54 protein-coding genes, 1 tRNA gene and 1 pseudogene (2 of these 56 running past the window's edge) are annotated in these 55,673 nt (G+C 65.8%); 10 read left to right on the top strand and 46 right to left on the bottom strand.

Annotated features, from left to right (window positions below):
* The 13 genes from KF715_05030 to KF715_04970 all read right to left on the bottom strand — a co-directional run.
* Positions 1-498 carry the 5' portion of a serine acetyltransferase gene (locus KF715_05030; protein MBX3736032.1) on the bottom strand. 426 nt of this gene lie to the left of the window's left edge, so the window shows 498 of its 924 coding nt (coding positions 1-498); it begins with the start codon at positions 496-498; its stop codon lies off the left edge, out of view.
* Positions 499-817: 319 nt separating this feature from the next.
* Positions 818-1,225, bottom strand: coding sequence for a hypothetical protein (locus KF715_05025; protein ID MBX3736031.1), 408 nt, complete (start codon positions 1,223-1,225; stop codon positions 818-820).
* On the bottom strand, positions 1,222-1,488 hold the full coding sequence (locus KF715_05020; protein MBX3736030.1) for a hypothetical protein: 267 nt from the start codon (positions 1,486-1,488) through the stop codon (positions 1,222-1,224). The genes KF715_05025 and KF715_05020 overlap by 4 nt, the downstream gene beginning before the upstream one ends.
* A 214-nt stretch (positions 1,489-1,702) precedes the next feature.
* Entirely contained in the window at positions 1,703-1,873 is a 171-nt protein-coding gene (locus KF715_05015) for a hypothetical protein (GenBank protein MBX3736029.1), read from the bottom strand.
* Positions 1,874-1,989: 116 nt separating this feature from the next.
* Positions 1,990-3,288: a hypothetical protein gene (locus KF715_05010; protein ID MBX3736028.1), complete on the bottom strand. Its 1,299-nt coding sequence runs from the start codon at positions 3,286-3,288 to the stop codon at positions 1,990-1,992.
* Positions 3,289-3,291: 3 nt separating this feature from the next.
* Positions 3,292-3,645, bottom strand: a complete 354-nt coding sequence (locus tag KF715_05005; protein ID MBX3736027.1) for a hypothetical protein — start codon at positions 3,643-3,645, stop codon at positions 3,292-3,294.
* A 66-nt stretch (positions 3,646-3,711) separates the two neighbouring features.
* A complete protein-coding gene (locus tag KF715_05000; GenBank protein ID MBX3736026.1) occupies positions 3,712-4,434 on the bottom strand; it encodes a hypothetical protein in 723 nt (240 codons plus the stop codon).
* 27 nt (positions 4,435-4,461) lie between these two features.
* Positions 4,462-5,205: a hypothetical protein gene (locus KF715_04995; protein MBX3736025.1), complete on the bottom strand. Its 744-nt coding sequence runs from the start codon at positions 5,203-5,205 to the stop codon at positions 4,462-4,464.
* Between the two features lie 20 nt (positions 5,206-5,225).
* Positions 5,226-5,477: a hypothetical protein gene (locus tag KF715_04990; GenBank protein MBX3736024.1), complete on the bottom strand. Its 252-nt coding sequence runs from the start codon at positions 5,475-5,477 to the stop codon at positions 5,226-5,228.
* 491 nt (positions 5,478-5,968) lie between these two features.
* Entirely contained in the window at positions 5,969-6,739 is a 771-nt protein-coding gene (locus KF715_04985) for a helix-turn-helix domain-containing protein (protein ID MBX3736023.1), read from the bottom strand.
* 139 nt (positions 6,740-6,878) lie between these two features.
* Positions 6,879-7,100 (bottom strand): helix-turn-helix domain-containing protein, encoded by a 222-nt coding sequence (locus tag KF715_04980; GenBank protein MBX3736022.1) that lies wholly within the window; start codon positions 7,098-7,100, stop codon positions 6,879-6,881.
* A 342-nt stretch (positions 7,101-7,442) separates the two neighbouring features.
* Positions 7,443-8,645 (bottom strand): hypothetical protein, encoded by a 1,203-nt coding sequence (locus KF715_04975; protein ID MBX3736021.1) that lies wholly within the window; start codon positions 8,643-8,645, stop codon positions 7,443-7,445.
* A 145-nt stretch (positions 8,646-8,790) separates the two neighbouring features.
* Positions 8,791-8,875, bottom strand: a tRNA-Leu gene (locus KF715_04970).
* Between the two features lie 185 nt (positions 8,876-9,060).
* Here KF715_04970 and KF715_04965 point away from each other — a divergent pair.
* Together KF715_04965 and KF715_04960 are read left to right on the top strand one after the other, a co-directional pair.
* Complete coding sequence (locus KF715_04965) at positions 9,061-11,094, top strand: hypothetical protein (protein MBX3736020.1); 2,034 nt, start codon at positions 9,061-9,063, stop codon at positions 11,092-11,094.
* A gap of 8 nt (positions 11,095-11,102) precedes the next feature.
* A complete protein-coding gene (locus KF715_04960) occupies positions 11,103-11,588 on the top strand; it encodes a dephospho-CoA kinase (protein MBX3736019.1) in 486 nt (161 codons plus the stop codon).
* Between the two features lie 324 nt (positions 11,589-11,912).
* Here the strand turns inward: KF715_04960 and sucD are convergent, their stop codons facing one another.
* Complete coding sequence (gene sucD / locus KF715_04955; GenBank protein ID MBX3736018.1) at positions 11,913-12,836, bottom strand: succinate--CoA ligase subunit alpha; 924 nt, start codon at positions 12,834-12,836, stop codon at positions 11,913-11,915.
* Between the two features lie 26 nt (positions 12,837-12,862).
* On the bottom strand, positions 12,863-14,044 hold the full coding sequence (gene sucC / locus KF715_04950) for an ADP-forming succinate--CoA ligase subunit beta (GenBank protein ID MBX3736017.1): 1,182 nt from the start codon (positions 14,042-14,044) through the stop codon (positions 12,863-12,865).
* A 229-nt stretch (positions 14,045-14,273) separates the two neighbouring features.
* On the opposite strand from sucC, the pseudogene KF715_04945 reads away from it, so the two are divergent.
* Positions 14,274-14,693: pseudogene (locus tag KF715_04945) on the top strand (hypothetical protein).
* 410 nt (positions 14,694-15,103) lie between these two features.
* Here KF715_04945 and rph read toward each other — a convergent pair.
* The 6 genes from rph to KF715_04915 form a co-directional block, all read right to left on the bottom strand.
* Positions 15,104-15,853, bottom strand: coding sequence for a ribonuclease PH (gene rph, locus KF715_04940; protein MBX3736016.1), 750 nt, complete (start codon positions 15,851-15,853; stop codon positions 15,104-15,106).
* A gap of 167 nt (positions 15,854-16,020) precedes the next feature.
* Positions 16,021-17,067, bottom strand: coding sequence for an HPr(Ser) kinase/phosphatase (gene hprK, locus KF715_04935; GenBank protein MBX3736015.1), 1,047 nt, complete (start codon positions 17,065-17,067; stop codon positions 16,021-16,023).
* 123 nt (positions 17,068-17,190) lie between these two features.
* The gene (gene lptB, locus KF715_04930) at positions 17,191-17,940 is read right to left on the bottom strand and encodes an LPS export ABC transporter ATP-binding protein (protein MBX3736014.1); all 750 of its coding nucleotides are present in this window, start codon (positions 17,938-17,940) and stop codon (positions 17,191-17,193) included.
* Complete coding sequence (locus KF715_04925) at positions 17,937-18,485, bottom strand: hypothetical protein (protein MBX3736013.1); 549 nt, start codon at positions 18,483-18,485, stop codon at positions 17,937-17,939. The genes lptB and KF715_04925 overlap by 4 nt, the downstream gene beginning before the upstream one ends.
* Entirely contained in the window at positions 18,482-18,904 is a 423-nt protein-coding gene (gene lptC, locus KF715_04920) for an LPS export ABC transporter periplasmic protein LptC (GenBank protein ID MBX3736012.1), read from the bottom strand. The genes KF715_04925 and lptC overlap by 4 nt, the downstream gene beginning before the upstream one ends.
* Positions 18,905-18,987: 83 nt before the next feature.
* A complete protein-coding gene (locus tag KF715_04915; GenBank protein MBX3736011.1) occupies positions 18,988-19,449 on the bottom strand; it encodes an HAD hydrolase family protein in 462 nt (153 codons plus the stop codon).
* A gap of 279 nt (positions 19,450-19,728) precedes the next feature.
* Between KF715_04915 and KF715_04910 the strand changes: the two genes are divergently transcribed.
* The gene (locus KF715_04910) at positions 19,729-21,582 is read left to right on the top strand and encodes a ClcB-like voltage-gated chloride channel protein (protein ID MBX3736010.1); all 1,854 of its coding nucleotides are present in this window, start codon (positions 19,729-19,731) and stop codon (positions 21,580-21,582) included.
* Positions 21,583-21,609: 27 nt separating this feature from the next.
* Here the strand turns inward: KF715_04910 and KF715_04905 are convergent, their stop codons facing one another.
* The 11 genes from KF715_04905 to rpiB all read right to left on the bottom strand — a co-directional run bounded on the left by KF715_04905 (position 21,610) and on the right by rpiB (position 32,999).
* On the bottom strand, positions 21,610-22,242 hold the full coding sequence (locus KF715_04905) for a hypothetical protein (GenBank protein MBX3736009.1): 633 nt from the start codon (positions 22,240-22,242) through the stop codon (positions 21,610-21,612).
* A 183-nt stretch (positions 22,243-22,425) separates the two neighbouring features.
* On the bottom strand, positions 22,426-24,495 hold the full coding sequence (locus KF715_04900) for an alkaline phosphatase D family protein (protein ID MBX3736008.1): 2,070 nt from the start codon (positions 24,493-24,495) through the stop codon (positions 22,426-22,428).
* A 448-nt stretch (positions 24,496-24,943) separates the two neighbouring features.
* Entirely contained in the window at positions 24,944-25,363 is a 420-nt protein-coding gene (locus KF715_04895; protein MBX3736007.1) for a hypothetical protein, read from the bottom strand.
* Positions 25,364-25,387: 24 nt separating this feature from the next.
* Positions 25,388-26,056 (bottom strand): sel1 repeat family protein, encoded by a 669-nt coding sequence (locus KF715_04890; GenBank protein MBX3736006.1) that lies wholly within the window; start codon positions 26,054-26,056, stop codon positions 25,388-25,390.
* Positions 26,057-26,225: 169 nt separating this feature from the next.
* A complete protein-coding gene (locus KF715_04885) occupies positions 26,226-28,256 on the bottom strand; it encodes a transketolase (protein ID MBX3736005.1) in 2,031 nt (676 codons plus the stop codon).
* 191 nt (positions 28,257-28,447) lie between these two features.
* A complete protein-coding gene (locus KF715_04880) occupies positions 28,448-29,128 on the bottom strand; it encodes a metal-dependent hydrolase (GenBank protein ID MBX3736004.1) in 681 nt (226 codons plus the stop codon).
* 174 nt (positions 29,129-29,302) lie between these two features.
* The gene (locus tag KF715_04875) at positions 29,303-30,283 is read right to left on the bottom strand and encodes an aldo/keto reductase (protein ID MBX3736003.1); all 981 of its coding nucleotides are present in this window, start codon (positions 30,281-30,283) and stop codon (positions 29,303-29,305) included.
* A 40-nt stretch (positions 30,284-30,323) separates the two neighbouring features.
* Positions 30,324-30,956 carry an alpha/beta hydrolase gene (locus KF715_04870; GenBank protein MBX3736002.1) on the bottom strand — a complete coding sequence of 211 codons (633 nt, stop codon included), beginning with the start codon at positions 30,954-30,956 and terminating at the stop codon, positions 30,324-30,326.
* Positions 30,957-31,035: 79 nt separating this feature from the next.
* Positions 31,036-31,965, bottom strand: coding sequence for a ring-cleaving dioxygenase (locus KF715_04865; GenBank protein MBX3736001.1), 930 nt, complete (start codon positions 31,963-31,965; stop codon positions 31,036-31,038).
* A gap of 37 nt (positions 31,966-32,002) precedes the next feature.
* A complete protein-coding gene (locus KF715_04860) occupies positions 32,003-32,449 on the bottom strand; it encodes a MarR family transcriptional regulator (protein ID MBX3736000.1) in 447 nt (148 codons plus the stop codon).
* A gap of 112 nt (positions 32,450-32,561) precedes the next feature.
* Positions 32,562-32,999: a ribose 5-phosphate isomerase B gene (gene rpiB / locus KF715_04855; GenBank protein MBX3735999.1), complete on the bottom strand. Its 438-nt coding sequence runs from the start codon at positions 32,997-32,999 to the stop codon at positions 32,562-32,564.
* Positions 33,000-33,073: 74 nt separating this feature from the next.
* Here rpiB and KF715_04850 point away from each other — a divergent pair, with 74 nt between their 5' ends.
* The gene (locus KF715_04850; protein ID MBX3735998.1) at positions 33,074-33,493 is read left to right on the top strand and encodes a hypothetical protein; all 420 of its coding nucleotides are present in this window, start codon (positions 33,074-33,076) and stop codon (positions 33,491-33,493) included.
* Positions 33,494-33,569: 76 nt separating this feature from the next.
* On the opposite strand, the gene KF715_04845 is transcribed toward KF715_04850, so the two are convergent.
* A complete protein-coding gene (locus KF715_04845) occupies positions 33,570-34,250 on the bottom strand; it encodes a haloacid dehalogenase-like hydrolase (protein MBX3735997.1) in 681 nt (226 codons plus the stop codon).
* 119 nt (positions 34,251-34,369) lie between these two features.
* Here KF715_04845 and KF715_04840 point away from each other — a divergent pair, with 119 nt between their 5' ends.
* Entirely contained in the window at positions 34,370-35,101 is a 732-nt protein-coding gene (locus KF715_04840) for a carbonic anhydrase (protein MBX3735996.1), read from the top strand.
* An 18-nt stretch (positions 35,102-35,119) separates the two neighbouring features.
* Here KF715_04840 and KF715_04835 read toward each other — a convergent pair whose 3' ends face one another.
* The 4 genes from KF715_04835 to KF715_04820 form a co-directional block, all read right to left on the bottom strand.
* Complete coding sequence (locus tag KF715_04835) at positions 35,120-36,004, bottom strand: DMT family transporter (protein ID MBX3735995.1); 885 nt, start codon at positions 36,002-36,004, stop codon at positions 35,120-35,122.
* 238 nt (positions 36,005-36,242) lie between these two features.
* The gene (lpdA, locus tag KF715_04830) at positions 36,243-37,664 is read right to left on the bottom strand and encodes a dihydrolipoyl dehydrogenase (GenBank protein ID MBX3735994.1); all 1,422 of its coding nucleotides are present in this window, start codon (positions 37,662-37,664) and stop codon (positions 36,243-36,245) included.
* Between the two features lie 117 nt (positions 37,665-37,781).
* Positions 37,782-39,008 (bottom strand): 2-oxoglutarate dehydrogenase complex dihydrolipoyllysine-residue succinyltransferase, encoded by a 1,227-nt coding sequence (gene odhB, locus KF715_04825; GenBank protein ID MBX3735993.1) that lies wholly within the window; start codon positions 39,006-39,008, stop codon positions 37,782-37,784.
* A gap of 126 nt (positions 39,009-39,134) precedes the next feature.
* Positions 39,135-41,900, bottom strand: a complete 2,766-nt coding sequence (locus KF715_04820) for a 2-oxoglutarate dehydrogenase E1 component (protein ID MBX3735992.1) — start codon at positions 41,898-41,900, stop codon at positions 39,135-39,137.
* Between the two features lie 178 nt (positions 41,901-42,078).
* On the opposite strand from KF715_04820, the gene KF715_04815 reads away from it, so the two are divergent.
* The 3 genes from KF715_04815 to KF715_04805 all read left to right on the top strand — a co-directional run bounded on the left by KF715_04815 (position 42,079) and on the right by KF715_04805 (position 43,407).
* Entirely contained in the window at positions 42,079-42,339 is a 261-nt protein-coding gene (locus KF715_04815; protein ID MBX3735991.1) for a hypothetical protein, read from the top strand.
* Positions 42,340-42,352: 13 nt separating this feature from the next.
* Positions 42,353-42,748: a translation initiation factor gene (locus KF715_04810; protein MBX3735990.1), complete on the top strand. Its 396-nt coding sequence runs from the start codon at positions 42,353-42,355 to the stop codon at positions 42,746-42,748.
* Positions 42,749-42,867: 119 nt separating this feature from the next.
* A complete protein-coding gene (locus KF715_04805; protein ID MBX3735989.1) occupies positions 42,868-43,407 on the top strand; it encodes a transposase in 540 nt (179 codons plus the stop codon).
* Positions 43,408-43,458: 51 nt separating this feature from the next.
* Here KF715_04805 and metF read toward each other — a convergent pair whose 3' ends face one another.
* Together metF and rlmN are read right to left on the bottom strand one after the other, a co-directional pair.
* On the bottom strand, positions 43,459-44,334 hold the full coding sequence (metF, locus tag KF715_04800) for a methylenetetrahydrofolate reductase [NAD(P)H] (GenBank protein MBX3735988.1): 876 nt from the start codon (positions 44,332-44,334) through the stop codon (positions 43,459-43,461).
* A gap of 244 nt (positions 44,335-44,578) precedes the next feature.
* Positions 44,579-45,706, bottom strand: coding sequence for a 23S rRNA (adenine(2503)-C(2))-methyltransferase RlmN (gene rlmN, locus KF715_04795; protein ID MBX3735987.1), 1,128 nt, complete (start codon positions 45,704-45,706; stop codon positions 44,579-44,581).
* A 127-nt stretch (positions 45,707-45,833) separates the two neighbouring features.
* Between rlmN and KF715_04790 the strand changes: the two genes are divergently transcribed.
* A complete protein-coding gene (locus KF715_04790) occupies positions 45,834-46,976 on the top strand; it encodes an LptF/LptG family permease (GenBank protein MBX3735986.1) in 1,143 nt (380 codons plus the stop codon).
* On the opposite strand, the gene KF715_04785 is transcribed toward KF715_04790, so the two are convergent.
* From KF715_04785 to KF715_04755, 7 genes are all read right to left on the bottom strand, one after another.
* The gene (locus KF715_04785; protein MBX3735985.1) at positions 46,954-47,892 is read right to left on the bottom strand and encodes a polysaccharide deacetylase family protein; all 939 of its coding nucleotides are present in this window, start codon (positions 47,890-47,892) and stop codon (positions 46,954-46,956) included. The genes KF715_04790 and KF715_04785 overlap by 23 nt on opposite strands.
* A complete protein-coding gene (locus KF715_04780; protein MBX3735984.1) occupies positions 47,889-48,926 on the bottom strand; it encodes a bifunctional UDP-4-keto-pentose/UDP-xylose synthase in 1,038 nt (345 codons plus the stop codon). The genes KF715_04785 and KF715_04780 overlap by 4 nt, the downstream gene beginning before the upstream one ends.
* A complete protein-coding gene (locus KF715_04775) occupies positions 48,923-49,822 on the bottom strand; it encodes a formyltransferase (protein ID MBX3735983.1) in 900 nt (299 codons plus the stop codon). Before KF715_04775 ends, KF715_04780 begins: the two co-directional genes overlap by 4 nt.
* Positions 49,819-50,757, bottom strand: coding sequence for a glycosyltransferase (locus KF715_04770; protein MBX3735982.1), 939 nt, complete (start codon positions 50,755-50,757; stop codon positions 49,819-49,821). The genes KF715_04775 and KF715_04770 overlap by 4 nt, the downstream gene beginning before the upstream one ends.
* Positions 50,754-52,862 (bottom strand): DegT/DnrJ/EryC1/StrS family aminotransferase, encoded by a 2,109-nt coding sequence (locus KF715_04765; protein MBX3735981.1) that lies wholly within the window; start codon positions 52,860-52,862, stop codon positions 50,754-50,756. Before KF715_04765 ends, KF715_04770 begins: the two co-directional genes overlap by 4 nt.
* Positions 52,863-53,643: 781 nt before the next feature.
* Positions 53,644-55,053 carry a heavy metal sensor histidine kinase gene (locus KF715_04760; protein MBX3735980.1) on the bottom strand — a complete coding sequence of 470 codons (1,410 nt, stop codon included), beginning with the start codon at positions 55,051-55,053 and terminating at the stop codon, positions 53,644-53,646.
* On the bottom strand, positions 55,050-55,673 hold the 3' portion of the coding sequence (locus KF715_04755) for a heavy metal response regulator transcription factor (protein MBX3735979.1). Its footprint extends 54 nt past the window's final position; the window shows 624 of its 678 coding nt (coding positions 55-678); its start codon lies off the right edge, out of view; it ends in the stop codon at positions 55,050-55,052. Before KF715_04755 ends, KF715_04760 begins: the two co-directional genes overlap by 4 nt.

The raw sequence follows: 55,673 nt of genomic DNA, 5'->3' as shown, positions 1-55,673 counted from the left end.
CTCCGTGATCATGCGCGGCAGCAGTGGCACGCCTTCTTCGTAGAGGACGTGCGCGATGCGTTGCAGCGAGACGACGAGCACCGACGGGTAGGCGAGGATGATTTCCTCGAAGCTGCGCGCGGCGGGATCGCCGGTGTAGGCGGCGTTGACGTCGGTTTGGATGATGCGGCGGATCGACGGCAGGCGCGCGAGTGTGGTGGCGGCGGCGCGCTCGGCGCTCGCTGCGGGGTCGGCGTGGCCGGCGAAGCGGAGGGATTTCTCGATTTCCGCGCGCAGATTACGCGCGATCTTGGCCAGCTGTTGTCCGAGCCAGTGCTCCACGTCCGCCTGCTTCAACGAGCTGGCTTCGAAGTAGCCTGGGAAGAGCACGTGCATGAAATCGCGCGCGAGCTCGGCCACGGACTCCTGCGAGGGCAGGTTGGGGCCGTCGAGGTGGTTGATGCCGCCGTCGCGGGCATAGGACTCGAGCAAGGCTTGGGCGAGGGCGTTCGGCGACATGGAGCGGTGCGGCGGTTCCACGATTCGAGGAAATGGTGCGGGGTCAAATTCCCGCCGCGTCAGTTTCCGAGCGAAACTCAGGGCGACTGTGTCGACATCCCTGGCGGTTTTGGAGCCATTTCACTCCCGGGGAGTGGTGCTCAGGGGGGGACTCGAACCGTTGCGGCGCGGCATCGGTTTCGCTTCCGCAAGTGTCGACCAATTAGTTAAGTAGCGAGTTCGTGTCACGTTGTGATTTTAGCGCCGAACAGTTCAACAATGCAGGTGGATGAACGCGGATGCACGCTTTCCGGATAGTTTGGCAACATCGCGACAACAATCACGGGGTTGGCTTTCCGCCTGCCGCGTCGTTCAAAGCAGCAAGTGCGCTCGCGGAACTCACTTTGAACAATTCCAGCGCGGCGCACGCAATCATCACCCGCCCGGCCGCGTCCGTGTGGCGGCGGATTCCGGCTCGGTTTTGCCGAACGTAGCGCCGCACGACCTCTTCCGAGCGTCGGATGCATACCGCAAACTCTCGGACGCTGAGCAGCGGAGGCAAGTAGCGGTATTTCACAACGTCCGGTGTTGGCGCAATGCGCGCCCCCCGAGACAATGCGCGATCAATCTCCTCCCGAACGATCGCCCGGATTGCTACGAGCAAAGCATCAAAGTCTAGATCTGCAGTCCGCGGATTGCGCCGCTCATCTTTCGGATTGAGCGACGCCAAGGTGAGCAAAGTTTTCACGAGTCAAAAGCGCGGCCCGCACCAGCTATGGCCTGAAACGCGGCCCGCTCCTCGTCGGTCCAGCCGCGCAGTTCAAACACGGTGCTGGGCCATGTGGTAGGCTGGACATCAGCCGGCGCCATAACGACCGCGTCGCTCGCCTGCCTGATGAATGAAAACGCTAGGGTGCTACGCTCACCGGGTCGGTCGCCAAAGCGCAGGCGGCGAAGCGCGAGTCGGAATGCCAATTCAGCCTCCCCGTCGAGTTCGATTGTGATCTTCATGATGAACCCCAAACAGAAGCCGCCGGACCTGGTGCGGTGTGAGAAAGGGCAAACGAGTGCCCATCCGCTTCGATCCGGCGGCCAATAGTCTGTCTCGTTTTTGTGAACGCTTCTCACGGCGTGTAGCCGACCGGCTACGTCCGAAAGGCTCTCGGAAATTTTGGACCCGGGCAAGCCCGCGTTGGGAAACTGGAAACTGCCTCAGCTCGTGGAATCACCACGACACCACCGCCACGCGCTCGCGAAATTCCGGTTCGGGGATGTTTGCCAGTTTTTGCGCGGTGGCGCTCTGCTTTTTCGTGATTCCGATATCAGCGATGGTGGGCACGGAATTAGGTTCCGAGTCGGCACCTAATTTTTTCGGCCCTGTTTTGCTGTTCGGCATCTGTTTCAGAAAGTTTCCCATCTGGCGCTCTGCCAGCGTGCGGATTTACGCGGCGCGGTTCACGGTTTCGATGGAGGCGTTCGTGCGTTCGAGGTAGACGCGCGCGCGGCCTCGGCCTATTTGATGACCTCTGCGCGCAGTGAGGTGCACAACTCTTTGAGGCGGTCTTCGCTTTCCTTGAGCGCGTCTTTAAAGGCTTTCGCGGGGTCACGCTCGCGGGAGTCGAGCCGGCCGAAGCCCTGGCGCAGCGCGTCAGCGCGGTTTTGTTTTTCAAGGGCAGATTTTTCAAAACCGGCGTCGAAGGATCGCCGCGCGTCTTCCTCGATGCGCTGGATTTCGCGGGCGCGGGCTTGGTCGGTGGCGTTGCCGCGGGTGCCAGTCACGGCTTCCGAGAGCGTAAAGGAAACGCGGTCGCGTTGCCCTTCCTGCAACCTTGCGGCGGCATTCGCAACAGAAGCCTCCGCTGCGGCGCGCTCTTCAGCGAGGCGCAGCAACTCTCCGTCAATCGCGCGCTCCTCTTTCTTCAATTCAAGTTTGCGCTGCAGGAGTTGACTGGCGGGGAGCTCTTTTTGCCGGAGCGCCTCAGCGATGTTGAGTAGTTCCTCTTCAACCTCGGCACGTTGGTTAGTCAACGCGGCGGCCTTTTCCGCGGCGATCATTCGATCCATCGCCGCGCGACGCTCTTCCTCCGACAACGCCAGGCGCACGCGGCTCGCGTCGGCCAGTTCCTTGCCTTCGTCCGCGGTCAGGTCGGCGGTGATCTTGCGCTGCGCCGCGAGATTTTTCTCGATATCGAGCTGCAGGGCGAGAGCGTCCGCCGAGCCCTGCTCCAAGCCGCGCTGTCTCTCGCGCAAATCGACTGCCGCGTTAATGAGAATGACGAGACGTTCCCAAGGGCCGGGCGCCTCGGCGAGGGCGATGTCTTGGCGGCCTTTGCCCAGCGCATCTTGCGCCGCGGCGATCTTGCGTGCCTTTTCTTCGTCGGCAGCCTTTGCAGCCTCCTTCTGCATCGTGTCGTAAGCGTCGACAGCGGCCTCCGTGCCGTAGACCAGCGAGGCGAGGCCGATTGCGGCTTGCTCGACCCAGCCGACCACGGCGACGCCAGCCTTCGCTCCCGTGATTTTGATCGCGTCGAGAGCGTCACCGAAGCGGCGCGTTGCAGCGATGTCTTGAGAGACTGCACCCTCATATTTCTGGGAGTAGTCGATCGCGCTCTGAAAGAATTCTTTTGCGGCCGTCAACAACCCGCCGGCGAGGAAGATATTTTTCAAGCCGTCGAATCCACGCTTGATCGTGCGAGATGATTCGACCGCGCGCTCGCTGAAATTGTCGAGACGCACGGAGGCACGGCCGAGGGACGATGCCCAATCATTGGTGTCGAGACCGAGTTTACCGCGAACTTCAAAAGAGGCCATAGGTCAGGAGTATGATGGAGGGATGCCAAGTGCCCACATGAGCGGGCGCAGAATTGCGGCGAGAGCGAGCGCCGCGAGCCCGGCCAGCGCGCAGCGCAGAAGGCACACCACCGCAACAGCGGAGACGTAGAGCAAGGCGGGAATGCCCTTCACCACCAATGCAACGGCAACGGCCGATGCGTGGAAGAGGATGAACGCGGAAAGCTCCAACGGGTCCGCAAGTTCAGCGGACAAAGGATCGGCGCCGAGTATCTCGGCGAGGCGAACTAGGTCTGAGTGCATGATGGTTATCCGCGCCGCCCGCCCCCACATTTTCTCATGAACCGAAATTGAGGCGGATGCGGGCGGCGCGGACAAAGGTGGCGGGGTGGCACATCTAGAACGGCGGTTGATCGCCGGTGGCGTGGAACATCCCGCAGAAATTTAGAGCGGCGAGGATGCCGGCAAATAGCGGTTGAGGACGGTGCGAGGGTTTGGATGCCAGCCCATGTCGAAAGGCCGGGCGAGGTCCGCATTGAGGCGCGCGATGGCGTGCCGCAGCTGCGCGCACAGTGCTTCCTGAGTCGACACCTTGCCGGCCCACCGGACCGCGAGCCCCCGGTCGATCTCTTCGATCCGCGCGAGTTCGGCTGAAAAATCATCGACGACGAGCTGTGCCAGCCGCCGCGTCTCCGGTTCGACTGCGCCTTCGAGTTTTTGGAGGATCTGGGCGGCAAAAACTTTTTCCGCGTTTCCAAGGTGGTCTGCACTGCGAAAAACGAAGTGCCCGGGCTCGCCACCGGGAACCGCACGGAAGTAAGCGTCAGCCTCTAGCTCCTCGTCGAGGACGAGCCCTGCTTTCCGGAGCTCTGCAATTGCGGCTTCACTGTAACGCACGTCTCTGGCCCGACGGACGAGCGCATGCTCGGCGTCAAACGCGGCGAGCGCGGCGAGGAAAATCTTGCGGGTGGAGTCGTCTCCGCGCCTCAGCTCCGCCTCGATGTCCAGGGGCTCGAGGCGGGTCTCGTAGGTGGTTTTGTCACCGGCGGCTTTCCTGAAAATCGTCGGGTGAAAAGTCGGCGCGGTAGGTGCCGGCGTCGGAGCGGCCGCATCTTGGATGGCGGCGAGCGCTGGGGAGATTTTAGCGGTGGTGGTGGCGGTATTCATGGGACTTTGTGAGGATGATTGGGGAAATCAGAAATCGAGGGTTTGGCCGTTGCGCTTCGCGATCTGTTGCGCGGTGGCAAAATCGGTGGCGCCCTGCTCGATCGCGCGCTGATGCTTCGCGAAGTAGTCGGCGCGAGCGTCGCCTACCGGAAGCGTGCGCAAGTGCAGGAATTTTCCGATTGGGGAGTCCGGTCCGGGGTTGTCGCCGTTGCGCCGGAGGATGGCCTGGAGAGTTTTCTCGTCTGCGGTTGCGCGAAAAATGTCGCCTTGGTGGCGGTCGAGATAGTCGAGGCGTTCGTTGCCGCTGAGCGCGCGATAGGTCGCGAGCTTGCCTGCGGGAGAATTGGGCGAGATCGTCGGCGGCGCGGCCTGGGTTTTCGCCGGCGCGGTGACAGGGGCCGCGGACGACGCGACCGGTGCGGCGAGAGGCGCCGCGGCTGGTGTGATCGGCGCGGGCGTGGTTGTCGCAGTCGCGGTGGAGGCGGCGGAACCGCGGCGCTTCCAGCAAGCGGCGGTTCTCGACTCGCCCAAAGCAGAAACCAGGAACTCGCGAGTCGCATCGTTCAGCGCAGTCAGCGTTCGCGCGGACTTGGATTTTTCGCGAAGTGTAGCGAGCGGAGTGGCGAGGTCCGTCCGCTGCGCGGCATCGTGCGACCCGCGCGCGTAGAGACGCTGCGCAAGGACGCGCGAGGACTGCAGAGTGGTGGGCTCGCCGACTTGCGTGGCGATCTGAACGAAATCGAATTTTTCGGGAGCGAGGGTGGCAAACATGACGAACGGGACGTTGAAGTTTAGTCGCCCGGCGCGCCGTGAGTGGCGGCCGTGGCAAGCTGTTTGTAGGAAACTTTCTGAAGGCGCAGCACGTCGACCGCCTGATCGGGGCTGAAGAGCGGCGACGTGATCGCGCCGCCGAGGCCGGCGACGAACGCTGCGGGCGGCAGCATGTTTTGCGCGAGCAGGCGCAACACCACCGCGCGGTGAACTCCGGCGCGGCGCGCCAGGCCGGTGGCGGTTTCGTAGATAGGCGGTTGAGCGGACTTCATAACCCTAGGGCCCGTGTCAACACGCAGTGCGCAACGTGTGGCGCGCGACAGGCTCCGGCCACGACGCGACACTGCACTCCCGGCTGACTCGCGAAAGTGCGACACGGGAGTCGCTTAACCTCTGCTAGGCGGCTGGCTTAATAGATTCCTTAGTTTCGGCCGAGGACTCGCGCACGAACCGCAGCCGGAGATCGATCGGCGCCGAACTCCACGCGACCGGATCGACGCCAGGCAAAACCCGAGCGAACCACTCCGGCCAGCCGGTCGGCGCATCCGGCGCGGACGCCGCAACGAATATCGCAGTGCGTGCGGCGCTTTCGCGATCTGCACGAGAGCGACGGCGCGCGGGCCGAGCGCGCGGAAGCCAGAAAGTCTCCAGCCATCCGAGTTCCACCTCACGGCCATATTTGACGCACGCGGCGCGGTATTCGCGCGGGACGTCCAATCGTGGGAACCTCGCTTGGAGCATGGCGAGGCGAGCTTCGAAGGCCTCAGCTTGCACGGCCCTTCGCCTCCTCAGCCATTTTGTGAGCGATCCACGCCTGAGTGTCCTTCGGCAGATGAGCCCAAGTTGGTGCAAATGTATCCGCCTCCGGGTTGGTGTAGACGTTCTCGGGGCGCGTCTGAATGAGCCATTCTCGCCAGCCAACTGGTTCAGCGACGATAGCAACAGGCTTTGCAGTGTATTGGGGGTTCAGCTCGTCGCGGACACGTTGAGCCAAGTGGGCAGCGTTGCGGATCGGAGCGCATATTTGCGCGATTTTCCTGATGTCACAGCGCCCGACAAACTCAGGCATCGCCTCCACCTCTGCGACAAAGGAGTCGGATTTTGAGAGAGAGCGCGCGGGCTCGGCCCGCGCTCCTTCCTTTTCTATTCCTTCGGAATATCCTTTGCGTGCAAAATTCTTAACCAGTGGCGTATCGTTTTTTTGACTAGTGGCGTATCGTTTTTTTAACGCCTGATCTACGCCACTAGGTTCGATTTCTTTACTAGTCGGAGCCACGAGAAAATACTCGTTTCCACCGCGGGCTCCGGAACGCTTTCGCACGATTAGCCCTGCATGCTCTAGCTCCTTGAGCGCGCCGAAAACGGTTGGCCTGCTGATGCGGCACGATCGGGCTATGCTCGTTGCCGAAGGGTAACAGCGACCCTCATCTTTACCTCCACGCCTCCGCCACAGATGCACAAGAACGCGGAACGCCCGCAACGATAGGCCGGCGTCGTCGAGCCACGGTGGGATGAATGGGGTGAGCGGTCTCACGGAGTTGCCCCGCGGCCGAAGGTCTTGACATCCCAACACGCGATGATGGTCGCGGTCGGCGAAGGCCAGCGGCCGAGTTTCATTGATTCGTGGCGACCGAGCCGCACTGTCGCGGTGCGGCTCGGTTTGCGGACCACGATTATTCCGCTGCGCACTGGATGGACAGGCGGCCGATTTCGATGCGCAAGAGATCAGGATCAAAACGAACGGCCCGGCCGAGCTTGATGTAACTGATCAGGCGCCGCTCGCGAAGATTCGCGACCTGGCGAACCGACACGTTCAGGATTTCGGACACCTCGAGTTCGTTCAGCAATTTCTTAGGCGACGTGAACGAGCCGCCGGTTGAGTTGACTTGGGTCATACCGTGGTTAAGGGTGTCAACCCGCGCCAAGATGCGGCGCACCGTTGTTTTCAGTATCCCTCGGAACTACTTTAACGAATCGCTCCGCCGGCGGAGCATTTCGTAAAATCTAGTGATGAACTGCGCCGAGTTTTACGGTTCGCTCCGTTAACGGAGCATTTCGTAAAATCTAGCGATCAACTGTGTCGAATTTCACGATTCGCTTAGTCGACTAAGCAAATCGTAAATATGGGCGGCGAAAGCAAGATTCCCGGCGGGCTTTACGATTCGCACCGCCGGCGGTGTGAAACGTAAAACAGGCCGGTTTGACAATTCACCTAGCCGGCTAGGTAAATCGTAAATTCAGCGCGGCAGAATTTGCCAAAACGCCTCTGCGTCACGCTCAGTGACAAGATTCAGGTAGTGGCGCTTGATTATCGCCTCGGAATTGCCGGCTTCGAGCGCAGCGGCTCCAAGGCTGTGAAATTTGGCGACGTGCATCGAAATGAACGTGTGCCGGAGCACGTCATCGCTGAGTAGAAACTCGGTCCGAACCTCGGTGACCATTTTCTGAATATTCGGGAGCACTATGGGGAATTTTTTCAGCGGATAGCGCTCGAGCCATGCCTGCAGATTGGCGCGGATCTTTATCTGGCGAAGGTCATGCGTCTTCGAGATATCCGGCTCAATGTTGATGACTCCGTTGGCGAGATCGACCGCGCGCGCCAAACGCGCCGGGGGTAGCCGCCCAAGCCGGCACACCTCGCCGCGCGGCACAGTCGGACGAATACCCGCGAACACGCACAGAGCGAAGTAGGGCACAAGACACCCACGGGGGAGATCTGAGCGAGGCCCGCCGGCATAGTCTTCCACGAACGCCATGAACTCGGCGACTTGCTGCGCCGAAAGAATCTCAGGTAGGCCGCGCGCGATCTTGAATTTCGGGAGCGGCGCGGCGGAATTTTCTGCACACCAGGAACGCGGCGCCTGACGGCACCACTCGAAGAACGCGTGAAGTTCGCCGCGGAGGTTGTTCCAGCCCTTTCGCCCGAGTTTGCGCGCGTCCATGTAGCGCTGAACGTCAGCGGTCGTGACGGCCGAAACGTCACGCGACGGAAACGCCGCTTGGAGGCTCGCCAACTCTCGACGATAGTCTCGCGCGACGTAGAACGAAAGGTGCGGCGCTCGCTCCGCGAGGAAAGTTGTCACGGCCTCGGAAAGGGGCCTGGACGCGACCGCGGGCCGGTAGTTGGAGTTGAACCACTCCACGGCGAAAGCCAACGAGTGACCGCCCTTCAACATTCGATGCGCCGCCTCCGCTTCGGCGAGCTGTTCGGTCGACAAGCGAGTGACGACGGTCCGGACGTCGTCGCGGGTGTTGGCAGCCTGAATCTCGAAACGCTGCTTTGCGCCGCGGGCCTCCGCTTCGTCCGCGAATTGCTTCCGAATCCGGCGCCCCGCGAGCCATCCGCGCAGCAGCCAAGTCCCGTAGCGAACCGTCCGCGCCGATCCAGGTAGGCGCACCTGCACCTCTTTCCACCTCAGCGTGAAATGCCCGTTTCTCATGGCGCAGCCCATGCAAAGTGAGGGGTGTCAACAGCGTGTTGCCACGGAACTGTGACAACATTTGCGAAGTCAGGGAGCCCCACACCGCACGGCCGGACCGAGTTTCCCGAGTGAAAACTACCCCGTAGGAATCCTACAGGCGAGTTGGTGCTCAGGGGGGGACTCGAACCCCCACGCCTTACGGCACACGCACCTCAAACGTGTGTGTCTACCAATTCCACCACCTGAGCGATTTCCAGTGAAGGAAGGGCGAATTAGGTAAATCGCCGAAGCCTTGTAAAGCACTGAAATGCGCTTGCGTTGAACTTTCTGCGCCCGGACACTGCGACTTCCGCGTGGCACGACTGTAGCTCGCGGAACACCAAGCAAGTAAACCGACTCCCACCGGGTAACCACACCCGTTTCTCCGCCCTTCATGGACGACCAAAAGCCCGCCCCCGAGAGCACCGACGATGGTCTGAACAAGATCGATCTGTCGCAGCTGCAGAGCTTCACCTTCGGCACCCAATGGACCGAAATCAAATCCGTCGGCCCCGGCGGCCGTCGCGAACGCGACGACCGCGGAGGCGAGCGCCGCGAGCGGCGTGACGATGGCGGCCGCGGGCCCGGTGGCGCTCCGCGCGACCGCCGCGGCTTCCGCAAACCCGCTGGCGCTCCCGCGAGCGACGGTGGACCGGCCGCTCCGGCGGCACCCGAAGGGGAGCGTCGTTTTGATGCTCCGCGCGGCGACCGTCCCCCGCGGGGCGACGGCTTCCGTGGCGGACCGCGCCGCGATTTCCGCGGTGGCCCCGGTGGCGATCGGGGTGAGCGTCGCGATTTCCGCGGCGGCGACCGCCGTGACTTCGGCGGCGAGCGCGGCGCGCCGATGGAGCGCGGTCCGTATATCAGTCCGTATTTCATGGCGACCTGCTATCCCGAAGACACGGGCTTCGCCGCGATGGTGAAGGCCGTGCGCGCCTCGTGCCGCACGTTCCAGCTCTTCGAGATCACGAAGGCCGTTCTCGAGAAAAACGACCGCTTCGTCGTCGTCGTGCAGCGCAAAGCTCCGGAAAAATCCGCCGAAGACGAAGCCGCCGCGGCGAAGCCCGGCCCGCTATTCATGACGATTCCTGATCACCTTCCCTTCGACACCGAAGAGGCGGCGATCCAGCACGTCCTGAAGAACCACCTCGCTAATTTCTTCGACACCGCCGACGTGGAGATTGAGGCCCCGAAGGGCAATTTTCCGATCATCAACAAGTGCGGCATCACCGGCGAACTGCTCGGGCCGCCGAACTACCACAAGTATCAGCAAATCCTCCAGCAGCACCACGCCACGCGGCTCGGTCGCATGCCGTTCGACCGCTTCCGCGACAGCATCATCTCGTCGCGCGAGCCGGAAGTCGTCCAGCAGTGGATGGACAAGATGAAGAAGACCACGCGCTACACGTGGAACCCGAAGGTCGCCAAGCCCGCCGCCGCACCTGCGTCCGCTCCGGCCGCTGCCGCTCCGACCGAAAGCCCGGCGCCTGTTGAGGCTGCCGCCGAGGCTCCCGAGGCTGCGCCCGTCGTCGAAGCAGTGCCGACTCCCGCGCCCGAAGCCGCGCCCGCCGGTCCGAGCTTCGACAGCATCGAAGAGGCGCGTGCCTACCTGCTCACGAACGCGAAGGAAAAAGTCATTCGCGCCGTCGAGAACGTCCGCTTCCACGGCAAGCTCATCGAGAAACTCCCGCCCGGCGAAATCAAACGCGCCGTCGAGGGCCACGTGGAGCGTCAGCGCCGCTTCCCGCTCGATACCGCCAACGCGCTCCGCGGCCGCCTGCGCCGCGAAGGCTTCACCATCTTCAAGAAAGGTTCGCGCGGCGTCTCTTACGTGTGCGCCGTGAAGCGCCGCTTCCGCGTCCCCGGCCAGGTGTTTTCCGAGACGATCGGCGCGCTCATCGATTTCATCGAGAAGAACCCGATGATGCACGTGAAGGATCTGCCGCAAAAATTCCTCGGTATCGACGTCGCGGCCGCGGCGGCTGCCACTCCGGCTCCCGCCGAAGGCGCGACGCCGTCCCAATCGCCTTTTGCCGTGCTGCCGCCCGAGCAGGCGGACAAGCTGCGCAAAATGAACCAGGATCTGCGCTGGCTCGTCATGGAAGGCTACGTCACCGAGTTCTCCGACGGAAAGCTCTTCGCGCCGCCGCCGATGACGCCGCAAACCGGCAAAAAGGCCGACGAGCACGGCGAGGAACACGACCCGGTCGATTTCCCGGACGCGCCTGCGCCCGCCCCCGCTGAAGCTCCGGCGAGCGAGCCCGCTCCCGCGGCCCCGACTGCCACCGCCGATGCTCCGACGGAAGCAACTCCGGTCGCCGAAACCGCTCCTGCGGTGGAAGCCCCGGCTCCGGCGGTTGAATCGGCTCCGGCACCGGAAGCTCTCGCGGAAGAGCAACCGAAGACCGAGCCGCCAGCCGGCTCCTGAGTCGGCCCATGCGCCGCGTCGCAATCATCGGCAACGCGGGTTCCGGCAAATCCACGCTCGCGCGGCAAATCGCCGCCGAATGTGGCGCGGCCGTGCTCGATCTCGACACGATCGCCTGGGAGCCCGGGAAACCCGCCGCGCCGCGCGCTTCCGATGCGGCGGCGCGCGACGTGCGCGCGTTTTGCGCGGCCAACGCGTCGTGGGTGATCGAGGGATGCTATGGCGATTTGGCCGAAGCGGTCCTCGATGGAACCGTGGAGTTGGTTTTCCTGAATCTCAGCGAGGTCGATTGCGTGCGCCAATGCCGCGGGCGCGCCTGGGAGCCGCACAAGTGGCAATCGAAGGAAGCGCAGGATGCGCATCTCGACTGCCTGCTCGATTGGGTGCGGGCCTACTACACGCGTGACGGCGTGATGTCCCAGCGCGGACATCACGCGATCTTCGATCGTTACGCGGGGCCGAAGCGCGAGATTACGCGATCAGAGCTGGTTTGATGCAGTAGATGCGGGTGTGGGGCGCGGGCCGATTGCAGGCGCCGCGGCGATGCGTCGGGCGAGCGTGGGAGGCGCGGTGCCGTGAGGCGAGGGAGTGTGCGAAAGCGCGTTCCCTCGAATGAGGCGAACATTCACGTGACGTGAGGTGAAGCGTGCTCGTCGAGCGCGCCTTAAGGACGCGCGTGCCCGATTCCGCCGGGTCGGCCTCGGCGATGCGTCGGCGCAAAATATGTTCGCGACGCAAAAAAGGCCGGGCGTTGCGGCCCGGCCTTGAAGTCAGATGAATCGTCGCGGCGCTGGCGCGCCGCGCGATGACAAGCGAAGTTAGGCGAGTTTGACGCCGAGCTTCTTGGCGGAGCGCTCGAGGGCGTCGGCCATGTCGGAGGGCGTGACGGCGACTTCGATGCCGCATTCCTGGAAGACGGCGATCTTGGCGGCGGCGGTATCCTCGGCTCCGCCGACGACGGCACCGGCGTGGCCCATGCGGCGGCCCTTGGGGGCGGTCGCACCGGCGATGAAGCCGGCGACGGGCTTCTTGCAGTTGGCCTTGATCCAGCGGGCGGCTTCGACTTCGGCGCTGCCGCCGATTTCGCCGATCATGATGATGCCCCAGGTGTCGGGGTCTTCATTGAACAGCTTGATGACGTCGAGGTGCGAGGTGCCGTTGACCGGGTCGCCGCCGATACCGACGGAGGTCGACTGGCCGATGCCCTTCGAGGTGAGCTGGAAGACCGCCTCGTAGGTGAGCGTGCCGGAGCGGGAGACGACGCCGACGTGGCCCTTCTTGTGAATGTAGCCGGGGGCGATGCCGATGCGGCAGCCGCCGTTCGAGTCCTTGCCGGTGCCGGGCGTGACGATGCCAGGGCAGTTCGGGCCGATGAGGCGGGTCTTCTTGCCGGCCATGGCGCGCTTCACCTGGATCATGTCGCGGATCGGAATGCCTTCCGTGATCGCGACGCAGAGGTCGAGGTTGGCGTCGACACCTTCGAGGATCGCGTCAGCGGCGAACGGCGGCGGGACGAACACCGCGGAGGCGGTCGCGCCGGTGGCGGCGACGGCGTCGGCGACGGTGTTGAAGATCGGAACCTTGTGGGAGCCGTGCTCGAAGAACTGGCCGCCTTTGCCCGGCGTGACGCCGGCGACGATGGCGGAGCCGTAGTCGAGGGAGAGTTTGGTGTGACGACCGCCGAACTCGCCGGTGATGCCCTGGACGAGAACCTTGGTCTTTTCGTTAACGATAATAGACATTGAAGGGATCGGTTAGCGGTGGGCGGTTAGGCGACGAGTTTGACGATCTTCTGCGCGGCGTCGGCCATGGTGTCGGCGGAGGCGATCTTGAGGCCCGAGTCGGCGAGCGTCTTCTTGCCGGCGGCGACGTTGTTGCCTTCGAGGCGGACGACGAGCGGGATCTGGAGGCCGAGCTCCTTGGCCGCGGCGACGACGCCGGTGGCGATCGTGTTGCAGTCCATGATGCCGCCGAAGATGTTCACGAGAATGCCCTTCACGTTCGGGTCCGTGAGGATGATGCGGAAGGCCGCCTGGACCTGCTCCTTCGAGGCGCCGCCGCCGACGTCGAGGAAGTTGGCGGGGTTGCCGCCGAAGTGCTTGATGATGTCCATCGTGCTCATCGCGAGGCCGGCGCCGTTGACGAGGCAGGCGATGTTACCGTCGAGCGCGATGTAGCTGAGGTTGAACTTCGAGGCTTCGATCTCTTTGGAGTCCTCTTCGTTGAGGTCGCGGAGGTCGACGATGTCCTTGTGGCGGAAGAGCGCGTTGTCGTCGAAGGAGACCTTGGCGTCGAGCGCGAGCACTTCGCCGGCGGGCGTGGTGATGAGCGGGTTGACCTCGACCATGGAGGCGTCGGTGTCCCAGAACATCCGATAGAGATTCGTGATGAGTTTAACGGCGTTCTTGAAGTAGTCGCCGGTGAAGCCGAGTTGGAACGCCAGTTGGCGCGCCTGGTAGCCTTGGAGGCCGACGGCGGGATCGATGAAGACCTTGAAGATCTTCTCGGGCGTCTCGTGCGCGACCTTTTCGATTTCGACGCCGCCTTCGGTCGAGGCGACGATGACGGGCTTCGAGGTGTTACGGTCGAGGAGGATCGCGAGGTAGTATTCCTTCGAGATGTCCGCGGCCTTGGTGAAGTAGATCGTCTGGACCTTGCGGCCGGCGGCGCCGGTCTGCGCGGTCACGAGCGTGTTGCCATACATCTTGTTGGCGTAGTCGAGCGCCTCGGCCTTGGTCTTGGCGAACTTGACGCCGCCCTTGAAGCCGTCGGTGAACGTGCCTTTGCCGCGTCCGCCGGCGTGGATCTGGGATTTGACGACATACGGAGCCTCGCCCAGCGCAGAGAGCGCGGACTCGAACTCGGCGGGCGAACGGGCGGGCACGCCCTTCGGCACCGGCACCCCGTATTTCTCGAACAAGGCTTTGGCCTGATACTCGTGAATGTTCATGGGAAAAGAGAGGTTTTTTAAGCCACAAAAGCCGGCCGAAAGACACCCAAAAGATGCCGCGTCCGTTGCGCGAAACGCATCATAAGAGACCCGGGGCGTTCCCGTAAGCGAAGCATAAGGCAACGCAGCTTGGCGGTCGGCGCCGGGCTGTGGGTGGCCCGCTCCGTCGTGCAAAGCGGCGCAAGGTCGGTGATTGCGTTGCGCGCCGCGTCGCGCAAGATGCGCGCGTATGCATTCGCACGAGCTGCTCAAGGAGGTGCTCAAGAAGACCAGCGCGAAACAAATCGCGGGTGACATGGGCTTATCCCTATCCCTCATCTACAAATGGGCCGAGCCACCGGCGGACGAGACCGGCAGCGGCGCGAACAACCCGTTGGATCGCATCGAGCAGTTGCTCAAGATCACGAACGACACCCGCATCGCGCAATGGGTGTGCGAGCGCGCCGGCGGCTTCTTCATCACGAATCCGAAGCACAAGCCGCACGACATCAATCTCATCCCCTCCACGAACAACATCGTGCAGGAATTCGCGGACATGCTCGGCGTCATCGCCGCCGCTGCTGCGGACAATCAGATCACCAAGGACGAGGCGAAGGCCATCCGTCGCCGGTGGGAGGATTTGAAGAGCGTGACCGAGGGCTTCGTGCGCAACTGCGAGGAAGGCAATTTCAGCGCGCTGAAGCAGGAGGCCGTGGCGCGCGATGCGAAGTCGCACGGTTGAACGCGGCGGGAATCGCGATGGCGAGGCGAGCTCTTGGCGGGTCCATGGCGCTCGTTCGCGTGTCGGCTGCGGCCGATCGGAGAATCACTCCGACAGCATGACGTGCCGACGGGACGCGACCGCTCCAAGCCGTCGAAGGTAGCGGTTTCGCAGTTTGCCTTGCGGACTGCCCGCGTCCCGCGGGCCGTCGAATGAGGTATGATCTGCGCGAACCGAAGCACGGTCCGCGAGGACGCGGACCCTCCTGAAGCACCGCGCGCACCGGGCACCTTGCGATGCAGGGGCGCGCGTTTGTCGCCGCCGGGATGGCGACGACCACCTTTCGGTCAATGCGCGTCTCAGAACTTCAGCAGCTGCTTCGCGAGGAAGGCTGACTGGATGCCGGCGAGTTCCTGCAGGCCCTTGCGCGCGAGGCCGAGCAGGCCGTCGAGCTCTTCCTGCGAGAAGGTCGCTTCTTCGCCGGTGCCCTGCACTTCGACGAACTGGCCCTTGCCGGTCATCACGACGTTGAAGTCCACGGCGGCGTCCTTGTCCTCGACGTAATTGAGGTCGAGCAGTTGCTGGCTGTTGAACAGGCCGACACTGACGGCGGCGACGGAGTCGGTGAGCGGATTCTCGGAAATTTTCTTCGCGTCGAGGAGCTTTTGGATCGCGAGGCGTGCGGCGAGATAGGCGCCGGTGATGGACGCGGTGCGCGTGCCGCCGTCGGCCTGGAGCACGTCGCAGTCGATCCAGAGCGTGTTGTCGCCGAGCTTCTGGAGATCGATGATGGCGCGCAGCGAGCGGCCGATGAGGCGTTGGATCTCGACGGTGCGGCCGTCGATCTTGCCCTTGGAAATGTCGCGCTGTTTGCGGTCGTGCGTCGAGTAGGGGAGCATCGAATACTCGGCGGTCAACCAGCCGCCGGTGACGCCTTGCTGGCGCATCCACGACGGGACCTTCGGTTCGATCGTCGCGGCGCAGATGACGCGCGTGTGGCCGAAGCCGATGAGGACGGAGCCCGAGGCGTGCGGGGCGATGTTGGCCTCGAGGGTGATGGGACGCAGTTGGTCGGGCTTGCGACCGTCGACGCGGGGCTGGGTAGACATAGCGGAAACAGCAGACGGACGCGGCGCGGCGGGAGCAAGGCCGGAAGCGCGCGTGACGCGGTGTGGCGGAGGACGGGGCGCGGAGGACTGAGGACGGAGGGCGGAGAGTGAGGCGCGGCGGAAAGAGGCGGGATCTTCCAGCTCCCGCTGCTTGGGCGCGGCGCTCGTCAGCTCGGGTTCGCCGGCGGCTCTTCGTCGTCTTGAAAGCTCTGCGGGACGAACGGCGAGCGCGGTTCGGCGATGCGGTGCGTCGTCGTTTTCTGCGTTTGCTGTTCCTGCATGTGCGCGATGAGGCGGTCGTTGAACGTCTTCGCGGGATCGTGGCCCATGATTTTCAGCGCCTGGACCATGGCGGCGACTTCGACGAGACGGGCGATGTCGCGGCCGGGACGCACGTAGAATTCGATGTGCGGCACCTTCACGCCGAGGATCTCGTAGAAGTTCTCCTCGAGGCCGGTGCGTTCCTCGATGACTTCGGGGCTCCACTCCTTGAGGGTGACGACGATGTCGACGCGTTTCTCGAGGCGGATGCTCTTCACGCCGAACATTTCGGCGATGTTGATGATGCCGATGCCGCGGCACTCCATATAGCCGCGGTTGAGCTCGCGCGAACTGGCGGTGAGTTCGCGCTCGTCGACGAGGCGGAGGCAGGTGAGGTCGTCGGCGACGAGCGAGTGGCCGCGCTCGATGAGCGCGAGGGCGCACTCGGATTTGCCGATGCCGGAGTCGCCGCGGATCATCACGCCGATGCCCTTGATATCGAGGGTGGTCGCGTGCTCGGTGCCGGACGGAGCGAACTCGTTGTCGACGCACAGCGTGGCGGCGTTCACGAAGTTCATCGTGATCATCGGCGTGCGGAAGATCGGCAGGTGCATCTCCAGCGAGACCGCGAGCATCGGGTGCGTGGCGGTGTAGTTGCGCGTAAGGACGAGGCACGGGATGCCGCGTTTCACCATCTCGGCGAAGATCTCGATTTGCTGGCGCTGCGAGAGCGTCTTGAGGAACGTCATCTCGGCGGCGCCGAGGACCTGAATGCGTTTGTTCGCGAAATACTTGAAGAAACCCGTGAGCGCGAGCGAGGGGCGGTTGATCGAGCCCTCCTTGATCAGGCGGTGCATGCCTTCCTCGCCCGTGAGCAGCTCGAGCTGGAGCTTGGTCCGATACGTCTCGTAGAAATGCGCGACGGTGATGCCGTTGATGGCTTTGGTGGGCATGGGCGGGGAAGCTGTAAGCAGTAAGCGGTAAGCCTTAAGCTGCGCCGAACCTACAAGCCGAGCGGCGAACCGAAAGCTTAAAGCTTATCGCTTACGGCTTATCGCTGCGCCAGCGGCGCTCGCTCACAAATTGAAATCCTTGCCCAGATACAGCTCGCGGGCTTGCGGGTCGTTGATGAGGAACTCGCCGCTGCCTTCGGTCATCACCTTGCCGCGATGGATGATGTAGCCGCGGTCGACGATGCGGAGCGTTTCGCGGACGTTGTGGTCCGTGATGAGCACGCCGATGCCGCGCGACTTCAGCTCGAGGATGATCTTCTGCACCTCGGCGACGGAGATCGGGTCGACGCCGGCGAACGGCTCGTCCATGAGCAGAAATCGCGGGCGCGTCACGAGGGCGCGGGCGATTTCGAGGCGGCGGCGCTCGCCGCCGGAGAGGGTGTAGGCGGGCTGCTCCGCGAGATGACCGATGCTCAGCTCGTCGAGGTGATGTTTCACCAGTGCGGTGCGGTCCTTCGCGGATACGCCGCGCAACGTCTCCACGATGGCGAGGATGTTCTCGGCGACGGTGAGCTTGCGGAAGATCGACGCCTCCTGCGGCAGGTAACCGACGCCGAGGCGAGCGCGGCGGTGCATGCGGAGGTGCGTGGCGTCCTGGCCGTTGATGAAAACCTTGCCGCCGGTCGCGGGCACGAGTCCGACGACCATGTAGAACGTCGTCGTCTTGCCCGCACCGTTCGGGCCGAGCAGGCCGACGACTTCGCCGGCGCGGACGCGCACGTTGACGCCGTTCACGACGGTGCGCTGGCCGTAGGTTTTCACCAGGCCCTCGGTGTGAATTTCGAACTGCTCCGTCGCGGCGGCGGTGCTCACGGCTGCTTCGGCGCCTCCGGGGCGGTTTCGATCTTCTTGTCCTTGTCGAAACCGAGGTCCTTCACCGGTGGGCCGACGATACGGACGTTCGTGCCGCGCACCTGGCGCTCGCCACGGAGGAGGAGGATTTCGTCGCCGGTGTAGGTCCAGCCGGCGCCGCGATCGGTGACGACGGGGCGGTCGCTGAGCGTGATCTTGTTGTCGCCGGGCAGCACGACGGCCTTGCCGCAGGCGGCGTCGCGGTCGCCCTGCACGATGTGGACGTTGCCGATGGCGATGAGCGATTTGAAGCGCTCGAGCTTGGCGACCGTCGCGGTCGGATCGGTCTTGCTGCGCAGGGCCACGACTTCGAGGCGGTCGCAGGTGAGTTTGAGGTTCGTGCCGGTGACCACCACATGGCCGTCGAAGATGGACGTCATCTCGGCGTCGGTGCTGCGGCCGTCGTAGTTGTCGCTCGTGATGACGGTGGGCTGCGTCTCGGCGTTCTGCGCGAGGAGCGGGCCGGCGAGGGCGGCGAGGAGGAGGGCGAGGCGGGGCAGCGTCATTGCAGCAGGTTTTTCAGTTCGGCGCGGAAAGTTACGCGCACGTTCTTGCGCATGGAAACCCTTTTCTCCCGGTGGTCGTAGGTCCACTGCTCGCCGGTGGCTTCAAGGGTGTCGGTGAGCACGCGGATCGTGCTTTGCCCGGTGGCGATTTGCGTGTCGGTGCGAACCACAGCCGTCGGGCTGAGCAACATCGTGTCGATGCGATCCTGCGCGTCAGCGGTGAAGACGGTCAGCGTCAGCTCGCGGATGTCGATTTCCTGCGAGGAGACGAGACGCGCCTCGGTGCCGCGCACGAGCCACTGGCGGAAGCCGTCGGGCGTGAACGTGGGCAGACGGAAGTTCACGATCGGTGCGTCGTTGGCGATGCGCGTCGTGGTCTGCGCCGAGGAGAAAGGTGCGAGCGCGGCCCAAACCAGCACGACCAGGAGCGTGGTCGGGTGCGGGCAGCGCGCTTGCGCGCGCTTGCGCGCTGACCCACGGAAAAGTTGATGCTCTTGCCGGCTCACGAAGCTGCCTTCTGACCGCGGGCGGCGAGGATTTGTTCACACACTTCGCGCACGGCGCCGTGGCCGGCGGGGCGCGGTGGGACGAACTTCGCGACCTTGAGCGCGGCGGGCATCGCTTGCGCCGGGGCGACGCCGATGCTGGCCCACGCGATGGCGGTCGCGTCGATGTCGTCGTCGCCCATGTAGCACACCTCGGCGGCTTTCGCGCCGAGTTGCCGGGCGAGTTCCTGGAGCGCGACGAGTTTGTCGGTGCGGCCTTGGATGAGGTGGGGGATTTGCAGTTCCTGCGCGCGAGCGGTGGTGGCGGCGGACGGGCGGCCGGAGATCCACGCGAGCGCCACGCCGGCTTTGCGCAGGCGCACGAGTCCCATGCCGTCGAGGATGGAGAAATTCTTCGATTCCGTGCCGTCGGAGTGGATACGCACAGTGCCGTCGGTCAGCACGCCATCGACGTCCATCGCGAACAACTTGATCGCGCCCCACGCGAGACGGGCGGGCTTGGGCGGGGCGGAACGGCGGGATTTTTTCGGGGTGGCCACGGCGGAGCGGAGGTTGCGGGCTCCCGCGCGGGCCGCCAATCCGATTTATCAAGCGCGCGTGAACTTCCCGGGATCGTGTGGGCGCGCACCAATCGTCTTGCGCCGCCGCGTCCGGCTGAGTTGCTTCGGGTGTCGCTGCGCCGGGTCGCCGTTCGGTCCGCGTGCGACGGTTTTCCGATGCCGCAGGACCGCCTTCCAGTGCCGCCTTCTCCGCCTGCCGATGCGCAGTCCGCCGCGCAGCAACAGGCCCAGGCCAAGGAGAAGCAGCGGGCGCGGCTGTCGTTCGAGCGGTTGCTGAACGTGAGCCACCAGCAGCTCCTGAAGCTGCTGGCGCGGCGGTTGTGGTTGCAGGAGAAACTCCAGCCGACGGAGTGGCAGATCACGCTGTTCTGGTCGGCGCTGGCGGGATTCCTCGGGGCGATGTCGGCGTTGGCGTTCACGAGCCTTACGGAAGGCGTGCACGTGCTGCTGACCGGTTCGCGCGCGGGCGTCGTTGAGACGATGCGGCAGATTCCGATTTGGGCGGTGGTGCTCGTGCCGGCGGCGGGCGGCGTGGCGGCGGGTTTGATTCTGAAACTCGGCCAGCGATTCGCGGGCAAGCAGGGCGCGACGGACTACATGGAGGCGATCGTCATCGGCAATGGCTACGTGCCGGCGCGCGCGACCTTGGTGAAGACCGTTGCGGCGATGTTCACGATCGGCTCGGGCGGCTCGATCGGTCGCGAAGGTCCGCTGGTGCAACTCGCCGCGGTGACGTCGTCGCGGCTCGGGCGCTGGCTGGGATTGAGCGCGCCGAAGCAGCGGTTGCTGGTGGCGTGCGGCGCGTCGGCCGGCATCGCGTCGGCCTACAACGCGCCGATCGCGGGCTCGTTTTTCGTGGCGGAAATCATCCTCGGCACGATTGCGATGGAGAGCCTCGGACCGCTCGTCATCGCGGCGGTCACGGCGGCGTTGACGCTGCGCGTGATGACGAATGCGAGCAAACTCTACGCGGTGCCGAGCTACGAGATGCACACGCCGTGGGAGATGGTCGCCTACGTCGTGCTCGGGCTGATCGTCGGCGCGCTGGCGCCGTGGTTTTTGCGGAGTCTGCGCGCGGCGGAGAATTTTTTCCGACGGACGTCGCTACCGCCGGTGGTGCGGCTCGGACTAGGCGGCCTGTGCGTCGGCCTCCTTGCGATGAAGGTGCCCGAAGTGTGCGGCAACGGCTACTCGGTGGTCGTGGACGTTTTGCAGGGACACTACGTGTGGAGCGCGCTGCTGTTGATCGTGTGGTGCAAGTGGCTCGCGACCTGCGCGTCGTTCGGCTCGGGCGCGCCGGGCGGTGTGTTCACGCCGTCGCTGTTCATGGGCGCGGGTGCGGGCTATGTGTTCGGGCAAGGCGTGCAAACGCTGTGGCCGTCGGGGAACGTCGATCCCCGGACGATCGCGCTGGTGGGCATGGGCGCATTCCTCTCGGCGGTGAGCCACGCGCCCGTGATGGCGATCATCATGCTGTTCGAAATGACCCTGAGCTACGACATCATCCTGCCGCTGATGGTGTGCAGCGTGGTGGCGTATTTCACGGCGAAGAGCCTCGAGGGCGAATCGATCTACAGCGAGTCGCTCAAGCGCAAGGCGGTCGAGCAACCCGGGACCGCGCCGGTCGCCGTCCCGGCGAAGGTCGGCGAACTCATGCGCACCGAACCGCCGACGGTGGCGAGCGGGGCATCGTTCGGCGACATCGGCCGCCTGTTCCTGGCGAACCGCGTGAACTATCTCTACGTTGTGGAAGCGGACCAGCGTTTCATCGGCGTCGTCTCGCTGCACGACATCAAGCCGTTCCTGTTGCAGCCTGACCTCGCGGACGTGGTGCACGCGACCGACATCCTGCGCGACGATTTCCCGACGGTGCGGGCCGATCAGCCGCTGAGCGACGGCTTGAAGCGCTTCCGCGAAGTCAGCGCCGAACGCCTGCCCGTGCTCGACGATGATGCGAAGCTGCTCGGAAGTCTGTCGAAGACGGATCTCCTGCTCGCGCTCGCGGAGAAATCGCCGGCGTCGGCCGCCTGAGGCGGCGTTCGAAGCGGTGGAAATTCCTCATCGGAATCCGCCTGTGCCCGCGTTCGCGAGTAGCGCTTCGATTTCCGCTGGAGACAAGTGGAGTTTGGCGCGGGCGACCTCGCGATGGTCGACGACAATTCGCACTGTTCCGGACTGTGGCGCGATTTCCGCCATGACGCTTTGCGCGGTCGACGAAAAAGTCAGCCGCGCGGCAAAGCGCGGCTCCTCGCAGTCGAGCGACTCACTCGTCCAGTCGTAGCTCGCGTCGTCGAGTAGCAGATTGCGCAGGCTGGTGGGATCGGGCATCTCCGAGTCGGCGAGCAGGCCGAGACTACAGGGCAGGGCGACGGTGGGTCCGTCGAAGGCGAGACTGACACGCTCGCTGGCCATCGCGGTGCGAAGATTGGCGACTGACCCGAACAAATCGATCAAACCGTCGACCGCCGGCGGCCTCGGTAAGACGAGCGCGCCACCGCAGGACCATGCCATCGGCGACAAAGGCGCGCGCGTCCGGAGTCTCGGCGTTGGCACCGACACGACGATCGATTGAGGTTCGAACGCAATCTGCGGTGCCTTGAACTCGGGCTCTACGAGGCAGGCCATCACGGTCGGGCCGGTCACGAGCGACGACGCGATTCCGAGAACGACGAGGCGGTGTGCGGTGCGCATATGAGATCAACGCTCCAGAGGTGGATTTCTTAGTCCATTTCGCGTTGCGGGGCGCTGACCGTGCGCTTGACGGATCAGCGGACTTGGCCGCGAAATCGGAAAAACCGTCGAGGAATGCGGCGGCGTTTGGCAAGCGGATGCGCTCCCGCGATGGCCGCTATCGAAGCGCGCGCGGTGGCGCGGTCAGATCGACAGTCCCACGTCGCCCTCGAGCACGGTGACTTTCATCTGCGGGCGCTCGCCGCTCTTCCACAGCGGAGCGGTGTGCAGGACCCGATACCGGAGCGGGCCGCCGTCGGGCGTTTCGCTGCGCGTGATCGGGCGCGGGATGCAGACGAACTCGGTGCGCATCTCGTCGGCCGTGAGCCTGACCTTTGCGTAACCGTGTCCGCCGAGATCGAGGAACTCGAGGTGCGGAGCCAGCTCCGGGTTGGAGAGCGCGCGGGCGCGTTGGAGGTCGAGAGTCTTGGCGTATTCGAGGCAGGAGCGGACACCGTGTCGCAGCAGCAGGTTGTAGGTCCAGTCCGGCTTCGCACCCTCGCGGTCGAGGAGAAACAGGTCGCGCAGCGGGACGTTTTTCCGGAGACCGTGCTCGAGAGCCTCCATGGTGTTGGGACTGATCAGCGACCCGCCCACGAAGCTCAGGCCGACGGGCTCGAACTTGCCGGGCGGGAGCTCCGCGGTCGCATATCCCGACCAGAAGCTGTGACGGTCGCCCGAGACGATGGCGAAGCCGGTGATCTGCGCGTCGCGCACGAGCCCGTAAATTTCCGCGCGCTCGGCGTAGGCGGTGCCCCAGTCGCCGCCGTAGATGGACGCGTAGCCGCCGTCTTTCGGCCAGGCCTCCTTGGTGAGGCCCGGAGGCAGGTTCTGCGGATCGACGCGCCGGTCCAGCGCGCCCAGCGAGTTTCCCCAAATCTTCCAAGTGGCGGTCGAGCTCTTGAGCCTATCCTTGAACCAGGCTTTTTGCTCCGCCCCGATGAGCGTTTGCGGCGGAGCGTGGCGCTGTGGGTTGGCCACGCGCGTCTCGCCATAGCTGACTTCCGTCGGAGGATTGCCGCCGTTGAAATCGCGCCCGCCGTCGAGCACCCGAAATCCCGCCTCGGGAAACATCCCTTGGAATTCGCCGTTGCCGAGCTGGTTGAGTGACGGATCGGTGAACGGATCCGCGCTCCGGTAGCTGTGCTGGTCGGTGATGATGACGTCGCAGTGACGACCGTAGCGCAGCGCGCGGTAGCCCTGGAGGCTGTTGATCGCGGTCAGGTTGTTCGGCTCGAGACCGAGCCCGTTGCGGTCCCATTCCTTGATCGGCACGTTCTCCACGGCGGGCGGATCGAAACGTTCGAGCGTCCCGCTCGGCGGGGCGACGCGGGCGGGGAGATATTCGAACCACGCCTGGTTGGCGGCGACCTTCACGGTCTGGCCCGGCCGCTCGAACGCGGGGGTCTTCACGATGCTCTGCCATCCTTGCCACGAGAATTCGTGATTGTCCCAGATCGCGACGAACGGCCAGCGCGCGCGGGCGTCCTGGAGGTCGGGATCGGCGAGGTAACCTTTGTAGATGGCGCGGTAGCCCTCGAGCGTGAGCGGGATGTGGAAATTGCCGACCTTTTGGCCGTCGGGGATGCGTGCGACCTCGTAGATCGTGCGATCGTAACGCGTCTTCACCTCGTCGGGATACTGCACGACCTCGTAGATGAAATCGCCCAAGTGCAGAATGAAACCGAGCTGCTCCGCGGCCGGCGCGCGTTCGTCCTCGTAGATCATCCGGCGAAACGCGTTGAGCTTGCCTTCGTTGACGTCCTGGCAACTCACGAAGGCGAAGTTCACGGTGCGTGGATCGTCGTCCGACGGCGCGGTGATCGTGCGGCCGATGCGGCTACCGTGGCCGTCGGCATCAGTGAACCGATACCAGTAAACGTGCGCCGGCTGGAGTCCGCCGATCAGGACGCGCGCGGTCCAGTCCGCGGCGCTGGAAACCGGAGTCTTCGCGGTCACGACAACACGACGGAATGCCTCATCCTCCGCGACCTCGACGTTCAAAAATTCGCGTGTGCCTTCGGCAAACGGACGTCGCGTCCACAGGATGACGCTGTGCGGATCGGGATCGCCCGAGGCGACGCCTTCGGGAAAGAGATCGCGCCGCTCTTGCCACTCGACGCGTGAGCCGCGCGCCGTGCCGGCCCACGCCAGTGAAGCGCCGAGTGCGGCGGCGGTTTTGAGAAAAGTGCGGCGGCTGATCTTCGTCTTCATGATTTCACTCGGGCGGAGCTGGGGTTGGTTCGAGCGCGAGATTCCGGGGCGAAAGCCCGGAGACGCCAGTGCGCCTCTCCGATAGGCGAACCGCCGCGCCCGTCAGCAAAAAGGAGACGCGAGGACAGGTCTCAGCGACGAATCCCTCCGGATTTGCGCCGACCGCGGACTGGGCGACGGCCGGAAACGTGGCCGCGAAGTCCGCGTCGAGCGCGCGCCGGTAAGCAGATGATGGAGGCGCGGGCACGGGAGTGGCGCGTGGCCGGTGTCCCGGGCGCACGACGTTCTTAGCCACGGATTGCCCGGATACCGCGGATAAAGGCATCAGGTCCGGCGGTGCTCATCGGTGCATCCGTGAAATCCGTGGCCCGAAAATTCGGAGAGCGATGCGGGAGGTTCGAGATCGGAAGATTTCAACGCAGAGGACGCAGCGCGCGCGGAGAACGGTTCAGAAGAACCTGTCGAGAAACGCGGCCGCAGCGGCGGAGATGCGGCCGATCTTGTTCGTGGCTTGGCGGTAGAATTTGAAATTCAACTCCGTCTCCGGACGGCCGTCGTTCCAGTCGGAAAACGGTTTCAACTCCGCACGGCCAAGGCGACGGTGTGCGAGTGCGGTGCGCTTGACGGTGATGCTGACGCGCGGCGTCTGGCGCGCGACGCCGGGCTTGCGCGGCGTCGCTTCTGCTGACGTCACGATCCCGCGCGCAACGAGGCCGACGCCGCCTTCGTTTTCGGAGTCGACGAGATAGATCGTATCACCTGCCGCGATGCGCTTGGCGCCATACATCGTTTTCTGCGCGGGGAAGGTGAAAGCCGTGGCCTTCGGATTGCTGATGGGTGTCTTGATCAGGAAGGCGTGGGCGGGCATGCGAGAATCGTCGTAATGAAATGACTAGTGCTGCTCGCGGTCCCACGGCGGAGGCGAGCGGAAGCGGAGCTGCTGTTTTTCTGCGGGGAGCCACCAGTTCTTGTCCTTGATTCTGAGCTTCGTTTTCGACGGCAACACATCTGCTCCGGGCTTCATGTTCGTGCCGCGACTATGCACCACTTGGCTGAGATATTCGGTCGTGTAGGAAAGCGCCTCCTCGCGGTCTTTCTGGCTGATGCAGGCTGATAGTTCCCGCAGGTTGGAGTTCACATATGCCATGATGTTCGGTGGAGCACCGATTTCCATGTGGATCCACAGGACGATAGCATAGGCGATCTTGTAGTTTTTCTCTGCACCGACGCCGTCCCTGAACATGATCGCGATGTTGTTGAGCGCTAGAACATCGCCTGCGGCATAGGAGCGCAGATACCAATCCCACGCTTTTGCCGTATCTTGGGGATAAACATCACCCAAATGATAGGCGCGCCCGAGCATGAGCATTGCGTCGGCATCACCCTTCTCGGCGAGAATTTCGGCCTCGCGATATTTTGCCAGGATTTGCTTTTTCACCGCCTCGCTTCGTGCCGGCGCTGTTTCAGGCGCGATCGGACGATTACGATCGGCAGCTGACGCACTTCCGAATAGCAGCGCGAATGCAAGTAAGGGGGCGGCAAGACGGTTTTGAGTGAGCATCGCGGGGGGCTTTACGGTAGCGATGCCGTTGGCCCGCGGCATCTCGAGAGAACAATCAGCTATGGATTGTGACTCTATGAGTCAACGACCGCACCATTCGCAACTTTTCGGGTTGACGCATCTTGTCTTCGGCCAACCCCAAAATCCGCGCTCTGAAATCCCAAATCGTCTAGCCCATCCACGCCGCGATGGCGTCGATGATTTTGTCTTTGCTCGGGCGGTAGACGGCTTCGAGTTCGGGGGCGAAGGGGACCGGAATGTCCAGCGCGGCGATGCGGAGCGGGGCGGCTTTGAGCTGGCCCCAGTGTTCCTCGGTCAGTCGCGCGACGAGTTCGGCGCCGAAGCCGTGCGTCTTGCGGCCTTCGTGCACGATCACGAGTCGGCCGGTGCGCGCGACGGAGGCTTTGATGGCGTCGAGCTTCAGCGGCGAGAGCGCGCGCAGGTCGAAGAGGTCGAAGGTCGTCTCGTATTCGTCGGCGAAATATTGGCAGGCGTCGGTGCAGTGCAGGACCATTTCGCCGTAGGTGACGATCGTAGCGAAGTCGCCGGTGCGCACGTGGTGCGGTTGCCAGACAGAGCGGTAGTTCGGGTCCCACTGCACCGGGTGTTTGCCGCGGCGGTAGAGGCCCTTGTGCTCGAAAACGATGACTGGGTTGTCGTCTTCGTAGGCGGCGAGGAGCGCGTTGAAGGCGTCCTGCGGCGTGGACGGGTAAAGCGCCTTGAGGCCGGGGAAGGAGAGGAGCGCGGACTCGAGTTCCTGCGAGTGGAATGAGCCGAAGGTGAGGCCGCCGCCGCAAGGGAAGCGGAAGACGAGCGGGACTTTCTGGCCGGCGCGGAAGTGATAGGTCGCGGCGTTGAGCACGATTTGCGTCGTGGCGTCGGTGGCGAAGTCGGCGAACTGGAACTCCTCGATCGGACGATGGCCGATGGAGGCGAGGCCGATGGCGTAGCCGGTCGAAGCGGATTCGCAGAGCGGTGTGCTGAGCACGCGCGGACGGCCGAAGTCTTTGAGGAGGCTTTCGGTGACTTTGAACGCGCCGCCGTAGGTGCCGATGTCCTGGCCGAGCACGAGTGACTCGGGACGCTCGGCGAGGATCTTGCGGAGAGCCCGGTTGATCGCCTGCGCCATGGTGATGTTTTCCGCGGCCGCCGGTTCAGCCTTCCAGGGCAAGGCGGGCGCGTCGGGCGCGAAGAGATCTTCGAGCATGCCCTCGGGCGTGATGGGCGGCAGGGCCATTGCGGCTTTGATCGACGTCTCGACGAACTCGCGAACCTGCGCGTCGATGGCGTCGAGTTGCGCGCCGAGGCCGGCGGCGGCGAGCTTGGCGCGCCAGCGCGGGAGCGGGTCCTCGGCGAGGATCGCCTCGGCTTCGCCGGGCTGCATGTAGTCGCAGGTGTCGTAGGCGGCGTGGCCGCGCAGGCGGAAGGTGTGGGCTTCGATTAGGATCGGTCGCGAGGTGGTGCGGGCGCGTTCGATCGCGGCGCCGAGCGTGCGGACGACGTGCTCGGGGTCGCTGCAATCCATGGAAAAACCTTCCATGCCGTAGCCCTTCGCGCGTTCGAAGAGATTGGGCGAGACGAACTGTTCGCAGACGGGCGTCGAGTAGGCGTATTTGTTGTTCTCGATCACGAACACGACCGGCACGCCGAGCAGCGCGGCGAGGTTGAGTGATTCGTGGACATCGCCGGTGGAGCTGGAGCCGTCGCCGAAGAAGGCGAAGCCGACGGCGGGCTTGCCGGCGCGGCGCTGCGAGTCGACGGCGCCGATGACGTTCGAGAGCATGATGCCGAGGTGCGAAATCATCGGCAGGCTGCGCGCGGCGGGATCGCCGTGGTGGATGTTGCCTTCGCGTGCCTTGGTGGGGCTGCCGGAGTTGGCGAAGTATTGCGCGAGGTGGTCGCAGAGGTGTCCGCTCCAGATCAGGTGGCCGCCGAAACCGCGGTGGGAAAAGGAGACGACGTCGACGGATTTGTCGGCGAGGAGGGCGAGCGGGCAGATGAGGGCTTCGTTGCCCTGGCCGCCGGTGACCGTGCCGCGGATGAGACCTTGGCGGAAGAGGTCGAGGATGCGGTTGTCGCCGGTGCGCGCGAGCTGCATCCAGGCGTAGAGTTGCAGGAGCGAGCCGGAGCGGTCGCGTTCGAGGTCGGCGAGGCGGAGGTCGCGGCGTTGGAACAGCGTGGGCGTGGCGGGGAACGTCATTGCGCTTATGACAAAAGGACGGTGCGGCGAGACGGCAGTGGCGCGAGGAAAATTTAGGCGGGTGGCGCGTCATCAGAAGTGACGCGGGGCGGTGCGCGCGGACTAATTCCGGTGGGGATTGGTCGCGCCGAGGGGATGCGCGTGCGGCATTTCGGTGGCGCGCGCAGGCGTGCGGCCGACGCGGAGGCGAACTAGAATTCCAGTTGCTCGCCGGGACGGAGGGCGCGGACGGGGTGGTTGGCGCGGGCGGCGCGTTGGGCGAAGGCGGCGCCGTCCTGCGCGATCTTCGGCCAGGTGTTGTAGTGCATCGGCACGGCGACTTTCGGGCGCAGGTAGTCGAGGGCGAGCAGCGCGTCGTCGGGGCCCATGGTGTAGCTGTCGCCGATGGGAATCATCGCGAGGTCGAGGCCGACGCGGCCGATGAGCGCCATGTCGGAGAACAGCGCGGTGTCGCCGGCGTGGTAGACGTGCTTGCCGTCGGCGGAGACGAGCACGCCGCAGGCGGTGCCGCCGTAGGGCGGGTTGGGCTCGAGTTCGATGCTCGAAGTGTGGAAGGCGAGGGTGAGCTTCACGCGGCCGAAGGGGAAATCGTGGCCGCCACCGGGGTTGAGGTCGTGGGTCTTCGCGCCTTTTTTCGCGAAGTATTCGGCGATCTCGTAGTTGGCGATGATGGTGGCGCCGGTGCGCTGGGCGATGGCGAGGGCGTCGGCGCAGTGGTCGGAGTGGCCGTGCGAGACGACGAGATAGTCGCACGCGATGTCGCGCGCTTTGGTTTTGCTGGCGGGGTTGTCGTCGAAGAATGGGTCGAAGACGATGCGGGCCCGGGCGGTCTCGAGGAGGAAGGTGGAGTGGCCGAAGTAGGTGAGGCGCATGAGCGGGGAAGTAGCGAGTAGCGGGTAGTGAGTAGCGAGGAGGTGAAAGAGTCCGACGTGCGGGGATGTGTCCTCGCTGCGACCAGAGTGGCGGGAAGCAAGGGGGCAAAGATGGCGCGCGGATTTAGGGCGCGCATCGGGGATTTGAACGCGGACGGGTGAACGCGCTCCCCTTCACTCGGCGACGGCGCGGGAGATTTGGTCGAGCTCGGCCATGACTTGTGGGGTCATCTTTTCGAGGGTCGCGAGGGCGCCGAAGTTTTCGCGGAGCTGTTCGGGGCGGGAGGCGCCGAGGATGACCGTGGAAACGTTCGGGTTTTTCAGGCACCAGGCGATGGCGAGCTGCGGGAGCGGCGTGCCGATGCGTTGGGCGAGGGCGGCGAATTTTTTCACGGCCTCGACCTTCCGCTCGGAGCCGAAACCGGTGAGGCGCTTGCGGAGCCACTCGAGGCTTTCCATGTGGAGGCGCGAGTCGGCGGGGACGCCGTCGTTGTATTTGCCGGTGAGCAGGCCGCTGGCGAGCGGCGACCAAGTCGTGGTGCCGTAGCCTCGGGCTTTGCAGAGCGGCGCGAGTTCCTTCTCGAAGCGGGAGCGGTGGAAGAGGTTGTATTGGGGCTGCTCGGCGACGGGGGCGTGGAAGCCGTATTTCTCGCAGATCTCGAACGACTCGTTGATCTGCTCGGTGCTCCATTCGCTGGTGCCCCAGTAAAGGACTTTGCCTTGGGTGATGAGGTCGTGCATCGCGCGCACGGTCTCCATCAGCGGCGTCTCGGGGTCGGGGCGGTGGCAATACAGGATGTCGACGTGGTCGTGCTGGAGGCGGCGGAGCGAGGCTTCGCAACCCTCGATGAGGTGTTTGCGCGAAAGGCCCATCTCGTTCGGGCCGTCGTGCTCGGCGCCGAAGTAGATTTTGGTGGAGAGGACGTAGCTGCCGCGGCGCCAGCCGGATTTTTTCAGGATGTCGCCCATGACGATCTCGGCCTGTCCGTCGGCGTAGCCCTCGGCGTTGTCGAAGAAGTTCACCCCGGCGTCGTAGGCCGTGTGCATGAGATCGCGCGCGGTGTCGCTGCCGATCTGGTTGCCGAAGGTGACCCACGCGCCGAAGGAAAGCGCGGAGACTTTGAGGCCGGTCGTGCCGACTCGGCGATAGGGCATCGTCATACGCGTCGCAGTGTGCGGACGCGCGGCGATTTGTCTAACGCGAGTTCGTCGCGGCGAGAAATTCCTGTGCGGCGGCGAAATCTCCCGGCACGAGTCCGTGGCTGGCGGCGTGGGCGCGCAGCGTGACATCGGCGCCGGCGCGACGGAAAGTTGCGGCGAGGCGGGTCGGGTGATCCGCGGGCACGATGGGGTCGAAGTTGCCCGAGGAGATCAGCACGCGTTTGCCGGTGAGCGCGGGCACGGCGTCGGGCGCAGGGTCGAGCACGACCATCGGGCGCAGGAGCACGGCGGCGGCGAGCGATTCGGGGCGCAACAGGAGGAGCGAAGCGGCGATGTTGGCGCCGTTGGAGAAGCCGAGGGCGGTGAGGCGCGAGGCGTCGAAGCCGTAGTGTTGGGCGGCGGCGGCGATGAAGGCGGCGAGCGCGTGCGTGCGGCGCTCGACGTCGGCGAGATCGAACACGCCTTCGGCCAAGCGCCGGAAAAAGCGCGGGGCACCACGCTCGAGCACGTCACCGCGCGGGCTGAGCAGCGCGGCGCCGGGTGAGAGCTGGCGGCCGACGCGGAGCAAGTCGTGCTCGTCGCCACCCGTGCCGTGGAGCAGGAGCAGCGGCGCGGCCGTCGGATCGCGGGCGGGTTCGAAGACGTGTTGGTAGGAGAGGGACGACATGGAGCGGAGGACTGAAGACGGAAGATGCTGCGGAAAATGCAGGGCGGGGTTCGGCGAACCCCGCCCTGCGCGGATGCAATCAGTCGAGTTTCGGGAGCGCGGCTTCGATCTCGGCGCGGTGCGGTTCGAGGCGCGGCGGGAGAGAGAGCTTTTGGCCGAGGGTTTCGACGGATTCGTCGATGGCGAACCCGGGCTGGTCGGTCGCGATCTCGAAGAGCACGCCGGCGGGCTCGCGGTAGTAGATCGATTTGAAGTAGGCGCGGTCGATCACGGGGCTGACGTGAGCGCCGGCGGCGACGAGCTGCTCGTGTGCGGCGAGGTGCTGCGCGTCGTCGGCGACGCGGAATGCAATGTGGTGCACCGTGCCGGCGCCGTTCAGGCCGCGCGGGAGCTTCGGGTCGGTGTAGAGATCGACGTAGGTGCCGGGCCCGCCGTTCGCCACGGTGTAGCGGGCGCGGTGCGGCTCCTCGGCATGGAGCCGGTAGCCCATGACGCGGGTCAGCAAGGCGGCAGTCGGTCCGGCATCGGTGAGCGCCAGCGTGCTGCTGTGGAAGCCGCGGATGCCGTGCTCGGCCGGCACGTCGGTCGAGGGAGCGGGCGCGCGCGAGTCTGGTTCGGTTGTCGCGATCAGTTCGAGGCGCATGCCGTCCGGATCGGTGAAAGCGAGAACCTGGTCGCCGAGGCGCGTGCTCAACGGCTCAGTCGCGACGCGCAGGTCGGCGAGGCGTTTTTGCCAGTAGGCGAGGGAGCCCGCGGGGATGGAAAAAGCGGTCGCGTAGGCCTGGCCGGTGCCGGGGCGGCCGCGGCGGAGGCCTTGCCAGGGGAAGAAGGTCAGCGCCGTGCCGGGCGAGCCGACGTTGTCGCCGTAGTAGAGGTGGTAGGTGCCGGGATCGTCCTGGTTGACCGACTTCTTGACGAAACGGAGGCCGAGGACGCGGGTGTAGAAGTCCAGATTGGTCTTCGGGTCGGCGGCGATGGCGGTGATGTGGTGGAGTCCGAGGAGTTGCATTGTGGTTTGATGTTAAAGTATTCGGGAAAATAAAAAATCAACCCGGCGGCAGGCCGATCTTTTTGCAGAGGCGACCGAGATCGAGGAGCTCGGTGGAAGAGAGGCGGTTCATCTCGCGCGAGACATTGGCGACGACCTTGGGGAAGAGTTCCGCGATGAACTTCTGGCCCTTGTCGGTGAGTTTCACGACGACGAAGCGGCGGTCGGCGGGATCGCGCTCGCGGGCGACGAGGCCGGCCTTCTCCAGGTTGTCGACCACGAGAGTGAGATTGCCGCCGGAGCGGAGGAGCTTTTCGGCGAGTTCGCCCTGGCAGAGCGGTCCGATGTGATAGATCGATTCGAGGACGCCGAATTGGGTGACGGTCAGCCCTTCGGGCAGGACGGCGTGGACGCGGGAAGAGACGGATTCGGAGGCGCGCTGGAGCTTGATGAAGGCGTTCAGGGCGTTGATCTCTTCGATTGTGCCGCGGTGGCGTGTTCCCATGCCGGCGGACAATGTGGATTATCTATTCGATGTCAAAATAAATACACTAAAGGCAATCATGTGACTTACCTAGAACAAGAAGCCCATCACTGCCGTCAGTGACTTGGGTCACTCAGGCGTCGATTTTGGCGATGCGAGCGAGGTGGCGGCCGCCTTCGAAGGCGGTGTCGAGCCAGACGCGGACGATCTTGAGTGCTTCCTCTTCAGTGATGGTGCGCTGGCCGAGAGAGAGGACGTTGCCGTCGTTGTGCGAGCGATTCCAGATGGCGACCTGCTCGTTCCAGCAGAGGCCGCAGCGGACGCCTTTGACGCGGTTGGCGGTGATCGCCTCGCCGTTGCCCGAGCCGCCGAGCACGATGCCGCGCTCGAATTCACCGCGCGCGACCGCCTCGGCGACCGGGCGGATGAAGTCCGGATAGTCGCACGGCGCATCGGAGTAGGTGCCGAAGTCGCGGACGACGTGTCCGTCGGCGAGCAGCAGGGCTTTGATCTTCTCCTTGTAGGCGAAGCCGGCGTGGTCGGAGCCGATGGCGATGGAAAATTTCTTCATGGGAGGCGAACGCGGGAGATTTGCGGCGGTCGTTATTCCGGGCACTTTCCACGCCAGCAAACAAAAACCCCTCCATGCACGCACGTCTCCTGTTCGCTTTTGCCGTCGCCCTGTTCCTCGCCGGTTGCTCGAGCACTCCCGATCAGCGGATCGCGGAAAACCAAGCGGCGTTCGCGCAGTTTCCACCCGACGTGCAGCAGAATCTCCGCGCGGGTCGCATCGACATCGGCTACACTGAGGCGATGGTTCTGATCGCGCTCGGCGAGCCGGCGCATCGTCTCGAGCGCGTCGATGGCGCGGGGCGATCCGACGTCTGGGTGTATCGGCGGAATGCGCCGCGGTTCAGCTTCGGGTTCGGCGTGGGCAGCTTTGGCCGGCACTCGGCGACGAGCGTCGGCGTGAGCACGAGCACCGGCGGCCCTTATGATGACGAGGCGCTGCGCGTGGAATTCCAACAGGGGCGCGTCACGCGGATCGATTTTCGGAAACGATGAAGGTAGGCGCGTAGGCCGATGCGGCGATGCGCGGGAAGGCCGTTGGCGCGGAGCGGCTGCGTGCGCGGTGCGGATCTCAGGCGTCGATCACGCGGAGCAGCGCACTGGTGTCGGCGAAGTCTGCGAATACCGCCGTGGGGGCGTGCTCGGCGAGTTGTGCGACGGAGAACATCCCGGTCGCCACGCCGATGGTGCGCGCGCCGATCGCCTTGCCGCACTCGATGTCGTGCGGCGTGTCGCCGATGACGAAGGTGCGCTCCGGCGCGAAATCGATCGCGTGCCGCTCCTTGGCGCGGCGCAGCGCGTGCGGGCCGAGGTCGTTGCGCAGCGGGCTGTCGTCGCCGAACGCGCCGAAGGGAAAGTAGTGCCACACGCGGTAGTGCTCGAGCTTGATGCGGGCGCCGCGTTCGACGTTGCCGGTCAGGAGCGCCTGCACGACGTCGTCGCGCCGGTGGAGCGTTTCAAGGAGCTCGGTGATGCCGGGCAGGATTCGGCCGGAGCGCGCGGCGATCTCGCCTTGGAGGAGTTGGAGGTAACCTTCGAGGATGGCGTGGATGTTTTCCGCCGTCGGCGCCATGCCGTGCTCCTCGAGCATGCGACGGATGATCCAGCGGTCGGTGCGGCCGGAGACCTCGACCTTTGTCATGTCGGGCTCGCGACCGTGCAGGGCCGTGAACGCGCGCACGAGCGCGACGATGCCCGCGCGGTTGGTGCGGATGAGGGTGCCGTCGATGTCCCACAGGATGAGTTTTTTCACGTCTCGGGCAGCCAACCGAAGCGCCGGCGGCTGGCAAGCGTTGTGACTGCCTTGTGACGCCGGTGCGGGCGCCGTGCGCCGATGACGACGCGAAAATGAAGTATCCTCGTCTCCTTGGTGTGGCCGCGGGACTGGCCGCAGTTGGCGGATTTTTCCCCGCTACGTTGGGTGCTGCCGAAGGGGCGCGCGTGAGGCCGGACTCGGCGCTCGAATTGCTGGTCGCGGGCAACGCGAGGTTCGTCGCGGGGCACGCGATTCGGCCCGACCAGAGCCTGATGCGGCGCGCCGAGCTCGTGAAGGGTCAGCAGCCATTCGCGATCGTGCTCACCTGTGCGGATTCGCGCGTGGCGCCGGAGATCTATTTCGACCAGGGGCTCGGGAGCATTTTCGTGATCCGCAATGCGGGCAACGTCCTCGACGATCATGTGGTCGGCAGCATCGAATACGCGGTGGAACATCTCGGCGCGGGACTGATCGTCGTGGTGGGCCACAGCAAGTGCGGCGCCGTCGCCGCGACACTTGCTGGCGGGCACGCGCCCGGACATCTCCCGAGCATCGTGCGCTCCATCGAGCCGGCGGTGAAACGCAGCGCGGGCGAGCCGGGGGACAAGATCGACAACGCCGTGCGCACGAATGCGCAGCTCGTGGCCGCCGAATTGCAGGCGTGCGGCCCGATGTTGAGCGAGGCGGTCGCGCGCGGGAATTTGAAGGTCGTCGCCGCGCGCTACGATCTCGCGAGCGGGAAGGTGCGGATGCTGCCGCCACTCGCGGCAGGTGCGCCCGCGGAAAGGGCGGAACACGCTCCGGCAGTGCCTGCGGCGGAGGCGCACCCGCCCGCGCACGCGCCGTAAGGGCGGGCGCGGGGCGCGTTAGTCGTTTTCGGGCGGAGTGGGCGGCGCGCCGCGGCGCAGGGCGGTGAAGGCGCAGCCGGCGAGGATGAGCGCGGCGCCGGCGAGCTCGTGCAGCGAAAAATGTTCGTGGAAAAACATCGCACCGCCGAGCGCGACTCCGAGCGGGACGATCATCTGGATGAGCGAGCCTTCGGCGGCGGGCAGGTCGCGGAACGCGCGCGTCATCGTGAGTTGTCCCGCGCCGGCGCACACGCTGGCGAGCAGGAGCACGATCCAGGCGAGCGGCGGGAGCGGTGTGAACGTCAGCGTGGCGGGGACCGCGCAGATCAGCAGACCGTAGGTGCATTGGGCCGCGAAGATGGTGGAAGTGTGCTCGCTGTCGTGCAGCTGGCGGATGGTCACGACGACGTGGGCCGACATCAGCGCGGCGAGCACGGCCAGCGCGTCGTAGGCGCCGGGCGGATGCGCGGAGGAGAACACGTTGGTGAGCAGCGCGAGGCCGGCGAGGGCGGCCGCACCGCCGGTGAGGATGGAGGGACGAAGTTTCTCCTTCAGCCACCACGCGGCGAGGAACGCGGCCCAGATCACGTAGGTGTTGCCGATGAAGATCGCGCGGCCGGCGCCGAGCTTCACGACGGTGAGATAGGTGAGATAGACACCGGCGCCGCCGACCACGCCGCGGTCGATGAGCTTGCGGTTGCGCCACAGGTGCGTCGGCTGGAACTCGCGGCGGTAGACGGCGACGATCATGCCGAGGCCGACGACGAAGCGGGCGACGGCGATGAGCCAGACGTTGGCCGAGCCCAGCGTGCCGAGCGCGCGCACCAGCAGGACGTTCGCCACGAAGAACGAGGCGGACGCGAGCATGATCAGCAGGGCGCGACGGTGGCGGGCGTTGGACATTTGGGCCGCGAACAGAACGCCGCGCCCGAGGGCGCGGCGGCAACCTTGGAGCGTGACTAGAACTCAACGATAAGTTCCGGTGCTAGGACGGAAAACGCCGGCGTGCGCGAGCGACGAACTGAAAAAGCGGCTGAGGGCGTCGATCGCACAGTAGGCCGGGGTCTCCTGACCCCACCGCGAGGCTCGCGTCCCGTGCGAAAAAGGCGGGGTCGGGAGACCCCGCCCTACATCTGTCTCATCACAGCGCGTGGATCGCGGATTTGCTGACGGCGAGGGCGGCTTCTTTCACCGCTTCGCTCATCGTCGGGTGGCCATGGATGGCGCGGCCGAGGTCCTCGGCGCTGCCGCCGTATTCCATGTGCGTGACGACTTCGCTGATGAGTTCGCCGGCGTTGTGGCCGAGGATTTGCGCGCCGAGGAGCTTGTCGGTCTTCGCGTCGGCGATGATCTTCACGAAGCCGTCGGTCGCATCGGCGGCGATGGCGCGACCGTTGGCGGCGAAGTTAAATTTGCCGACGTTGATCGCGAGGCCGCGCTTCTTCGCGTCGTCCTCACCGAGGCCGACGGAGGCGACCTCGGGGTTCGTGTAGACGATGCCGGGGACGAGGTCCCAGTTGATGTGACCGGCTTTGCCGGCGATCCACTCGGCGACGGCGACGCCGTCTTCCTCGGCCTTGTGCGCGAGCATCGGGCCGGCGACGACGTCGCCGATCGCCCAGATGTTGGCGACGTTGGTGCGGAGATGGGCGTCGACTTTGACGCGCTTCTTCTCGTCCAGCTCGACGCCGGCCTTGTCTAGGCCGAGGCTATCGGTGAACGGGCGGCGGCCGACGGCGACGAGCACCTTGTCGGCGGGGATTTCGAGCTTCGTGCCGTCGCGCTCGGCGGTGAGGATGCCGTTGGCGTAGCCGGTAACCTTCGCGCCGACTTCGATCTTGAGGCCCTGCTTCTGCATGAGGCGCGTGAATTGGCGCACGATGTCGTCGTCGAAAGTCGCGATGATTTTCGGGAGGAATTCCACCACGGTGACTTCGGCGCCGAGGCGCGCCCAGACCGAGCCGAGTTCCACGCCGATGACGCCGCCGCCGACCACGACGAGCTTCTTCGGGACTTCCTTGAAGGCGATGGCGTGGTCGCTCGAGACGATGGTCTCGCCGTCGAATTTCATGAACGGCAGCTCGACCGGCGCGGAGCCGGTGGCGATGACGAAATGACGCGCCTGAAGGCGCGCCGTTGAAGTTGAAGGCTGAAGTTTAAGATCGGAAGAAACTTCGATCTCGGTCGGGGAAACGAAGGAGGCTGTGCCGGTGAAGACGGTGACTTTGCGGCCTTTGGCGAGCATCGCGACGCCGCCGGTGAGCTTGGTCACGACGGCGTCCTTTTTTTTCATCAGCGTGGCGAGGTCGACCTCGACGCTGCCGAACTTGATGCCGGACTCGGCGGCGTGGTTCTTTGCCCACGCGACGTGCTCGGTGGCGTGGAGGAGGGCCTTGCTGGGGATGCAGCCGACGTTGAGGCAGGTGCCGCCGAGGGCGGCGCGCTTGTCGACGAGCGCGACCTTGAGGCCGAGCTGCGCGGCGCGGAACGCGCAGACGTAGCCGCCGGGGCCGGCGCCGATGACGACCACATCGAAGGTGGTCTGGGAGGAAGCGAGAGACATGGACGATGTGGTCGAGTTGAAGTTGGAAGTTTAAGTTGAAGTGGCCGGAAGTTCCGAAGTGCCGCGAAGCGGACGGTGTTTCTTCAACTTGAAACTTAAACTGGCTCGCCTTGGCGCTCAGGCGCCAAGGACGAGCCTTGCGGGGTCTTCGAGGGCGTTCTTCACCGCCACGAGGAAGGTGACCGACTCCTTGCCGTCGACGAGGCGGTGGTCGTAGCTGAGGGCGAGATACATCATCGGGCGGATGACGACCTGGCCGTTGAGCGCGATCGGGCGCTCCTTGATGGCGTGCATGCCGAGGATGGCGCTCTGCGGGGCGTTGATGATCGGCGTGGCGAGGAGCGAGCCGAAGATGCCGCCGTTGGTGATCGTGAAGACGCCGCCTTCGAGATCGGCGAGCGTGATCTTGCCGTCGCGGGCGCGCTTGGCGGCGTCGGCGATGTCCTTCTCGATCTCGGCCATCGACTTCTTGTCGCAGTCGCGGATGACCGGGACCATGAGGCCCTTGTCGGTCGAGACGGCGACGCCGATGTCGTAGTAGTGGTTTTGGATGATCGTGTCGCCGTCGATCTGGGCGTTGATGCCGGGGACTTCCTTGAGCGCGTTGACGACGGCTTTCACGAAGAAGGACATGAAGCCGAGCTTCACGCCGTGCTTTTTCACGAAGTCGTCCTGGTATTTCGCGCGCAGGCCCATGACGGCCGACATGTCGGCCTCGTTGAAGGTCGTGAGCATGGCGGCGTTGTGCTGCGCGGCGACGAGGCGGTTGGCGATCGTCTGGCGGAGCTTGGTCATCTTCACGCGCGTCTGGCGTTCGCCACGGGAAGCCGCGGGCGGAGTGCTCGGTGCGGCGCTCGCGGGTTTCGGCTCGCTGGCGCTCGCCGCTACGGGGGCGGCCTTCGGCGCGGCAGTAGCCGCGCCCTCCATGGCGGCGATCATGTCGCCCTTGGTGACGCGGCCGGCTTTGCCGGTGCCGGCGACGTTCGTGGGATCGATGCCGGTCTCGGCGGCGAGGCGGCGGACCGCGGGCGATTGGGCGTCGGACTGCGCGGCGGCGGGAGCGGCCGCAGCCGGGGCGGGAGCAGCGGCGGGCGCAGCGGTCTCGGTGACGGACGGGTCGATCGTCGCGACGACGGCGCCGATCTTCACTTCGGTGCCGGCGGTGACGGCGAGCGTGATTTTGCCCGCGGCCTCGGCGGTGCCTTCGGAGGTGATCTTGTCGGTCTCGAGTTCGAAGAGGACTTGGTCCTTCTTCACGACGTCGCCGTCGGCGACGTGCCACTTGGCGAGAATGCCGGACGAGATGGATTCACCCATCGGGGGAATTTTGACTTCGATAGACATGGGAGGAGGGGAGGGAAGAGTGAGAGTGAAAGTTGAATCTTTCCTCTTAATCTTTCTCTTCAATCTCTCGGGTGCAATGCGCAGCGGGAGAGAAAGATTAAGAGAAAGAGGAAAGAGAAAGATTGGTCAGAGCGTGAAGGCGTCCTTGAGGAACGATGCCAGTTGCGTGCGGTGCTTGGCGAGCGTGCCGACGGCGGGGGAGGCGGCAGCGGGGCGGCCGGCGTAGGCGGGCTTGCGGCCGAAGGTCGTCTCGAGCTGCGGCATAATGAAGCGGGCGGCGCCCATGTTCTCGGGCTCCTCCTGGCACCAGACGAGTTTCGCGCCGGCGTATTTCTTCGCGAGCTCGGCGAGACGCTTCGTGTGGAGCGGGTAGAGCTGCTCGACGCGGACGATTGCGGCGTTGGTGAGGTTGTTCTTCGCGCGGTGGTCGACGAGGTCGTAGTAGACCTTGCCCGAGCAAAGAATCACGCGGTCGGCCTTGGCGGTGTTGTCGTCGATGATTTCCTCGAAGGCGCCCTTGGTGAAGTCGTCGAGCTGCGAGACGGCGGCCGGGTGGCGCAGGAGCGACTTCGGCGACATGACGATGAGCGGCTTGAGGAAATCGCGGCGCATCTGGCGGCGCAGGAGGTGGAAGAACTGCGCGGGCGTGGTGCAGTTGGCGACCTGAATGTTGTCCTCGGCGCAGGCCTGGAGGAAACGCTCGAGGCGCGCGCTGGAGTGCTCGGGGCCCTGCCCTTCGTAGCCGTGGGGGAGGAGGAGAACGATGCCGCTGTTGCGCTGCCACTTCGACTCGCCGGAGACGAGGAACTGGTCGATGACGACCTGCGCGCCGTTGGCGAAATCGCCGAACTGCGCTTCCCACAGGCAGAGGAGGTCCGGGTAGTCGAGCGAGTAGCCGTAGTCGAAGCCGAGCACGGCGTTTTCCGAGAGGAGCGAGTTGTAGACGCAGAAGCGCGCCTGCTTCGGGTCGAGGTTCTTGAGCGGCGAGAATTTCTGGCCGGTCTCGATGTCGCTCCAGACGGCGTGGCGGTGGCTGAAGGTGCCGCGCTCGCAATCCTGGCCGCTGAGGCGGATCGGCGTGCCTTCGAGCATCAGCGTGCCGAACGCCAGTGCTTCGCCCATGCCCCAGTCGAACGGGCCGCCGTTCTTGTGGGCCTCAGCGCGTGCGTCGACGAAGCGCTTGATCTTCGGGTGGATCTTGAAGCCTTCCGGGATGCGCGTGAGGCCGGCGAAGACTTGATCGATGAGCTTGGCGCTGGCCTTGGTCTCGACCTTGGCGAAGGAGTAGCTCGGCTGGAACTCCGCCGTGGAGCCCTTGAAAACGGCGTTCGGGTCTTCCTTGCGCTTCGCAGTGCGGGCGGCCTCGCGGGCCTTGGCCTTCTCGAGGTGTTCCTCGAGGGCGGCGGTGTATTCGGCCTTGATCTTGTCGCCTTCGGCGAGCGTTACGGAGCCCTCGTCGACGAGCTGCTTGGTGTAGAGCGCGGAGACGAGCGGATGAGCGGCGATGGTTTGGTAGAGCTTCGGCTGGGTGAAGGACGGCTCGTCGGTCTCGTTGTGACCATGCTTGCGGTAGCAATACATGTCGATGAACACGTCGCGCTTCCACTTCACGCGGAACTCGAGCGCGAGTTGCGCCACGGCGCAGACGGCCTCGGGATCGTCGCCGTTCACGTGGAAAATCGGCGCTTCGATCATCTTGGCGACGTCGGTGCAGTATTTCGTCGAGCGCGAGTCGTGCGGGTCGGTCGTGAAGCCGATCTGGTTGTTGATGACGAAGTGCAGCGTGCCGCCAGTCGTGTAGCCGGGCAGCTGGGAGAAGTTGAGCGTCTCCGCCACGATGCCCTGGCCGGCGACGGCGGCATCGCCGTGGATCAGCAGCGGCATGACGCTGGTGCGCGACTCCATGTCGTTGCGGATGCGCTGGCGCGCGCGGGCTTTGCCCTCGACGACCGGGTTGACGATCTCGAGGTGCGAGGGGTTGGGCGCGAGGCGGACTTCGACCTTCTTGCCGCTCGTCGTGGTGAGGATCGCCTCGTAGCCGAGGTGATACTTCACGTCGCCGTCGCCGGCGACGGTGTCGGGGATGTAGTTTTCGGAAAACTTTTCGAAGAGCTCGTCGAAGGACTTGCGCAGGGTGGAGCAGAGGACGTTGAGGCGGCCGCGGTGGGCCATGCCCATGACGATCTCCTTCACGCCGAGCTCGGGACAGGCGTCGATGACGGCGTCGAGCGCGGCGATGATCGTCTCGCCGCCCTCGAGCGAGAAGCGCTTCTGGCCGACGTATTTCGTGTGGAGGAATTTCTCGAACAGCTCGGCCTTGTGGACGCGGCGGAGGATGCGGAGCTTCTGCGGCTTGGTGAACTTCGGTTTCTGCTTGGTCGGCTCGATGCGGTCCTGCAGCCAGCGGCGGACCTCGGTGTCCTGGATGTGGACGTATTCGACGCCGATCTTGCCGCAGTAGGTCTCGCGGAGCGACGCGAGGATATCGCGCAGCTTCATCTGGCCGCCGCCGAGGTAGTGGCCCGCCTCGAAGGTGCGGTCGAGGTCCGACTCATCGAGGCCGAACGCCGCCAGCGCGAGGCGCGGCGAAGGTTTCGGGGCGCCGGCGAGCGGATTGATGTCGGCGTCGATGTGGCCGATCGAGCGATAGTGATAGATCAGGCTGTCGACTTGCGACTGCTTCGGAATGCAGCTGTCGCCGGCTCCGGTCGTCGTGGCGGACGCGGCCGGGGCGGCGCCGCCGGCGAGGTTGCGGCCGTCGGCGCCGAGCGTGAAGCCTTGAAAGAAGGCGCGCCACGAGGCGTCGACCGACTCGGGATTGGCGAGCCAGCGTTGATAGTTCTCTTCCACGACGGCGACGTTCGCGCGTTCGGAGAAATTGACGGGATTCATGAGCGAGAGAGGGAAACCCGGCCGTCGGTCAAAGAGACCGGTTGAGGTCGGGGAGGTGCAACGGAACACCGGAGGGACGGCGATTCAATCGCTTACGCGCCGGAGCGCCGAGGAAAAATCCGGTTTTATGCGCCGGGGCTTGCTCATAACGAAAACTTAAACACGCTCCCGCCGCGTCATGTCCGCTCAAGAGATCAAGATCGCGCTGGAAACCTTCGATTCCGCAGTGAAAAACGGCGACGGCGCGGGTATTTCGGGGGCGCTGACGCGATTAGAAGAGCTCCTCGCCGCCCACCGCGACCAGCTGCATCCGCAACTGGTGCATTTCCTCGAAGGCCGCAGTTATGCCAAGGCGCTGCTGTGGCTTGGCGGCGAGAGCGGTTTCGCGAAACCGGCGAGTCCTCCCGGAGGTTGCGGCGGCGGCGGACATCGGCACTGATTTTCGGTCTTCCATGAGCAACGGCGGCAAAGTTCCCACGGACGGCGGGCAATCGCTCGGACAGAATCCCTTCGGCGCGTTGAGCGGGGCGGGCTTGCCGAGCGCGGCGCAGAGCGCATCGACGCAGCCGAACAAGACGTCGACCCGCTCCCAACCGAACACGAATCGCGGCCGCGTCGATATCAAGCGCACGACGGCGGGGCGCGGCGGCAAGACGGTGACGCTCGTGTCCGGCTTCGTCGGCATCGGCCTGCCGGAGAAAGAACAACTCGCGAAAAAAATGCGCAACGCGTGTGGCTGCGGCGGCACGGTGAAGGACGGCGACATCGAGATTCAGGGCGACCAACGCGAGAAGATCGCGGCGATCCTGAGCGAAGCGGGCTTCCGGCCGGTGTTCGCGGGCGGGTGACGAATGCGCGGGCAAGGACGCTGCAAGTCTGCGCCCCTCCAAGAGCCCGCGGGTGGATAGTGGGCATCGAAACCCAAGTTGCCCTTGGGTTGTAGGGGCGCAGTCTTGCTGCGCCCTGTATGCCGACGCGAAAAACAGCAGCACTTCACCGCGGCAGATTATCGATCCCCGGCGCGACTTATTTCGCAACAGGCTGCATTGCGGGACGGCGACCGGTGCTGGCGGGAGCGCACGGGGCTGCGCTACGCAGCATTTGGACGGAATTGGAGTGGTGCGGAGACGCCGAGACCCTCGCGGCGACCGTCATGCCAGATCACTTCCACTGGTTGTTCACGCTCGGGGAACGACTCACGCTCGGACGCGTGCTGGCAAAATTCAAAGTGCAGAGCGGCCGTCTGTGGAATGGTCGCATTGGAGAGTGGCAGCGCGACTACTTCGAACATCGGCTGCGAGAGAACGAATCGTCTGAGTCGTATGGGTTCTATGTCTTCATGAATCCGTATCGCTCGAACCTGATCCGTGCAGATCAGGCGTGGCCGGGCTGGCATTGTCCGCGGCCGGAGCGGTTTCGATTCACGGCGGTGTTGGATGCGGCTGGGAGGCCGCCACCGCAATGGTTGGATCTGCCGCCTGAGGATGGACTCCACGTTTGCGAGTGAAGGGCGCAGCAAGTCTGCGCCCCTACAGGAAAGACAGAGCGGATCGGAGCGTTACGCCGCCAGACCCGCGGCGAGCGCCAGGGCGCTCTTCGCGCGGTTCATGATGTAGAGGTGGTAGCCCGGCGCGCCGTTGGCGAGGAGGCCGCGGATCTGCGTGAACGCCCAGTCGAGCCCGATGATTTCAACGACATCCGGGTTCTCTTGCGCGGCTTCGAGGCGCGTGACGAGTTTCGCCGGCAGATGCGCGCCGCACATCTCGGTGAAGCGCTTGATCTGCTTCAGCGAGAGCACGGGCATGATGCCGGGGATGATCGGGACATTGATGTCGCGCTCGCGGCATTGCTCGACGAAGCGGTAATAGAGCGCGTTGTCGAAGAAGAGCTGCGTGGTGATGAAGTCCGCGCCGGCATCGACTTTGCGTTTCAGGTTGTCGAGGTCCGCGCCGAGCGTCGTGGCCTGCGGGTGTTTTTCGGGATAGCCGGCGACGCCGAGGCAGAAGTCAGAGTGACGTGCCTTCAGCAAGGCGACGAGTTCGGCGGCGTAGCGCAGGCCGTCGGGCGCGGGCTGGAAGTTCGGGTCCTTCGGCAGGTCGCCGCGGAGCGTCATGATGTTGCGGAAGCCGTCGGCGTGGAGGCGGTCGGCGACGTCGTTCAGCTCGGCGCGCGAGTGGCCGACGCAGGTCAGGTGCGGCATGACGGTGAAGCCGAAATCCTTTTTCAGGAGCGCGGCGGCGCGGGCGGTGCGTTCGCGCGTGGTGCCGCCGGCGCCGTAGGTGATCGACACGAAATCGGGCGCGATGCGCTGCAGGGCACTGGCGGAGTTGTGCAGCATCTCCATTTGCGCGTCGTCCTTCGGCGGGAAGAATTCGAGCGAGCGCACAGTCTTGCGGCTGGCGAAGAGGTCGGAGATGGGGCGATCGGGCGTCATCGGTGCATCAATGCATCCGGATTCGAGGATGTGTGTCGAGAGCGGAACGCGTCACCGGGCGGAAGTGAGAAGGCAGGGCGGCGAGTCCTTTTGCCGTCGCGATTGGTTCGCTGTGGGAGCGAGCTTGCTCGCGACTTTGCACGGGGAAAGGGTCGCGCGCGTCGCGTGTCGCGACCGAGGTCGCTCCCACAGGATTTTCGAAGGCGAATGGCGGGCGGCGCGGAGCGGAGTCCGCCCCCTACCGTCAGGCGACGGGCGCCTCGGCGCCCGCGTTGCGCTCTTTCTCGGTTTGGAGGCGGAGCTGGCCGCAGGCGGCGGCGATGTCGTGGCCTTTTTCGCGGCGGAGCGTGACGGACACATCGGCGGCGCGAAGGATGTCGGCGAAGCGCTCCTGGCGCGTGAGCGACGGGCGCTTCCAGGGCAGGCCTTGCACGGTGTTGTAGGGAATGAGGTTCACGTGCGCGTGCAGATCGAGCGCGATGTCGCGGAGTTTCTCCGCCTGCTCGAGCGAGTCGTTGATTTTCTCGATGAGGATGAACTCGAGCGTGACCATGCGGCCGTGTTTCTCGGAAAACGTCTTCACGGCCGGGAGCAGCTCGGCGAGCGGGTAGCGTTTGTTCACCGGCATGATCTGCTCGCGGACGGCGTCGGTAGCGCCGTGGAGCGAGATGGCGAGCCGGATGCCGAGCGGCTCGTCGGCGAGCTGGAGGATTTTCGGCACGAGGCCGGAGGTGGAGAGCGTGATGCGGCGCGCGCCGAAGCCGAGGCCCCATTCGGCGTTCACGATCGTGAGCGCGCGGACGATGCCGTCGTAATTGTGCAGCGGCTCGCCCATGCCCATGACGACGATGTTGTCAAACGACGCGAGTTCGGCGCGGGCGCGCGGCGTGTGGGCGTCCTCCTGGCGGCAGATTTGGATGAGTTGGTGGACGATCTCGCCGGCGGAGAGGTTGCGCTTCAGGCCTTCGAGACCGGAGGCGCAGAATTTGCAGCCCATGGCGCAACCGACCTGAGTGGAAATGCAGATGGTCTTGCGCGAGCGATCGACGCCGACGCCGGTCATCGGCGCGCGGATGATGACGGTTTCGATCAACGAGCGGTCGCGGAGCTCGAGGAGGAGCTTGTCGGTCTCGTCGCCGGACTGGCGGTCGAGGACGAAGGAGGTCGGATCGAGGTCGTAGTTCGCGGCGAGCCAGGTGCGGAGGTCCTTCGACAAGTTCGTCATCTCGTCCCACGTGCGGACGCGCTTCTTGTAGAGCCAGTCGAGGATCTGGCGCGCGCGGAACGCCGGCTGCCCGGCGGCGGTGAGCGCGGCGGTGAGCGTGTCGAGGGTTTCGCCGTAGATGGCGGGTTGGGCGGGCGTGAAGGCCAAGGGACGAAGCGAGGAGATGGGAGAGTGGAGCGGGCGACGACGCGAAACCGTCACCGGCGGCGGAACGGAACTGCGACGTTGTGGTTGAACTCTCAACTCTCAACCCTCAACTCTCAACTCGCCCCTGATGAAGCTCCTGCACCGCCACATCTTCGCCAACGTCGCGCTGACGTGCCTGGCTGCGGTGGGATTGTTCGCGTTCGTGCTGATGATCGGGAACGCGCTGAAGGATTTGCTCGGCTACGTGCTCGCCGGGCAGCTGGACGCGGGCACGTTTCTGCGGCTGATCGGGCTGCTCGTGCCATTCGTGGTCTCCTACGCGCTGCCGATGGGCGTGTTGACTGGCGTGTTGCTCGTGCTCGGGCGGATGTCGTCGGATCGCGAGATCACGGCCATCCGCGCGTCGGGCGTGAGCGTGGCGGGCATCTCGGCACCGATCTTCTTTTTCGCGCTGCTGGGCGTGGTCGCGAGCCTATTGGTGAATTTCCAATTCATGCCGACGGCGCGGGTCGCGTATCACCGGCAGCTCGCCGACGCGGTGCGCCAGAATCCACTCAGCTTCATCGTGCCGAAGACCTTTATCCGCGATTTTCCGGGGATCGTGCTCTACGTCGGGGAGAAGAAGGGCGAAAGCGACCTGCGGGACTTCTGGCTTTGGGAGGTCGATCCGCAGGGGAAGGTGAAGCGTTTCGCGCGGGCCGAGGGGGGGACCCTCACTTTCGACGAGAAGCAAAACAACCTCACGCTGACGCTGTTCCGGGCTCAGGTGGAAGTGCGGAACGAGAAGGACCTCGAGGATTTCTCTTCGCTTTCCGGCGCCCCGGCGATGGAGCGGGCGACCTTCTACCTGCCGCTCGACCGGGTGACGGGGGCGCACACGGTGAGCACGAAGCTCAAGTGGCTGACGTTTTCCGAATTGCTGGCGGAGTGGCGGCGCCTCGAGCGGCCGGATCCCCGCGTGCCGGCGGCGGAGCGCGAGCGGCTGCGCATGAAAGTGCAGGTGGTCTTCCAGGAGAAGTGCTCGACCGCGTTTTCGGTGCTGTCGTTCGCCCTGCTGGCGATTCCGCTCGGGATCAAGGTCTCGCGCAAGGAGACCTCGGCAAACCTCGGCGTGGCCGTCGGCCTGGCCATGGCCTACTATTTCATGACAGTCGTGGTGGGTTGGTTCGACAACAAGTCGGCGTTCCGTCCGGATCTGCTGATGTGGCTGCCGAACGTCGGGTTCCAGGCCCTCGGTCTCTGGATGTTCAAGCGCGTCGACCGGCAATGATCTCCAGCGGGAGGCCCTGCGTGGCAACCAGTCCGGAACGGCCATCGATCTCGCGCTGCTCGAGCGGACAAATGGGAATCTGTGCCGGAGCGGTGAGGGCGGCGCGGGCGATGCGCTCGAGAGTCGTCCAGTGGATGCCGCGGGCGCGCACGGCGGCGAGCAATTCGCGGAAGAAGCCGCGGTAGCGCATCCCTTCGAGCTCGGCGTGGAGCGTGAAGACGTGGGTCTGGCCGGGCGCGATCTGTGCGAGCAGGTGCTCGGCGAGGCGGTGCTCGGGAAATTCCGGCCGGCCGAGCAGTTCGTCGAGTGTGGGCAGCGTGGTCGGGATTTCGAGGGCGGAGCCGGCGCGGGTGCCGAGCCAGGGGAAGAACGGCGTGGAGCCGCGCGTGTCGCTGCCGTAGAGCAGGGCGGCTTCGTCGTAGACGGCGCGGCTGTCGGCGTTGCATTGCCAGCCCGGCGCGGCGGCGCCGATGGCGGCGGCCCCGAAGATCGCGGTGTAGGCGGTGCGGGCGGATTGGAACTCCGCCGCGATACGCGGACGCGGCATGCGGTGGAGGTGGTCCTGCCAACGGTAGTGGTCGTGGCAATGGATGCCGGTCTCGAAGCCCGCGGCGGCGACGTTGCGGAGCGTGGCGGCGTGGCGCCGGCCGATGTCGGGCGCGGGGAGGAGCGTGCCGTTCAGCAGGGTGCGGAGCCCGTAGTTGCGCAGCACGGAAGTGCGTCCGACCTTGCGCAGGAAACCGGGGCGAAACACGCGCGTGATCGCGCGGCCGGTGTTGTCCGGCCCGAGCGAGAAGAAGAACGTCGCCGGCGCGCCCGCGGCCGCGAGGTCGGCCACGAGGTTGGGGACGCCGATCGCGGTGCCGCGGTCGGTGTCGACGTCGATCTTGAGGGCGAGGCAGGCGGGCGGGTTCACGCCAGGGCGTATTCGCGGTGGGCGACGTGGTAGTCGAGCGTCTGCCGGATCGCGCTGCGGAGGTCGTGGCGCGGTTCCCACCCGAGGTGGCGGCGCGCGGCGGCGATCGAGGGGACGCGGGTCTGGATGTCCTGATAGCCGTCGCCGAAGTAGTCCTGCGCGCTGACGGGGACGATGCGTGCCTGCTCGGCCAGCTCGCGATAGTCGGGATACGCCCGGAACGCCTCGACGATCAGGCCGGCGAGGTCGGCGACGGTGACGTTGTTGGCCGGGTTGCCGAGGTTGAAGATCCGGCGGCTGGCGTTGCCGCCGCGGTTCTCGATGATGCGGAGGAGGCCGTCGACGCCGTCGTCGATGTAAGTGAAGGAGCGGCTTTGCCGGCCGCCGTCGACGAGCTGGATGGGTTTGCGGAAGATGACGTTGGAGATGAACTGGGTGAAGAGGCGCGAGCTGCCCTCCTTCGGCTCGAAGACGTTGTCGAGCTTCGGCCCGATCCAGTTGAAGGGGCGGAAGAGCGTGTAGTCGATGTGGTCGCGCTGGCCGTAGGCGTAGATGACGCGGTCGAGGAGCTGCTTCGAGCAGGCGTAGATCCAGCGCTGCTTGTCGATCGGGCCGTAGGTCATCGTGCTGGTCTGCTCGTGCAGCTCCGGATCCGGGCACATGCCGTAGACTTCGGAGGTGGAGGGAAAGATGAGGCGCTTCTGGTAGCGGGCGCACCAGCGCACGACCTTGAGGTTGGACTCGAAGTCGAGTTCGAAGACCCGCAGCGGGTCCTTCACGTATTGGGCCGGGTTGGCGATGGCGACGAGCGGGAGGACGGCATCGCATTTCTTCACGTGGTATTCGATCCACTCGTGCGAGATGGTGACGTCGCCCTCGACGAAGGAGAAGCGCGGGTCGCCGAGGCTGTCGTCGAGCTTGTTGGAGCCGATGTCGAGACCGTAGACTTGCCAGTCGGTCTGTCGGAGGATGGCGGCGGTGAGCGAGCTGCCGATGAAGCCGTTGGCGCCGAGGATGAGGACTTTCTTTTTCATGAAGGGAAGATGCGGCCCGGCGCCCACGCGGGGTGGACGCCGCGCCATTCGTGGCGGGTGAGGGCGAGCGCGCCGTCGCCGGTGGCGACGACGAGCGGTTCGAGGGAAAGGGTTTCGCCCGGCGCGGCGCCGGGGCGGCCGGGGGCGGGCTCGGCCCACCAGACCATGAGCCGGGCACCGTCCGCCTCGGTAAACGCGCCCGGGTAGGGCGCGGTGACGGCGCGCACGAGGTTGAAGATCCGAGTGGTTGGCCAGCGCCAGTCGATGCGGCCGTCCGCCGGCGTGCGCGCGCCGAAATACGTCGCCTGCGTCTCGTCCTGCGGCGTCTCCGGGGCATTGCCGGCGAGGAGGGCGTCGAGCTGACGCGCGAGGATCGCGCGGACGAGCGGCAGGATCTTGCGGAACGCCTGCTCGGCGGTGTCGCGGGGCGAGAGGTCGACGCTTTCCTGGTCGACGATCGCGCCGGCGTCGGCGCGGGCGACCATGCGGTGGAGCGTGAGCCCGACGCGCGGTTCGCCGTGGACGAGCGCCCAGTTGAGCGGAGCGCGGCCGCGATAGCGCGGCAGCAGGGAGCCGTGGAGATTGAAGGCGCCGAGACGGGCGAGGGAGAGGAGGCGCGTGCCGATCAGGTGGCGGTAGTAGGCGGAGAGGATGAGGTCGGGCTGGAGGGCGACGAGGCGCTCGCGCCATTCGGGCGTGTTCACGCTCTCGGGAAGGAACACCGGAATGCCAGCGTGCTCGGCGGTCGCGGCCGGCGTGCGAAACCAGATCGTCTCGCCGGGGGCGTCGGCGTGGGTGACGAGGGCGACGACGTGCGCCCCGCGCTCGAGCAGGAACGCGAGACATTCGGTGCCGATCTCGCTGTAGGCGAAGAGCAGGATGCGCGGGCGGCTCATGCGGCGGAGGAACCGAGCTCGGTGCGGACGCGGTAACGATGCCGGGCGCGGACGACCTGGTAGGTGCGGCCGACGTATTCGCCGATCAGGCCGATGCCGACCATCGTGACGCTGATGAGGAAGAACAGGACGTCGAAGAGTGTGAACAGACCCTCGGCCTCGGCCCCGAGGAAGACGCGGCGGTAGGCGAGCACGAGTGCGAGGACGAAGCTCCCGGCGGAGCAGGCGAGGGCGAAGAGCGTGAACCATTGCAGCGGCGCGAGGGAGAACGCCGTGATGAGGTCGAAGTTCAGCCGCACGAGACGGTAGAGCGAGTAGGCGGAGCGGCCGGCGAGGCGCGCCTCGTGGCGCACGGCAACCTCGGCGGGCCGCGCGGCGAGCGTGTAGGCCAGGGCGGGGATGAAGGTGTTGATCGCGCCGGTGGCGACGATGGCGTCGACGACGTCGCGCCGGTAGGCGCGCAGCATGCACCCTTGGTCGGTCATGCGGATGTCGGTGGCGCGCTCGCGCACGAAGTTGATGAGGCGCGAGGCGGATTTGCGCAGGAAGGGATCCTGACGGTCGAGCCGGTAGCCGCCGACGCAATCGTGGCCCTGGTCGATGAGTTCGAGCAGGCGCGGGATCTCCTCCGGCGGGTTCTGCAGGTCGGCGTCGAGCGTGACGACGATGCGGCCGCGCACGCGTTCGAAGGCGGCCATCACCGCCATGTGCTGGCCGTAGTTGGCGTTGAAATCGATGACGCGGGTCACGTCCGGCCGGGCTTCGTAGCGGGCTTGGAGGAGTGCGAAGGAGCGGTCGGCGGAGCCGTCGTTGGTGAAGATGACCTCGTAGGGACGGCCGAGCGCGTCGAGGGTGCGGTAGAGACGGGCGAACAGCGCGGGGAGGCATTGTTCCTCGTTGAAGACGGGGATGACGACCGAGAGTTCGGGATTCATCGGCGGTGGGCGAGGAGGACGGTGGCGAGCGTGGCGGCGACGCGTTCGACGTCGGCGTCGGTCATGGCCGGGAAGAGCGGCAGGGTGAGCAGGTCGCGCCCCGCGCGCTCGGCGTGGGGGAAGTCGCCTGGGCGCCAGCCGCGGGCGCGGTAGAGCTTGAACAGGTGGATCGGCGGATAGTGGACGCCGGTGCCGATGCCGGCCGCGTGGAGTTCCTGCATGATCGCGGCGCGCGACGCATTCAGGCGGTCGCCGGGCAGCAGAACCTGGAACATGTGCCAGTTGCCTTGGGTGAACTCGGCGACCGGCAGGCCGAGCCCGAGTGCGGCGAGATCGGCGCGGTCGAGGCAGTCGAAATAGCGGCGCGCGAGCTCGCGGCGGCGGGCGTTGAAGGCGTCGAGGCGTGCGAGCTGGCCGAGGCCCACGCGCGCGGCGACGTCGGTGAGGTTGAACTTCCCGCCGAGCACCTCGACTTCCATCCCGTCGAAGCCGCTGCGCACGACGCCCTGGAGGCGGTATTGCTCGGCGAGGCGGGCTTCGGCGTCGGTGTTGAGGACGAGGGCTCCGCCCTCGATCGCGGTGGCGTTCTTGTTGGGATGAAAACTGAACGAGACGAGGTCGCCGACGCTGCCGACCGGCACGCCCCGCCAGCTGCTGCCGAGCGACTGGGCGGCGTCCTCGATCACGCGCAGGCCGTGCCGGCGGGCGAGGCCGTAGAGGCGGTCGCGATCGACGGGGAGCCCGGCGAGGTCCACCGGCAGCAGGGCGCGCGTGCGCGCCGTGAGCGCGGCCGGGATGCGGTCGAGGTCGAGGTTGCGGGTGGCCGGATCGATGTCCACGAACACCGGATTGGCGCCGACCGCGAGGATGACGTTGCTGGTGGCGACCCAGGAGAGCGGGGTCGTGATGACATCGTGTCCGGGACCGACGCCGGCGAGGCGTAGCGCGACCTCGAGCGTGGCGGTGCCGGAGTTGAAGGCACGCACCGGGCGTCCGCCGAACCGCTCCGACAGGCGGGCTTCGAAGGCCTTCACCTGCGGACCGGAGGTGATCCAACCGGAGCGCAGCACGTCGGCGACGCCCGCGATCGTCTCCTCGTCGAGCGTGGGCCGCGTCAGCGGCAGGAACGGAAGGGCGGGGGCGGTCACGGCGCGGGGTGGTTGGTGAAGAGCACGTGGCCGTGCGAGCGGGCGAGGACGTAGCCGCCGACGCCGGGGCGCGAGAGCCACTCCTCGGCGTGATCCTGGCGGGCCACGACGTAGAGCTGGCCCGGTCCGCGCCAGAGCCGCGCGAATTCCGCTTCGTCGAGGAAGCGTCCGCTGCGGGCCGCGGCCGGGTCGAGGGCGAGCTCGAGTTCGCCGGCGCCGTTGACCACGTCGACAGGACGTCGGGCGTAGAAGGTGAAGTCGTGGAAAAATTCGCGGTAATGCACGACGCGGTCGCCGGTGGTGACCTCCTGCAGGACGATACGCGCGAGGTCGCGGGTCGACGAGCGGGCTAGGGCGGGCGCGGCGAGCACGAGCGTCGCGCCGAAGCCGGCGGTGGTGAGGAGCATCAGGCGCAGGGCCGAGGCTGTGTGCTGCTGGCGGAGGCGGAACCACGTTGCCGCCGCGCCCGCGAGCAGCAGGGCGGAGAGGGTCGCGGCGAAGGTGCGCAGCGGCGCGCCGTGCTCGAGCTTCGCGAGACGTGCGGGTTGGAGGACGAGGAACAGCAGTGCCAGGCCGAGGACGGCGGCGAAGACGACGAAGGTCCGCAGGGTGACGACCCGGGCTGCGGTCGCGTCCCGCGCGGCGAGGGCGACGCCTCCCAGGATCGCCAGCGGCGGCACGGCCGGCAGGATGTAGGGCACGAGCTTCGACTGCGAGACGCTGAAAAACAGGAGGACGAAGCCCGCCCACACGAGGAGGAAACCGGTTTCGGCGCGTTCGCGGCGGAGGCGCCAGCTCTGCGGCCAGGCATGGCGCAGCGCCGGCCAGAGCAAGCCGGTCCAGGGAAAAAATCCGAGGACCAGCACGGGCACGAAGAACCACCAAGGTTGCGCGCGCTGGTGTGCCGTGGTGGCGAAACGTTGGAGGTGCTCGTGGACGAAGTAGAACTGCGCCCATTGGGGATTGCGCTGCGCAACGAGCCAGTGCCACGGCGCGACGAGGGCGGCGAACAGCAGCAGTCCCGGCCCGAGGTGAAGCGGGCGCAGCCGCGCCCATTGGCCGTAAAGCAGGAGCCAGAGGAACATGACGGCACCCGGCAGAAGGAAACCGATGAGGCCCTTGGCGAGCGTAGCCCCCGCAGCGGCGGCGTAGAGCGCGAGAAACAACCACCGGCGCCGCGGCCCCGCGGGAGTGCGCACGCCGACAAAAAAGCAGGCCAGCGTGACCGTGATCAGCGCCGAGACGACCATGTCGGTGAGGAGCACGCGCGCCAACGCGAAGTAGAGCAGGGAAGTGGCCACGATCAGCGCGGCCCAGCGCGCGGCGGCCGCGCCGCCGAGGTTGCGCGCGAGGCCGTAGACGGCGCCGACGCCGAGCAGGGCGAAGAGCGCGACCGGCAGGCGGGCGGCGAATTCGTTCTGGCCGAACAGGGCCATGCTGCCGGCCACGCACCAATACGTCAGCGGCGGCTTCTCGAAGTAGACCACGTCGTTGAGACGCGGCGTGACGAAATCGCCCCGGGCGAGCATCTCGCGCGGGATCTCCGCGTAGCGGGCCTCGTCGGGATTTGCCAGCGGGGTGCCGCCGAGTCCGCTCAGGAAAAGCACGGCGCACAGCAGACCGAGGAAAAGGAGGTCGGGCGCCGCGCTGGAGCGGTGGGTCGTGGAGGGCTCGATCGGCACGCCGCCAGTCTAGCGGGCCAATGTGACGTGAAGATGAACGGACGATTACAGTTTTGTCAGGTCGCGGGCGGCGGAAGGGGAAAACGCAGGGTCGCCGTCGTCCCGGCCTGGGGCACGCTCGCGATCGTGGCGGTGCCGCGGTGCAGCTCCATGATCGAGCGGACGATGGGGAGTCCCAGGCCGAAGCCGCGTTGCGAAGGGGCGTGCGTGCGCCCGCGATAGAATCGGTCAAAGACGTGAGGCAGCTCGGTCTCGAGGATGCCGCCGCCGTCGTCCCGCACCTCGATCTCGGTGGTGCCGTCCGGACCGGCCCGCACAGTGAGGTCGACGTGCCCGCCGTCGGGGGCGTGTTTCACGGCGTTGTCGACGAGATTGGCGACGGCGCGGCGCAGCAGTTCGCTGTCACCCTGCACGCGCCCGGCGCCGCGCACGAGGAGCGTCACGGAGCGCTCGCTGGCCAGCGGCTCGAAGAATTCGGCGACGGAGCGGCAGATCTCCGCGGCGTCGAGGGGGCGGAGGACGAGCGTGTGGGCCGGGTGGTCGGCGCGGGCGACGAAGAGCAGGGTGTCGATCAAGCGGGCGAGGCGTCCGCATTCCTCGAGGCTCGATTCGAGGACGCGGCGGTATTCGCTGTCGCTGCGGGGCAACCGAAGCGCGACCTCGGCCTCGCCGCGGAGGTTGTTGATCGGCGTCCGGAGTTCGTGCGAGAGGTCGGCGGAGAAGCGGGCGAGGCGGCGGAACGAGTCGTCGAGCCGCACCAACATGTCGTCGAGCTCGCGGGCGAGGGCGGTCAGCTCCGCCGGCCAGCCGTTGGTGGCGATGCGGGTGTGCAGGCGGGAAGGCTGGACTTCGGCGACGGTCCGCGTGAGCCGTGCCACGGGACGGAAAATCCCGCGGGCGACGAGCGCCGCGAGCAGGCCGGAGGCGGCCACCATGAGCACGAAGACCAGCAGCATGCGCTGCCGGATGTGCGCGAGGAGCGCATCGTCGTCGTCGTCGTTGGAGGCGATCTGCAGCACGGTCGGGCCATCGGGCGCACTTCCGGCGATCAAGGACGTCGAGAGGACGAAGCGGGTGCCTTCTGCGTTGCGCGCCTCGGCGAGCGGTTGCCCGGCGGCCGGGAAGTCCGGCAGGCTCACGTGTGAGTCGGCCGCGGTGTCGATCATAGGGCGGCCCGCGCGGTCGAGCACGCGCACGTGCAGGTCGGAGAGCGAGGCGAGGAGCGGGGCGAGGTGGGTGCGGTCGTTCGCGCCGAGTGGTCCGCGGGCCAAGGCGTCGGTGAGCCAGCGGCTAAGCACGACCCGCTGGTTCTCGAGCTGCGAGCGGGTGTCGACATCGAGATGGCGGCGGACCGTGTTGTAGAGTGCGAGGGAGGCTCCGCCGACGAGCAGGGCGACGACCAACATCTGGAGCGCGATCAAGCGCGCCGTCATCGACCAAGGGTGGCGGGCGGGCGGGCGGCTCACGGCCGGTGCGGGTCGATCACGTAGCCCACGCCGCGCACGGTGTGGAGGAGTTTGCTCGGGAAATCATCGTCGATTTTCTTGCGCAGGCGGCGGATCGCCACTTCCACCACGTTGGTGTCGCTTTCGAAGTTCATGTCCCAGACCTCGTTGGCGATGGTGGAGCGCGAGACGACCTCTCCCTGACGTTGGGCGAGCAGGCTGAGGAGCTGGAACTCTTTGGGGGAAAGGTCCAGTCGCTGGCCGTCGCGCGTGGCCCGCATCCGCGGGAGATCGAGTTCGAGGTCGGCGACGGTCAGGCGGGTGACCACCGTGGTCGACCGGCGGCGCACGAGTTTGCGAACGCGAGCCAACAACTCGGCGAACGAGAAGGGCTTCACCAGGTAGTCGTCGGCCCCCAGCTCGAGGCCCTTCACGCGGTCGCCGACGGAGTCGCGGGCCGTGAGGCAGAGCACGGGCACCTCTCGGCCGGTTTCGCGCAAGGCAGCCAGGAGTCCGAAGCCATTCAGGACGGGAAGGCCGACATCGAGGATGATGATGTCGAATGCTTCGGTCTGCGCGAGGGTGAGTCCTTCGTCGCCGCGGCTGGCGTGGGTCGTGGAAAACCCGTTCTCCTCCAGACC

It is taken from the genome of Candidatus Didemnitutus sp. (assembly GCA_019634575.1).
Lineage (GTDB): Bacteria > Verrucomicrobiota > Verrucomicrobiia > Opitutales > Opitutaceae > Didemnitutus.
The sequence above is the reverse complement of the archived record's forward strand: the minus strand, read 5'-3'. Positions and strand labels throughout refer to the sequence as shown.

Excerpts from the sequence above, each read along its gene's own strand:
- KF715_05020 (MBX3736030.1), bottom strand. The coding sequence starts at position 1,488 with ATGAAGATCACAATCGAACTCGACGGGGAGGCTGAATTGGCATTCCGA.
- KF715_05015 (MBX3736029.1), bottom strand. The coding sequence starts at position 1,873 with ATGCCGAACAGCAAAACAGGGCCGAAAAAATTAGGTGCCGACTCGGAA.
- KF715_05010 (MBX3736028.1), bottom strand. The coding sequence starts at position 3,288 with ATGGCCTCTTTTGAAGTTCGCGGTAAACTCGGTCTCGACACCAATGAT.
- KF715_05000 (MBX3736026.1), bottom strand. The coding sequence starts at position 4,434 with ATGAATACCGCCACCACCACCGCTAAAATCTCCCCAGCGCTCGCCGCC.
- KF715_04995 (MBX3736025.1), bottom strand. The coding sequence starts at position 5,205 with ATGTTTGCCACCCTCGCTCCCGAAAAATTCGATTTCGTTCAGATCGCC.
- KF715_04990 (MBX3736024.1), bottom strand. The coding sequence starts at position 5,477 with ATGAAGTCCGCTCAACCGCCTATCTACGAAACCGCCACCGGCCTGGCG.
- KF715_04980 (MBX3736022.1), bottom strand. The coding sequence starts at position 7,100 with ATGACCCAAGTCAACTCAACCGGCGGCTCGTTCACGTCGCCTAAGAAA.
- KF715_04975 (MBX3736021.1), bottom strand. The coding sequence starts at position 8,645 with ATGAGAAACGGGCATTTCACGCTGAGGTGGAAAGAGGTGCAGGTGCGC.
- KF715_04965 (MBX3736020.1), top strand. The coding sequence starts at position 9,061 with ATGGACGACCAAAAGCCCGCCCCCGAGAGCACCGACGATGGTCTGAAC.
- KF715_04960 (MBX3736019.1), top strand. The coding sequence starts at position 11,103 with ATGCGCCGCGTCGCAATCATCGGCAACGCGGGTTCCGGCAAATCCACG.
- sucD (MBX3736018.1), bottom strand. The coding sequence starts at position 12,836 with ATGTCTATTATCGTTAACGAAAAGACCAAGGTTCTCGTCCAGGGCATC.
- sucC (MBX3736017.1), bottom strand. The coding sequence starts at position 14,044 with ATGAACATTCACGAGTATCAGGCCAAAGCCTTGTTCGAGAAATACGGG.
- rph (MBX3736016.1), bottom strand. The coding sequence starts at position 15,853 with ATGTCTACCCAGCCCCGCGTCGACGGTCGCAAGCCCGACCAACTGCGT.
- hprK (MBX3736015.1), bottom strand. The coding sequence starts at position 17,067 with ATGCCCACCAAAGCCATCAACGGCATCACCGTCGCGCATTTCTACGAG.
- KF715_04925 (MBX3736013.1), bottom strand. The coding sequence starts at position 18,485 with ATGACGCTGCCCCGCCTCGCCCTCCTCCTCGCCGCCCTCGCCGGCCCG.
- KF715_04915 (MBX3736011.1), bottom strand. The coding sequence starts at position 19,449 with ATGGACGTCGATGGCGTGCTGACCGACGGCACTGTGCGTATCCACTCC.
- KF715_04905 (MBX3736009.1), bottom strand. The coding sequence starts at position 22,242 with ATGCGCACCGCACACCGCCTCGTCGTTCTCGGAATCGCGTCGTCGCTC.
- KF715_04900 (MBX3736008.1), bottom strand. The coding sequence starts at position 24,495 with ATGAAGACGAAGATCAGCCGCCGCACTTTTCTCAAAACCGCCGCCGCA.
- KF715_04895 (MBX3736007.1), bottom strand. The coding sequence starts at position 25,363 with ATGCCCGCCCACGCCTTCCTGATCAAGACACCCATCAGCAATCCGAAG.
- KF715_04890 (MBX3736006.1), bottom strand. The coding sequence starts at position 26,056 with ATGCTCACTCAAAACCGTCTTGCCGCCCCCTTACTTGCATTCGCGCTG.
- KF715_04885 (MBX3736005.1), bottom strand. The coding sequence starts at position 28,256 with ATGACGTTCCCCGCCACGCCCACGCTGTTCCAACGCCGCGACCTCCGC.
- KF715_04880 (MBX3736004.1), bottom strand. The coding sequence starts at position 29,128 with ATGCGCCTCACCTACTTCGGCCACTCCACCTTCCTCCTCGAGACCGCC.
- KF715_04875 (MBX3736003.1), bottom strand. The coding sequence starts at position 30,283 with ATGCCCTATCGCCGAGTCGGCACGACCGGCCTCAAAGTCTCCGCGCTT.
- KF715_04870 (MBX3736002.1), bottom strand. The coding sequence starts at position 30,956 with ATGTCGTCCCTCTCCTACCAACACGTCTTCGAACCCGCCCGCGATCCG.
- KF715_04865 (MBX3736001.1), bottom strand. The coding sequence starts at position 31,965 with ATGCAACTCCTCGGACTCCACCACATCACCGCCATCGCCGCCGACCCG.
- KF715_04860 (MBX3736000.1), bottom strand. The coding sequence starts at position 32,449 with ATGGGAACACGCCACCGCGGCACAATCGAAGAGATCAACGCCCTGAAC.
- rpiB (MBX3735999.1), bottom strand. The coding sequence starts at position 32,999 with ATGAAGAAATTTTCCATCGCCATCGGCTCCGACCACGCCGGCTTCGCC.
- KF715_04850 (MBX3735998.1), top strand. The coding sequence starts at position 33,074 with ATGCACGCACGTCTCCTGTTCGCTTTTGCCGTCGCCCTGTTCCTCGCC.
- KF715_04835 (MBX3735995.1), bottom strand. The coding sequence starts at position 36,004 with ATGTCCAACGCCCGCCACCGTCGCGCCCTGCTGATCATGCTCGCGTCC.
- lpdA (MBX3735994.1), bottom strand. The coding sequence starts at position 37,664 with ATGTCTCTCGCTTCCTCCCAGACCACCTTCGATGTGGTCGTCATCGGC.
- odhB (MBX3735993.1), bottom strand. The coding sequence starts at position 39,008 with ATGTCTATCGAAGTCAAAATTCCCCCGATGGGTGAATCCATCTCGTCC.
- KF715_04820 (MBX3735992.1), bottom strand. The coding sequence starts at position 41,900 with ATGAATCCCGTCAATTTCTCCGAACGCGCGAACGTCGCCGTCGTGGAA.
- KF715_04815 (MBX3735991.1), top strand. The coding sequence starts at position 42,079 with ATGTCCGCTCAAGAGATCAAGATCGCGCTGGAAACCTTCGATTCCGCA.
- KF715_04810 (MBX3735990.1), top strand. The coding sequence starts at position 42,353 with ATGAGCAACGGCGGCAAAGTTCCCACGGACGGCGGGCAATCGCTCGGA.
- KF715_04805 (MBX3735989.1), top strand. The coding sequence starts at position 42,868 with ATGCCGACGCGAAAAACAGCAGCACTTCACCGCGGCAGATTATCGATC.
- metF (MBX3735988.1), bottom strand. The coding sequence starts at position 44,334 with ATGACGCCCGATCGCCCCATCTCCGACCTCTTCGCCAGCCGCAAGACT.
- KF715_04790 (MBX3735986.1), top strand. The coding sequence starts at position 45,834 with ATGAAGCTCCTGCACCGCCACATCTTCGCCAACGTCGCGCTGACGTGC.
- KF715_04780 (MBX3735984.1), bottom strand. The coding sequence starts at position 48,926 with ATGAAAAAGAAAGTCCTCATCCTCGGCGCCAACGGCTTCATCGGCAGC.
- KF715_04775 (MBX3735983.1), bottom strand. The coding sequence starts at position 49,822 with ATGAGCCGCCCGCGCATCCTGCTCTTCGCCTACAGCGAGATCGGCACC.
- KF715_04770 (MBX3735982.1), bottom strand. The coding sequence starts at position 50,757 with ATGAATCCCGAACTCTCGGTCGTCATCCCCGTCTTCAACGAGGAACAA.
- KF715_04765 (MBX3735981.1), bottom strand. The coding sequence starts at position 52,862 with ATGGGCGCAGTTCTACTTCGTCCACGAGCACCTCCAACGTTTCGCCAC.